The sequence below is a fragment of the Streptomyces sp. NPDC050743 genome (assembly GCF_044456925.1).
Lineage (GTDB): Bacteria > Actinomycetota > Actinomycetes > Streptomycetales > Streptomycetaceae > Streptomyces.
Window position 1 is genome coordinate 336,506 of the sequence record NZ_JBITGJ010000001.1, and the last position, 54,744, is coordinate 391,249.

Genomic DNA, 54,744 nt, shown 5'->3' on the forward strand with positions numbered 1-54,744 from the left:
GGCTGTCGCGCAACTCGCTGCGGGAGGCCGTGCGGGCGCTGTCGCTGATCCGGATCCTGGACGTGCGGCAGGGCGACGGCACGTACGTCACCAGCCTCGATCCTCAACTGCTGCTGGAGGCACTGAGCTTCGTCGTGGACTTCCACCGCGACGACACCGTCCTGGAGTTCCTCGCGGTGCGCCGGATCCTGGAGCCGGCCGCGACCGCGATGGCCGCCTTCCGGATCAGCGAACAGCAACTGGGCGCGCTGACGGCGCAGTTGGACGCCCTCGGTGCCGAACCCTCGGTGGAGGAGCTGGTCGCCGCCGACCTGGAGTTCCATCGCGGCATCGTGCGCGGCGCCGGCAACTCGGTGCTGTGCTCGCTGCTGGACGGCCTGTCGGGGCCGACCACCCGGGCCCGGATCTGGCGGGGCCTCACCCAGGAGGACGCCGTCGGCCGCACCCTGCGCGAGCACCGGGCGATCCTGGCCGCGCTGCGCGACCGGGACGCGGAGGCGGCCCGCTCCTGGGCGACCGTGCACATCGCGAGCGTGGAGCAGTGGCTGCGCAGCACGCTGTGAAAATGCTGCGCGGCACCCTGCGAAAGCGCTTCGCCGCGGCCCGCGAAAGCGGTGAAACACCTGTGCGGATCCGTCCGGGCTCCCGGTTGACGGAGGGTGTTCCGCGGTGGCGAACGGGGCAGTGATCCGGTCACTGGCCCACGCAAGGGGGCTGCGGGCGCCCCCGCCGGACGCCGTAAGGTTGGTGAGTCAAGCGAGGGCACGTCGGAAGGAGGCACTGGGTGATCGAGCTGGAGGGGGTTCCCGAGCTGATCGACCCAGTCATGGTGGCCGCGTTCGAGGGCTGGAACGATGCCGGCGACGCCGCCTCCACGGCGGTCGCGCATCTGGAACGCGAGTGGAAGGGCGAGGTCTTCGCGGCGCTGGACGCCGAGGACTACTACGACTTCCAGGTGAACCGCCCCACGGTGTTCATGGACGCCGGTGTGCGCAAGATCACGTGGCCGACGACGAGGTTGTCGGTGGTGCGGGTCGGCGGCGAGAAGCCGCGCGACCTGGTGCTGGTCCGCGGCATCGAACCGTCCATGCGCTGGCGCTCGTTCTGCAACGAGCTGCTCGGCTTCGCGCACGAGCTGGGCGTGGAGCTGGTGGTCATCCTGGGCGCCCTGCTCGGTGACACCCCGCACACGCGTCCCGTGCCGGTCAGCGGGGTGACGTCCGACCCGGACCTGGCCCAGCGGATGGACCTGGAGGAGACCAAGTACGAGGGCCCGACGGGCATCGTCGGCGTCCTGCAGGAGGCGTGCACGCACGCCGGCGTCCCGGCGGTGTCGCTGTGGGCGGCCGTACCGCACTACGTCTCCCAGCCGCCCAACCCGAAGGCGACGCTGGCGCTGCTCAACCGGCTGGAGGACCTGCTGGACCTGCGCATCCCGCAGGGAGAGCTGCCGGAGGACGCGCGCGCCTGGCAGGTGGGCGTGGACCAGCTGGCCGCGGAGGACAGTGAGGTCGCCGAGTACGTCCAGACGCTGGAGGAGGCCCGGGACACCGCGGAGCTGCCGGAGGCGTCGGGTGAGGCGATCGCCCGCGAGTTCGAGCGGTATCTGCGGCGCCGGGACGTGGGCCCTCCGGGCGGGAAGCAGCGGCCTCCGGCGGCCGGCGGCGGGGGCAAGGAAGACGACGAGGACGGCTCGGAGGACTGAGGTATGGCGAAAGGGCGGTTCCCGTGATGGGAAGCGCCCCTTCTTTTTGTTGCCGACGCGCTATGGGGTGCCACTACAGGCTGTCGGGCGTCTGACAGTCCGCAGTGGCTTGTCGCGCAGTTCCCCGCGCCCCCTTACGGGGCGCTCCCGCTCGCGGTGCTCAGAGAGCCACCCCGAGCAGCGCGTCCACAGCACGCGTGACGACGCCGGGGGCGCCCGTGTCCGTGCCGCCCTGCTCCTCCTGCCGGGTCGCCCAGCGGTCCACCGCCGCCAGGGCGGCGGGGGCGTCGAGGTCGTCGGACAGGGCCTGGCGGATCTCCTCGACCAGGGTGTCGGCGGGCGGGCCGTCGGGGCGGGAGACGGCCGCGCGCCAGCGGGCGAGGCGGGCGACCGCGTCCTGCAGGACCTGGTCGGTCCACTCCCAGTCGGCGCGGTAGTGGTGGGCGAGCAGGGCGAGACGGATGGCGGCAGGGTCGACACCGTCCCTGCGGAGCTGGGAGACGAAGACCAGGTTGCCCTTGGACTTGGACATCTTCTCGCCGTGCAGGGCGACCATGCCGGCGTGGACGTAGGCCTTGGCCATGGGGAACTCGCCGGTGAGCACCTGGGCGTGCGAGGCGCCCATCTCGTGGTGCGGGAAGGCGAGGTCGGAGCCGCCGCCCTGGACGTCGAAGGTCATGCCGAGGTGGTCGAGGGCGATGGCCACGCACTCGATGTGCCAGCCGGGCCGGCCCCGGCCGAGGGAGCCTCCGTCCCAGCTGGGCTCGCCCTCGCGGGCCGCCATCCACAGCATCGGGTCGACGGGGTTCTTCTTGCCCGGGCGGTCCGGGTCGCCGCCGCGCTCGGCGGACAGCAGCCGCATGGCGGCCGCGTCGAGGTTCGAGACCTTGCCGAAGTTCGGGTCGGACTCGACGGAGAAGTAGACGTCGCCGTCCAGCTCGTAGGCCGCGCCGAGTTCGCGCAGCCGCTCCACGAGGGGGACGATGCCCGGTATCGCCTCGACGGCGCCTATGTAGTGCCGGGGCGGGAGCATCCGCAGGGCGGTCATGTCCTCGCGGAAGAGGGCCGTCTCCTTCTCGGCGAGGGCGACCCAGTCGACGCCGTCCCGCTCCGCGCGCTCCAGCAGCGGATCGTCGACGTCGGTGACGTTCTGGACGTAGTGGACCTGCCGCTTGGTGTCGAGCCACACGCGCTGCACGAGGTCGAACGCGTTGTAGGTCGCCGCGTGCCCCATGTGGGTCGCGTCGTACGGGGTGATGCCGCAGACGTAGATACGGGCGACGGGACCGGGGTCGAGGGTGACGAGGCCGCCGGTCGCGGTGTCGTGGATCCTCAGGTCGCGGCCCTGACCAGGCAGGGCGGGGACCTCGGAAGCGGGCCAGGCATGCATGTACATGAGCCTAACCGGCCGCCCGCCGCGGATACGAACGGGATCGCGCCCGACGGCCGGTTACGCGGTCTTGTACCTCGGCGCCGGATGTGCTGGCGGTGCTCACACCGGCGGCCAGGGGATGGCGGGCCATTCGCCGTTCGGCTCCGGGTGCACTCCCGTGCTGAGCAGCGCCTCGACACGCGCGCGCGTGGCGTCGATCTCCGCCGCGGTGATCAGTGCGGTCAGCCGGTCGCCCAACGGCCCGTCCAAGGCCCCGTGCAGCCCCCCGAGGACGTCGACGGCCTCGGGGGTCAGCGGCTCCCCGGCCCAGCCCCACAGCAGCGTGCGCAGCTTGTTCTCGACGTTGAAGGTGACGCCGTGGTCGATGCCGTAGAGCCGGCCGTCGGTGGTGGGCAGCAGATGGCCGCCCTTGCGGTCGGCGTTGTTGATCACCGCGTCGAGGACGGCGAGCCGGCGCAGCCGCTCGTCGTCGGCGTGCACGAGGAGCGCGGTGCGGCCCTCGCCGACCTCGGCCAGGCCGATCGCCTTCCAGCCCGGCTCCGGTTCCTCGGCGTCGACCAGGGCGAGCAGCTCCGCCTCGGCCTGGACGTCGATCCACAGCTGGCACATGCCCTCGCCGTACGGCCCGTCGCGCAGCACGGTCGGCGGGACCAGCCCCCAGCCGGTGGCCTCGGAGACCTCGTAGGCGGCCACCTCGCGGGCGGCCAGGGTGCCGTCGGGGAAGTCCCACAGCGGGCGCTCCCCGGCCACCGGCTTGTAGATGCAGGAGGCTTCCCGGCCGTCGAGGGCGATGGTGCAGAACAGCGCGGCGTTGGACGCCTCGCGGATCCGGCCGCGCACGGTCAGCTCACCCCGCGCGAGCAGCTCGGCGGCGGCCGAGTCGGCTGGGGCGTCGGTGGGCGTCACGCTCCGCGGCGGTATCCGTTCTGGCGCGGACATACGTGTCCTTCCGGATCGAGCGGGAGGCTGCACAGCGGGCACGGCGGCCGCCCGGCGTTGACGACGTCGAGGGCGCGCTTGGCGAAGGCCCGGGCCTGCGCGCCGGTCAGCCGGACCCGCAGCATCGGGGGCCCGTTCTCCTCGTCCTGGAGCAGGCGCTCCTCGGCCTCGGCGAGGTCCTCCTCGGTGTCGGCGTCCAGCTCCACCAGGGCCTGCGCCTCGACGATCATGCGCTCTTCCTCACCGTCCCAGGCCAGCGCCATGGTGCCGACGCGGAACTCCTCCTCGATGGGGGTCTCCAGCGGGGCGGTGTCGGAAATCTCGGTGGGCGCCATGGCGGGGACGGCGGCGCTGCCGCCACTGCGCCGTACGACCTCGTCGAGCAGTTCGTCCATGCGCTCGGCGAGGGCGGCCACCTGGGTCTTCTCCAGAGCCACGCTGGTCACCCGGGAGCCTGCGGTGGCCTGGAGGAAGAACGTACGGCGTCCGGGCAGTCCGACCGTGCCGGCCACGAAGCGGTCCGGCGGGTCGTAGAGGAACACCTGACGGGACACGTCCTGTCTCCATTGAGAGTGAGTGCGGAGAGTGGGTTCGAGAGTTTCAGCGGTGCGGCCGGTGCGGATACGCGACTGTGCGGATCGCTTCACCCTACTGCGGCCGACGATCACGGTGCGCCCGCACCACCTCCGACCGGTGCGTCGCCCTCAGCAGGTTCCTCACGCGGGGCGAGCGAAGCGAAATCCCCGGTGTCGCCGAGGCGAACGAGGAACGGCCGCAGCCGGGTGTAGCGGATCGCGGTGACGGAGCACGGTTCCACGGAGATCCGCTGGAACAGGTCGAGGTGGAGTCCGAGGGCGTCGGCGACCAGGGATTTGATGATGTCACCGTGGGAGCACATGAGGTAGACGGCGTCGGCGCCGTGCTCGCGCTCCACGCGCGCGTTCCACTCGCGTACGGCCTCGGCGGCGCGGGTCTGCATGGCGCGCATGGACTCGCCGCCGGGGAAGGCGGCGGCCGACGGGTGGGCCTGTACGACCTCCATCAGCGGCTCGTCCTTGAGCTCGGCGAGCTTGCGGCCGGACCAGTCGCCGTAGTGGCACTCCCCGATCCGCTCGTCGGTGTGGACGCGCAGGCCGGGGCGGGCGTCCAGCAGCGGCCGTACGGTCTCCTGGCAGCGCTGCAGGGGGCTGGTGACGACTTCGGAGACCGGCAGCGCGGCGAGCCGGCCGGGCAGCGCGGCGGCCTGGGCGGCGCCGCGCTCGTCCAGGGAGACGCCTGGCGTCCACCCGGCGAGCACTCCGGAGGTATTGGCGGTCGAGCGTCCGTGCCTGACGAGGATCAGCGTGGGCATGCGGCCCAGGGTAGGCGTATCAGCACATGCACCGGTGAACGGGCGAAGGGAGAATGCGCTCCGTGATCGTCGACTGCGCCATCTACCGGCACGGACACCGCACCGAGGGGCCGGAGGACCTGTCCGACGCGCTCTGCGAGGCGCGGGCCGAGGGCGGGTTCGTGTGGATCGGCCTGTACGAGCCGTCCGAGCGGGAGTTCGACCTGGTCACCCAGGAGTTCGGGCTGCATCCGCTGGCGGTCGAGGACGCGCTCAACGCGCACCAGCGGCCCAAGCTGGAGGTGTACGACGACTCGCTGTTCATGGTGCTGAAACCGGTCGTATACGAGACGCGGAGCGACACCGTCTCGACAGGCGAGATCATGATCTTCGTCGGCAACAGCTTCGTGGTCACCGTCCGCCACGGCGAGGGCTCGCCGCTGGCCGCCGTACGGCGCCGGCTGGAGGAGGAGCCGGAGATGCTCGACAAGGGCCCGACCGCCGTGCTGTACGCGATCTCCGACGCCGTCGTCGACCACTATCTGGAGGTGGCGACGGAGCTGGGGACCGATCTGGAGGAGCTCGAGGCGGAGGTGTTCCTGCCGGACGGCGGCGGCGCGCGGGGCACCGCGTCCCGGATCTACGGCTTCAAACGGCAGATCCTGGAGTTCCGGCGGGCCACCGGCCCGCTGGCGCTGCCGCTGACCCGGCTGGCCGGCACCGGACCGCTCGGCGGCTCGGTGCCGTTCGTGCACGACAAGGCGCGCCCGTTCTTCCGGGACGTGAGCGACCACCTGGCGCGGGTCAACGAGTCCGTGGAGGCCCTGGACCGGCTGGTGTCGGACGTCCTGTCGGCGCATCTGGCGCAGATGAGCGTGCGGCAGAACGACGACATGCGGAAGATCTCCGCGTGGGCGGCGATGGCCGCGGTCCCCACGATGATCGCGGGGATCTACGGCATGAACTTCGACCACATGCCGGAGCTGCACTGGTTGTGGGCGTATCCGGCGGTGATCCTGGCGATGGCGGCTCTGGAGGTGCTGCTGTACCGCTTGTTCAAGCATCGCGGCTGGCTGTGAGGCGTTCGCCACTCGGGTCCGCGGCTCAGGCGAACTCGTGGGCGGGGATGGCGGGGCCGCCGAGGGGGTCGCGGCGCTCGGGCATGCGGAGGGTGACCATGCGGCGCCAGCCGGCGAGGCGCTCGTAGACGTACACGGCGTGGATGCCGACGGCGAGCAGGGCGTACCTGGCCGTGGACCAGCCCAGGACGCGGCCCATGCGGGCCATCACGGCGAGGCTGACGTCCCGGTGGATGCGGATCTCGGCGAGGGCGCACTCGCGCAGGGTGCGCTGGATCAGCCGGCCGTGCCCGGCGGCGGCGAGCCGCAGCAGTTCCTCATGGGTGTAGGCGAGGTGGTTGACCTCGTCGTCGCAGATCATGCGGACGGCCCTGCCCACCTCGGGATGGTCGGCGAACAGCCTGAGCAGCTGCACCATCTGCTCGGCGGCGCGCTGTTCGGTGACGCGGCTGTGGGAGAGGTAGACGACGATGTCCCGCTCGGTGAGCGGCTCGTCCCGCCTGAGCCTGTCGTGGGCGAGGCCGATGCCGTGCCGCTCCAGCAGCATCGTGTAGTCGGTCTCGGGCGGTACGGCGACGGGGGCGAGCCCGCGCTTCTTCATCAGGGCGGTGAAGATGCGTCCGTGCTTGTCCTCGTCGGCGCCGTGCCGGGCGATCTTCGGGGCGAGGGCGCGTTCGCCGTGCGGGACCAGCGCGGCGATGCGCCCGTTCTCCCAGCCGCCCTGAAACTCCCCGCCGGCGGCGATGGAGCAGAAGAGCCGGAACGACTCGTCGTTGTCGAGGATCTCCTGGAACAGACTCTTGGCCGACAGCATGGGCGCCACCTCTCCGCAGGACTCCGCGGCACTCCGCGAACAATTCCGCAGGTTTCCGCAAAGAACGAGTCAAATGCGGGCAGAGGTTGGCCGCAACACGGGTGTCCGGCGACTCCGCCGAAAGAAGGAACGCCGGAGTCGTAACCGCGCGGCGCCTGGCGCGTTGTACCCCATGACGGCCGTGGCGGGGAAGACCCCCGAGCCCCCACCACGGCCGCTGAAACTTCCTAGGCCAGCCCGGCGCGCTCCAGGGCCTCGCGGCCGGCCCGCAGGGACGCGAGCCGCTCCTCCAGGGTGAATCCGGCCGGCGACAGGCTGAGCGTGGTGACGCCGGCGGCGGCGTAGGCCTTCATCCGGTCGGCGATGCGGTCGACGGAACCCAGCAGAGTCGTCTTGTCGATGAGGTCCTGCGGGACCGCGGCCGCAGCGCCCTGCTTGTCGCCGGACAGGTACTTCTGCTGGATCTCGGCGGCTTCCCTCTCGTATCCCATGCGCTGGGCAAGCTGGTTGTAGAAGTTCTGCTTGGCGCTGCCCATGCCGCCGACGTACAGCGCGGTGTACGGCCGGAAGGTGTCGGCGAGCCGGGCGACGTCCTTGTCGTCGCCGACGGCGATCGGCAGGGTCGGGCAGACGTCGAACCCGTCGAGGCTCTTGCCGGCCTTCTCACGCCCCGCGCGCAGGTACTTCAGGGTGGTGTCCTCCAGGTGGTCGGCGGCGGGGAAGATCAGCAGGGCGCCGTCGGCGATCTCGCCGGTCTGCTCCAGGTTCTTCGGGCCGATCGCGGCGATGTACAGCGGGATGTGCTCGCGCTGTGGGTGCACGGTCAGCTTGATCGGCTTGCCCGGGCCGCCGGGCAGCGGCAAAGTCCAGTGCTCGCCCTCGTACGTCAGCCGCTCCCGGGTCATGGCCTTGCGCACGATCTCCACGTACTCGCGGGTGCGGGCGAGCGGCTTGTCGAACTTGACGCCGTACCAGCCCTCGGAGACCTGCGGGCCGGACACGCCGAGGCCGAGGCGGAAGCGGCCGCCGGACAGCGAGTCGAGCGTCGCGGCCGTCATCGCGGTCATCGCGGGCTGGCGGGCCGGGATCTGGAAGATGGCCGAGCCGACGTCGATGCGCTCGGTCTGCGCGGCGACCCAGGACAGCACGGTCGCCGCGTCGGAGCCGTAGGCCTCGGCGGCCCAGCACACGGAGAAGCCCAAGCGGTCGGCCTCCTGGGCCACGGCCAGATTGTCCCCGTCCATTCCGGCACCCCAGTAGCCGAGGTTGATCCCGAGCTGCATGGCCGATTCCCCTTACCCATGAGTAACGTTCTGCTGGGGCGACCTTAGCGCGCGGACGGCGATCGGGGGCAGGCGCCGCGCACCGGAAACAGACGGGTTCACCCCCCGATCGGGTTATCCACAGGCAACCCACCGCACGGGTTCTGGCCAGTAATCTCGCCCGCATGGAGCAGAGGCATCTCGGCCGTACCGGCCTGCGCGTGTCCCGGATCGGACTCGGCACCCTCACCTGGGGCCGGGACACCGACGAGCACGACGCCGCGGACATGCTGAAGGCGTTCTGGGAAGCCGGCGGAACCCTCGTCGACACCGCGGACGTGTACGGCAACGGCGAGGCGGAGTACCTGCTCGGGCAGCTGATGGACGGCCTGGTGCCGCGCCGGGACCTGGTGCTCTCCACCAAGGCGGGCAGCGTCCCCGACCCCGACCGCCGCTTCGACGGCTCCCGCGGCCATCTGCTCGCCGCCCTCGACGCCTCCCTGGCCCGCCTGGGCACGGACCATGTCGACGTGTGGCACGTCCACGCCTACGACCCCGGCACCCCGCTGGAGGAGACCCTCCAGGCCCTGGACATAGCGGTCAGCAGCGGCCGCGCCCGGTACGCGGGCGTCTCCAACTTCTGCGGCTGGCAGCTCGCCAAGGCCGCCACCTGGCAGCTCGCGGCGCCGGGCATCCGCACCCGGCTGGCCAGCACGCAGATGGAGTACTCACTGCTGCAGCGGGGTGTGGAACGGGAAGTGCTGCCCGCCGCGCTGGACCTCGGCGTCGGCCTGCTGCCCTCTTCCCCGCTCGGCCGGGGCGTGCTGACCGGCAAGTACCGGCACGCCACTCCCCCGGACTCGCGGGGCGCCTCCGAGCATCTGGCGCCGTTCGTCGAGCCGTACCTGGACGACACGGCGACCCGCATCGTGGACGCGGTGACGACGGCCGCCGACGGGCTCGCCGTGACCCCGCTGCAGGTGGCGCTCGCCTGGGTCCGGGACCGGCCCGGCGTGGCCGCGCCGATCGTCGGCGCGCGCAACGCCCAGCAGCTCACGGCGGCGTTGTCAGTGGAGGCCCTTAGTCTTCCTGACGAGATCTGCCGGGCGCTGGACGATGTGTCGGCGCCCGTGCACCGCTATCCCGATCACGACTGGAGCACGCTGTGAGCACGGAGCCGGAGACCACGGAGGAAGCCGGGCCGGGGACGCCGGACACGCCCGAGAGCCCGGGCAGCGAGGCCGCGCCCGGGGGGAGCGGTGCGAACGACCTTGAGACGGGCGAGGCGGAGGGCGCGAGCGGCGCGGGGGCGAGCGGCGCCGAAAGTGCGAGCGAGGCCGGGGGCGAAGAGGCGGATTCCGCCCGGCGGTCCGGGCCCGAGCCCGAGGGCGAACCGGACGGCTCCGCGCAGCCGTCCGAGCCCGGGGGCGAAGGCGCTGATTCCGCCCAGTTGTCCGAGGCCGAGGCCGAGTTGGCCGCCCAGCGGATCGAGCGGGAGCGCATCGAGCGGCGCAAGGCGGAGAAGAAGGGCACGATCGAGAGCGGCGCCAAGCTCAGCGGCAAGGCGGCCGACCTGCTCGCGGCGGTGCGGGCGGTGGAGAGCGGCGAGAAGCCCGTGGACACGGCGTTCACCGAGCCCGCGCCGGCCCCGCGCCGCCCGGCCCCGGAGCCCGTGCGCCGGCCGCAGCCCGCGCCCGCCCCGGCCGCCGTCACACCCGGTGCCCCGGCACCGGAGACGGTGGAGGGCGTCCGCCGGGTGCTGGCCGAGGGCGGCGCGCCCGAGGCCCTGGCCGCCCAGGTGGCCGCGGCACTCGGCGAGGGCGCCGACGCGGCGCTCCGCGAGGACCCCTGGCAGCTGCTGCGCGTCGGCGGCGTACGGCCCGACCAGGCCGACGGCTTCGCACGGGCCCTGCTCGGCGCCGCCTGCGGCCCGGGCGACGAGCGGCGGGCTCGCGCGATCACCGTCTGGTTGCTGGAGCAGGCCGCCCTGGCCGGGCACACCGCGCTGGAACTGCCCACGCTCACCGCGGCGCTGGGCGGGCAGGGCGTCCCGGACCCGGACGCGGCGGTGCAGAGCACGCTAGCGGAGGGCGAGGCCCTGGCCTTCCAGGACGCCCTGGAGGAACCGGGAGCCGCCGCGCCCCAGCCCGCGGAGGAGGGCGAGGAAGAAGAGGAGCGGCCGGTCCGGGTCCTCGTCGGCCTGGAGCGGTACGCGCTGGCCGAGGAGAGCCTCGCCGACGGCCTGGCCCGGCTGGTCAACTCGCTGTCCAAGGAGACCGAGCAGGCCTGGCAGGCGGCGGTCGGCGCCGTCTTGGGCGGTGCGGCCGAGCTGGTGCGCGCGGTCGCAGGGCACGGCCTGGTGCTGCACACCGGCGGGGAGGCGGCCCGCGCCGAACCGGCCGCGCTGCTCGGTGCCGCCCGCGCCGCCGGCCTGCGCGCCTTCGCCGTCTGCCACACGCCGGACGGACGCCACCGCCTCGCCGCGCTGCCAAGCGCGGCGGAGGACGGCGTGGGCACGGTCGCCGGTCTGCTGTCCGGCGCCGAGGGACCGGGCCGGGACGCGGACGGCTCGCTGGAGCTGGATCTGCTGATCGTGCTGGACGCGCCGCAGCTCGACGTGGAGAGCGCCGCGATGCTGGTGGAGTCGCTGCCCGACGGGGCCCGGCTGGTGCTCAGCGGCGACCCGGCGGTGCTGTGGTCGGCCGGACCGGGGCGGGTCTTCGCCGACCTGCTCGCGGCCCGGGTCTGCCCGCAGCTCGCCTCCCGCCTTCCCGACCCGGGTCCGATCGGCGAGCTGGTCTCCGGCATCGGCATCGGCGAGCTGAACCAGGTCGCCGCTCCGGGCAAGGAGGTCGTCATCGTCCCGGTGCGGGACGCGGGCGAGGCCGTGCACCGGACCGTCCAGCTGGTCGCCGACTCGGTGCCGCGGGCGCTCGGCGTCCCGGCCGACCAGACTGTGGTGATCACCCCCGGGCACGGAGGCGCCGCGGGCACCCGCGCCCTCAACTCCGCGCTGAAGGAGCGCCTCAACCCAGGCCCGGGCCGCTTCGGCGGCTTCGACCCCGGCGACCGGATCGCCTACTCCCCCGCTCCGGGCCGTGCGGTGCCGGGCGTGGTGGTGAAGGCCGACGCGGACGGGCTGCACCTGTCGTGCGCGGGCGCCCCGGTGGTCGTGCCGCGCGAGCGGGTGGAGGGTGCCGTACGGCACGGCTGGGCGCTGACCGCGCACCAGGCGGTGGGTGCCCGCTGGCCGGCGGCGGTCGTCGTGCTGCCCGGCGACGCGGCGCAGGCGCTCAGCAGACCCTGGGTGTACACGGCCTTCGGCCGGGCGGAGCGGCATCTGTCCGTGGTCCACGGCGTGGAGCAGGCCCTGCCGAAGGCGGTGGCGGAGATCCAGGCCAAGCCCCGCACGACCCGCTTGCAGACGCTGCTGCGCACACAGGCGCCGGCGAGCTGATCATCCTTCCGCCGGGGCGCCGGCCGATCGGCAATCCGCGCCGGCGGCGCCCCGGCGGCGGGATCCGGCGGTGCCGTACGGGCCTCGGGCCCCACGGCACCGCCGGGCGGAGATCATCTCCGGGCGTCCTCCGTCTCGTCGTCCTCGACGAACTCGAGGTCGTCCTCCTCGTCGGACTCGTCGGACTCGTCGGACTCGTCCTCGTCGTCGAACACCGCGCTCACGTCGAACCGGCACACCACCCCTTGCGGATCGATGTGCTCGAACGGCGCCTCCAGCCACTCCCCCGCCTCGGGGGTCTCGTCCGACGCGGTGACCCAGAGCGTGGAGTCGCCCTCCTCCAGGCCGAACTCCTTGTGCCGGGAGGCGATCTCGTCCGGTTCGAACTCGCCGAACAGGATGCCCAGCGCACCCGGAACCGTGCCGGCGGCATCCTCGGCCAGGCCGCCCGCGGCCTCGTACTCCGCCGCTTCGACCCGGTCGGCCTGCGCCAGCAGCCGCTGGGGTTCCACCACGGCGTAGTCGCGGCGGATCAGCACGCTGATCGCGCTCGGTTCCTCGGGGCCCGCGTACGGCGGCAGCTCCTCCGCACCGGGGATCTCGAAGGGCGTGACCTCGTCGTAGCGGTCGTAGAGCAGCTCGTCGTACGCCTCTGCGGCCGCGGCCAGCTGGTTGAACGCCTCCAGGACGGCCGGGTCGTCCTCACCCGACCTGCGTTCGACCGCGGCCAGATGACGGTCGAGCGCGGTCTTGATCGCCTCGGCGGCGGCGCGTACCTCGGCAGCGGTGGGCTGCGCAGCATCAGACATAGTGCAGACGCTATCCGTACCGGGCCCCAGCCCGCACAATAGATGCGATGCCGGAATACGAATTTGTCGACGTGTACGTGCCTCGCGGGGTGTCCCGCAAGGACGCCACACGCCTGCTGACGGACCATGCCGAGTACGGAAACTGGGAGTTGGACCGACTGAGCCTGCTGCGCGACGGCAGCCGCAAGGTGCGGTTGCGCCGGCGGATCATCCGCCAGGTGCGTGCCACGTGGTGAGGGCGGCCACCTGACGGAGCGGGCCCCGCCCGACCAGGCGGGGCCGCTCCGCACTCGACGCTGCCCGCTAGGCCGCGGCCCGCGCCTTGCGGTAGAGCAGCGCGCCCGCGAGCAGTGCGCCCGCGCCGACCGGCAGCGCGAGGCCGACCGGCAGGTCGCTGCCGGTGTGCGCGAGCTGCGCGTTGGTCAGGGGCTGGGCGGACCGGCCGCCCGTCTGCTTGACCTGACTGGACCCGTGCGACCCCTGAGGCGTGTCGCCGCCCTGGCCGGGCGGGGTCGTCGGGCTTCCCGGGTGGCCGGGCTGGTGCGGGGTCCCCGGGTGTCCGGGGTGACCAGGATGTCCCGGGTGACCGGGGTGACCGGGGTGGCCCGGCGGGTTGCCGTGCCCGCCCGGCGGCCGACCGTGGTGGTCGCCGCCCCCGTTGCCGCAGTCGTTGCCCGTGGTGGCGTTGCCGGCCCCGATGACGTTCACGCTGTTGCCGCAGACGTTCACCGGGGCGTCGATCGGCACCTGGACGGTGTTGCCGGAGCCGACCCCCGGCGAGCCGCCGGTGTGGCCGCTCGCGTGCGAGCCGCCGGAACCGCCGTGGCCCGCCGAGGCGCCGCCGTGGTTGGCGCATGTGTTGCCCACGGCCGGGTTGAGCAGCCCGACGACGTTCACGGTGTTGCCGCACACGTTCACCGGCACGTGCACCGGTGCCTGCACCGTGTTGCCGGACAGTACGCCGGGTGAGCCGGCGGCGCTGCCGGACGCGCCCGCGTCGGCGTGGGCGTAGCCGCTCGCGGCGGCGATCACACCGGTGGCGGCCGCCATCGTCATCAGGCCCTTGCGGGTGCCCTGTCGCATGGTGAGTTCCCCCCTGCCTTCGTTCTTTCGATCCTTCGGATCCTCGGGACCGGATCCGAATCCGGGTGAAAAGACCGGTCGGCCCCGGAGCGCATGGCGCGCGCTCCGAGGCCGACGGCTCGTAGAAGACGCCCCCTCGGGACCAACGCCCCCTGAGGGAGCCGGCGTCACTTGTTGACGCAGGTGTTGCCGAAGGCGGGGTTCAGGAGCCCGATCACGTTGACCGTGTTGCCGCAGACGTTCACCGGCACGTGCACGGGCACCTGGATGACGTTGCCGGAGACGACACCCGGAGAGTGCACGGCGGCACCCTGGGCACCGGAGTCGGCGACGGCGAGGCCCGCTCCCGCGAGGACCAGCCCACCGGTGGCAGCCGCAGCAGCGACGACCTTCTTGATCATTCTTCCTCCTTGTTGGCAATGCGACCCCAAGGTGCGGGATCGCATCACCTGTAACGAGGAGGGAGTAATGGAGCTACCAGCTTATGGTCGCATTCACCCTTCTCAGTCGGTGTCGTACGGCTGCCCGAATATCCGCAGGCCACGGCCTCACGACGCGTCGATGAACCGGTCGAGCACCCGCACGCCGAACTGCAGCCCGTCCACCGGCACCCGCTCGTCCACGCCGTGGAACATGCCGGCGAAGTCCAGCTCCGGCGGCAGCTTCAGCGGGGCGAAGCCGAAGCCGCGGATGCCGAGGTCGTCGAAGGACTTGGCGTCGGTGCCGCCGGAGAGCATGTAGGGAATCGCCCTGGCGGTGGGGTCCTCGGCGACCAGCGCGGACTGCATGGCCTCCACCAGCGCCCCGTCGAAGCTGGTCTCGACCGCCTTGTCGGTGTGCACGTCCTCGCGCCGGACGTGCGGACCGAGCAGCCGGTCGAGGTCGCCGAGGAACTCCTCCTCGTGGCCCGGCAGGAAACGGCCGTCGATGTGCGCGGTGGCCTCGCCCGGGATGACGTTGACCTTGTAGCCGGCGTTGAGCTGGGTGGGGTTCGCGGTGTTGCTGAGAGTGGCGCCGATGAACTTGGCGATGCCGCCGAGCCGGAGGAGGGTGGACTCCATGTCCTCGGGGTCCAGCTCGGTGCCGAGGGCGTCGCCCAGCTCGTCGAGGAACGCCCGGGTGGTCTTGGTGACCCGCACCGGGAACTTGTGCCGGCCGACCCGGGCCACGGCCTCGGACAGCTCGGTGATGGCGTTGTCGCGGTGGATCATCGAGCCGTGCCCGGCGGTGCCGGCCACGGTCAGCTTCATCCAGTGCATGCCCTTCTCGGCCGTCTGGATCAGATAGAGCCGGCGCTGCTCGTTCACGGTGAACGAGAAGCCGCCGACCTCGCTGATCGCCTCGGTGACGCCGTCGAACAGCTCGCGGTGGTGGTCGACCAGATGACGGGCGCCGTACTTGCCGCCCGCCTCCTCGTCGGCGAGGAAGGCGAGGACGATGTCCCGCGGGGGCCGCCGCCCGCTCCTGAGCCGGTCGCGCACGACCGCGAGGGTCATGGCGTCCATGTCCTTCATGTCGACGGCCCCGCGCCCCCACACGCACCCGTCGGCGACCTCGCCGGAGAACGGGTCGTGGGTCCAGTCCGCGGCGTTGGCCGGCACGACGTCCAGGTGGCCGTGGATCAGCAGCGCGGGCCGGGACGGGTCCTCCCCCTCGATGCGGGCCACGGTGGAGGCGCGGCCCGGGTGCGACTCGAAGATCTTCGGCTCGAGACCGACCTCGGCGAGCTTCTCGGCGACCCACTCGGCGGCCTTGCGCTCGCCGGGGCCGGAGTGGTCGCCGTAGTTGCTGGTGTCGAATCGGATCAGCTCGCGGCAGAGGTCCACGACCTCGTCCTCGCCGGTGACGTTCCTGGCCGTGTCCGTCTCGCTCACGTGCTTCCTCCCGCGCTGTCGCTGCTGGTGGTCCCCCACATCCTCCCTCTCCCCCGGCCGCGGCCCAAGACCGGTCCCGGCCCGTCACACACCGTTCACGGGCGACCGGCGCCGCGGGCAGGGGGTGATCAGCCACCCCCGAAAGCCTGGTAATGTTTCCTTCGTCGCCGCGAGGGAAACCCCGCCGAAAGGGTTCCCCAGCACGACAGACACCTTGTCCGGGTGGCGGAATGGCAGACGCGCTAGCTTGAGGTGCTAGTGCCCTTTATCGGGCGTGGGGGTTCAAGTCCCCCCTCGGACACCAGTGAGGGCCCCTGCTCAGCAGGGGCCCTTCGCTTTGCCCGCGAACCGGCGGAATCCTCAACTGCCCCGGTACGCCCCCTTGTTGACCGTGTGTGAGGCATGTCTCGCCCGGCGTGAAGATCGGCAGGTCAGCGGCCCGGAGGCGGGTCGCCGCGGTCACCCGAACGGCCCTTCCGGGCGGCTGGGCGAAGGGGTGAAGCCTAGCGTCGTACTAATATTTCCGGCTTGTCACTCAGCCGGACCCGACGTGAGGACCCGATGGCAGCCATAGACGAGAGCAGCGCTCTCGGCCTGCTCGACGAAGAGATCCGCACGCAGTTCGGCGACCGGGCACGCTTCTCCGCCGGGCCCGCCGCCTCGCCGCGGACGCTGGTCGACGTCTTCGACGCGACCGTGCGGTCCCATCCGGACGAGCCGGCGCTGGACGACGGCACGAGGTGCCTCACCTACCGTGCGCTGGCCGCCGAGGTGGAGCGGCTGCGGCAGCGGCTCGCGAGCGCGGGGGTCGGGCTCGGGGACCGGGTCGGGGTGCGGGTCCCCTCGGGGACCAACGAGCTGTACGTCGCGATCCTCGCCGTGCTCGCCGTCGGCGCCGCCTATGTCCCCGTCGACGCCGAGGACCCGGACGAGCGGGCGGAGCTGGTGTTCGGGGAGGCGGAGGTGCGGGCCGTCATCGGCGCCGGGCACAGCATCGGCGTCCAGGGCGGCACCGGCACGGGCGCCGCCGGCTCCCCGGCCGCGCGGCCCGGCATCGAGCACGACGCCTGGATCATCTTCACCTCCGGGTCCACCGGGAAGCCCAAGGGCGTCGCCGTCACGCACCGCAGCGCGGCCGCGTTCGTGGACGCCGAGGCGGCCCTGTTCCTCACGGAGGAGCCGATCGGACCCGGCGACCGGGTCATGGCCGGACTCTCCGTCGCCTTCGACGCCTCCTGCGAGGAGATGTGGCTGGCCTGGCGGTACGGCGCCTGTCTGGTGCCGGTGCCCCGGTCGCAGGTCAGGAGCGGTGCCGATCTCGGGCCCTGGCTGGTCGAGCAGGAGATCACCGTCGTGTCGACCGTGCCCACACTGGCCGCGCTGTGGGAGCCGGAGGCGCTGAGCGACGTACGGCTGCTGATCTTCGGCGGTGAGGCCTGCCCGCCCGAGCTGGCGCAGCGGCTGGTCACCGAGGGGCGCGAGGTGTGGAACACCTACGGGCCGACCGAGGCGACCGTGGTGGCCTGTGCGGCGCTGATGACCGGCGAGGAGCCCGTCCGGATCGGGCTTCCGCTGCGCGGGTGGGAGCTCGCCGTCGTCGACGACGGCGAGGAGCCCGTGCCCATGGGCGGCACCGGACAGCTCGTGATCGGCGGGGTCGGGCTCGCGCGGTATCTCGATCCCGGGAAGGACGCCGAGAAGTACGCGCCGCTGGATTCGCTGGGCTGGGAGCGGGCCTATCGCAGTGGTGACCTGGTCAGGGCCGAGCCCGAGGGGCTGATCTTCCTCGGGCGGGCCGACGAGCAGATCAAGCTCGGCGGGCGGCGGATCGAGCTCGGGGAGGTGGACGCCGCGCTGCAGGCGCTGCCCGGGGTCGCCGGGGCCGCGGCCGCCGTGCGCACCGCCCGCGGCGGCAATCAGCTCCTCGTCGGTTACGTGGTCCCGCAGGACGGCTGGGACCAGTCGGCCGCCGTGGAGAAGCTGCGCGCCGAGCTGCCCGCCGCGCTGGTGCCGCTGCTCGCGCCCGTCGCCGAGCTGCCGACCCGGACGTCCGGCAAGGTGGACCGGAACGCGCTGCCCTGGCCCCTGGAGGGCGTGGAGTCCCCCAAGGCCGAGCTGTACGGCGCCGAGGCCTGGCTCGCCGAGCAGTGGGCGGAAGTGCTGGGCATCCCGGTGACCAGCGCGTCCGACGACTTCTTCGCGATCGGCGGCGGCTCGCTGGCCGCCGCCCAGCTCACCACCCGGCTGCGCACCCGCTACCCGAGCGCCGCCGTCCTCGACATCTACCAGCAGCCCACCCTGCGCAAGCTGGCCCGGCGGCTGGAGGCCTCGGCGCAGGACGACGGCAAGGCCCGCACGATCGCGCCGGTTCCGGTGCGCGCCCAGGCCGTCCAGCTCCTGCTGCTGCTCCCGCTGGTCACCCTGCTCGGGCTGCGCTGGACGGTGGTCCTGGCCGCCGTCGGGAACCTGCTGCCCGGCTACTCCTGGCTGCCGACCGGCCCCTGGTGGCTGCTCGCGGCCGGGGCGCTGCTGTTCTTCACCCCGCCCGGCCGGATCGCGCTCGCGGCGGGCGGGGCGCGACTGCTGCTGCGGGGTGTGCGGCCCGGCCGCCACCCGCGCGGCGGGAGCGTGCATCTGCGGCTGTGGACGGCCGAGCGGCTGGCCGAGTTCAGCGGGGCCACCTCGCTGACCGGATCCTGGCTGGAACGGTACGCCCGCGCCCTGGGCGCGAAGGTCGGGCCCGAGGTGGACCTGCACTCGCTGCCGCCGGTCACCGGCATGCTCAAGCTGGGCCGGGGCGCGGCCGTGGAGTCCGAGGTGGACCTGTCCGGGCACTGGCTGGACGGCGACCGTCTGGAGATCGGCCCGGTCAAGGTCGGCGCGCACGCCACCGTCGGCACCCGCAGCATGCTCTTCCCGGGCGCCCGCATCGGCAAGCGGGCCGAGGTGGCCCCCGGCTCGGCGGTCGGCGGGCAGATCCCGACCGGCCAGCGCTGGGCCGGCGCGCCCGCGGTCAAGCTGGGCAAGGCCAAGCGCAACTGGCCCAAGGAGCGGCCGCAGCGGGGCACGCACTGGCGGGTCATGTACGGCATCACCGGCCTCGCGCTGAGTTCGCTGCCGCTGCTCGCGGGGGTGGCCGCGCTGCTGGTCGCCCGTCTCTTCGTGACACCAGAAAGCTCGCTCACCCGGGCGTTGCGCGGAGCCGCGCTCGGGCTGGTGCCGGCCACGCTCGCCTACGGGCTGGCGTACGCGCTGCTGATCCTGGTCGCCGTACGCGTGCTCGGTCTGGGGCTGCGCGAGGGCACGCATCCGACGCACAGCCGGGTCGGCTGGCAGGCGTGGACCGTGACGCAGCTGATGGACCGGTCCCGCGAGACGCTGTTCCCGCTGTACGCGGGGCTGGTCACGCCGGTGTGGCTGCGGCTGCTGGGGATGCGGATCGGGCGCCGCGCCGAGGTGTCGACCGTGCTCGCGCTGCCGAGCCTGACCACGGTGGGCGACGGGGCGTTCCTGGCGGACGACACGCTGACGGCGCCGTACGAGCTCGGGGGCGGCTGGGTGCGGATCGGGCGTGCGGAGATCGGGCGGCGGGCCTTCCTCGGGAACTCCGGGATGACCGGTCCGGGCCGGAGCGTGCCGGACGGCGGTCTGGTCGGCGTGCTGTCGGCGACGCCGAAGAAGGCGAAGAAGGGCACCTCGTATCTGGGGCTGCCGCCGGTGAAGCTGCCGCGCAGCGCGGCCGGCGGGGACCAGAGCCGTACCTACGAGCCGCCCGCCCGGCTGCTGTGGGCGCGCGGTCTTGTGGAGCTGTGCCGGATCGTGCCGGTGCTGTGTTCGGCGGCGCTGGCCGCGGCGACGGTGGCGGCGCTGTGTGCGCTGGGTCCGTGGGCCTGGGCGCTGTCGGGGCCGGTGCTGCTCGGGGCGGGTGCGGTCGCGGCGGTCGTCTCCGTGATCGCGAAGTGGCTGCTCGTGGGGCGGCACCGTACCGGGGAGCATCCGCTGTGGAGTTCCTTCGTGTGGCGGGGCGAGCTGGCGGACACGTTCGTCGAGGTGCTGGCGGTGCCGTGGCTGGCCGGGGCCGTGCCGGGGACACCGGTGATGACGGCGTGGCTGCGCGGGCTCGGCGCGCGCATCGGCCGGGGCGTGTGGGTGGAGAGCTACTGGCTGCCGGAGGCGGACCTGGTGACCCTGGGGGACGCGGCGACCGTCAATCGTGGCTGTGTGCTGCAGACACACCTCTTCCACGACCGGATCTTGCGGACGGATACTGTGGTCCTCCGTGAGGGCGCCACGCTGGGCCCTGGCGGGATCGTGCTGCCCGGCAGCACGGTCGGGGCCCGTACGACCCTGGGGCCCGCGTCGCTCGTCATGGCCGCGGAGTCCGTCCCGGACGACACCCGCTGGCTCGGCAACCCGATCGAGGCATGGCGTCCCTGAGCGCGGGCCGCGCGGGGCCGGTGGGCGCACCGGCAGCCAGTGGTGGCACAGCGCAGGGAGCGGACACAGCAGTGGCAGTTCAGCAGTCGGCCGACCGGGACCCGTACTTCCCGGACAACGGTGACCCCCGCTACCGGGTGCACCGTTACGAACTCGCGCTGGACTACCGCCCCGGCCCGAACCGGCTGTCCGGCACGGCCCGGATCAACGCCATAGCGGGCCGCGCGCCGCTCACGGAGTTCCAGCTCAACCTGGCCGACTTCAGGATCGGCCGGGTGCGGGTGGACGGCCGGCAGCCGCACTTCACGCACCGCGGCGGACGGCTGCGGATCCGCCCGGCCAAGCCCGTCCGGGCCGGCGCCGCGTTCACGGTGGAGGTGCAGTGGTCCGGCAACCCCAGGCCGGTGGCCAGCCCGTGGGGCGGGCTCGGCTGGGAGGAGCTGGCCGACGGGGCGCTGGTGGCGAGCCAGCCGGTGGGGGCGCCGTCCTGGTACCCGTGCAACGACCGGCCCGCCGACAAGGCGTCCTATCTGCTCTCGGTCACCACCCCGTCCGCGTACACGGTGGTCACGGGCGGGCGCCTGCTGACCCGGACGACGAAGGCGTCGACGACGACCTGGGTGTACGAGCAGTCCGCGCCCACGTCCAGCTATCTGGTCGGCCTGGTGATCGGCAGGTTCCAGACAGTGCTGCTGGGCGACCCCGGCCCGGGGGGCGTGCCGCAGCACGGGCACATCCCGGCGCGGCTGCTGCCCGAGTTCTCCCGTGACTTCGCGCGGCAGCCGGCGATGATGGAGCTGTTCCAGGAGCTGTTCGGGCCGTACCCGTTCGACGGTTACGCGGTCGCGGTGACCGAGGAGGAGCTCGATGTGCCGGTCGAGGCGCAGGGGTTGTCGCTGTTCGGCGCCAACCACGTGGACGGCGCCCGGGGTTCGGAACGGCTGGTGGCGCACGAGTTGGCGCACCAGTGGTTCGGCAACTGCGTGACCATCGCCGACTGGCGGCACATCTGGCTGAACGAGGGCTTCGCCAAGTACGCGGAATGGCTGTGGTCCGAGCGCTCCGGCGGCCGCAGCGCCCAGCAACTGGCCGCGGCGGCGCACCGGTTGCTGGCCACGCTGCCGCAGGACCTCAGGCTGGCCGATCCGGGCCGCAGGGCGATGTTCGACGACCGGCTCTACGAGCGGGGCGGCCTGGCCCTGCACGCGGTGCGCTGCGCGCTGGGCGACGACGCGTTCTTCCGGATGCTGCGCGGCTGGGTGCGGCTGCACCGGAACGGGACGGTGACGACGGAGGCGTTCACCGGGCACGTGGCCCGGTTCGCGCAGGAGCCGACGGACGGGCTGTTCCAGGAGTGGGTGTACGGGGCGAAGCTGCCACCGCTGCCAGCGCTCCGGAACGTTCCGTAGAGGTTTTCCCGGATCCGTGGCGGTCTTTCTAGACTTGAGGGGTGGCCCGGCCCAATGACGAGGTCGAGGCGCTCCTGCGGGAGTACGCGGACCTCATCGCGATCACCGGAGGCGACGCCTTCAAGGCGCGTGCCTACGAGAAGGCGGCGCGTGCCATCGGCGGGTATCCGGCCGACATCTCCAAGCTGGGCGAGGACGGCCTGAAGGAGATCCCGAACGTGGGGAAGTCGATCGCCGAGAAGGTGGCCGAGTACCTGCGCACGGGGAAGATGGCGGTGGTCGAGGAGCGCCGGGCGAAGATCCCCGCCGGGGTGCGGGAGCTGATCACCATTCCCACCCTGGGCCCGAAGAAGGCGCTGCGGCTCTACGAGGACCTGCACATCTCCTCGGTGAACGAGCTGGCCGCGGCGATCGAGGCGGACGCGCTGGCCGATCTGAAGGGCTTCGGCGAGAAGACGCAGGAGAACATCCGGCACGGCATCGAGCTGCTCCAGCGGGCGGGCGCCCGGGTGCCGCTGTCGCTGGCCCTGGACACCGCCGAGGAGATCGTCGCGGAGCTGTCCGCGGTGACCGGCTGCAAGCGCTGCGCGTACGCGGGCTCGCTGCGCCGGATGCGGGAGACCGTCGGGGATCTGGACGTCATCGTCGCGGCGCGGAAGTCGGAGCCGTTCATGGCGGCGCTGTGCGAGCTGCCGGCCACCGCTGAGGTCGTCGCACGGGGCTCGAAGAAGACGTCGATCCGCACCGCCAAGGGGCTCCAGGTCGATCTGCGGGTGCTGCCGCCGGAGTCGTGGGGCGCCGGGATGCAGTACTTCACCGGTTCCAAGGCGCACAACATCCGTACCCGCACCATCGCCGTGCACCAAGGGCTGAAGCTGTCCGAGTACGGCCTGTTCGACGCCGAGAGCGGGGACTCCCTGGCTTCGCGCACCGAGGAGGAGGTGTACGCCCGGCTCGGGCTGCCGTGGATCACACCGGCGCTGCGGGAGGACCGCGGGGAGATCGAGGCGGCCCTGAACGGCGAGCTGCCCGAGGTGGTGACCGAGAAGGACATCCAGGGCGACCTGCATTCCCACACCGACCTCACCGACGGGCTGGCGCCGCTGGAGGAGATGGTGGCGGCGGCCGCCGAGCGCGGCTATAAGTACTACGCGGTCACCGATCACGCGCCCAACCTGTACATGCAGCGCATGACCGACGAGAAGATCCTCGCCCAGCGGGAGCGGGTGCGGGAGCTGGACGGCGCCCATCACAGGATGCGGCTGCTGCACGGCACGGAGCTCAACATCGACCCGGACGGCGGGGTGGACTGGCCCGGGGAGTTCCTGGCCGGCTTCGACCTGTGCGTGGCCTCGCTGCACTCGCACTTCGACCTGGGCCGCAGGGCGATGACCCGGCGGCTGGTGCGGGCCTGCGAGAACCCGTACGTCAACATCATCGGGCACCCGACGACCCGGCTGATCGGCAAGCGGCCGGGCGTCGACGCCGACTGGGACGAGGTGTTCGCGGCGTGCGCGCGTACCGGCACCGCGCTGGAGGTCAACGCGCAGCCGGACCGTCTCGACCTGCGCGACGAGGACATCCTGCGCGCCAGGGAGCAGGGCGTGAAGTTCGCCGTGGACACCGACGCGCACTCCGTCCCGCACCTCGCGCAGCTGCGCTACGGCGTCGGCACGGCGCAGCGGGGCTGGCTCACCCGGGACGACGTGATCAACACCTGGCCGCTGACCCGGCTGCGGCGGTTCCTGCGCAAAGGGAGGTGAGGGGCGTCACTCCCGGTCCAGCCACAGGGGTGACAGGTCTTCCTCCTCCTCCGTGTCGGCCGCTCCCACAGCCCTGATGTCCCCGTCGGCGGCGCGGAGCAACCTGCGGCCCATGGCGATCAGGGCGCGTCCGGCGGCGAGTTCGTCGCCTATCTCCGGCACATCGGGGTCGTACGGGTTGCGGCGGGCCTCCGCGTGACTCTCCAGGACGTTGTCGCCGGTGTCCAGGACGATCCGGGCGGTGGTGTCCGGGTCGTGCTCGGACAGGTACAGGTTCAGCCGCCACTCCTTGACGGCCGGAGGACGGCTGGTCATGGGTCGAGTCATAGTCCGCCTCCCAGGGCTGCGTCGCCCTTCCACTGTGCACCCCGCCCACGTCGGACGCCTCCCCTGGTACGGGCAGAATGTGGCCCATGACCTCCCGTAACTGCCCTTGCGGACTCCCCCTGCCCTACGACGCCTGCTGTGGCCGTTTCCACACGGGAGCGGCCGCCGCGCCGAGCGCCGAGTCGCTCATGCGGTCCCGGTACAGCGCGTTCGTGAAGGGGGACGCGGGGTATCTGCTGCGCACCTGGCATCCGCGGACCCGGCCCGAGCGGCTTGACCTCGACCCGCGGATGAGGTGGACGGGGCTGGAGATCCTGGACACCACCGACGGGTCGGCCTTCCACAGCACCGGCACGGTGACCTTCCGCGCCTCCTACCGGGGTGGCTCGCTGCACGAGCGGAGCCGGTTCGAGCGGGTCGACGGCGCCTGGGTGTACGTGGACGGGGACTTCATGGACTGAGAGGTGCGGGACCGGCCCGAACCGCGGACCGAGACGGCGATACCGGCCCCGAACTAGGGCGCCAGGATGTCCAGTTCCTGCAGCGCGCCCACGGTGATCTCCCTGGTCAGCTGCTCGGCGCGGGTCGCGTCGCCGCCCCGGATCGCCTCCGCCAGCTGCACATGCAGGGTGACCGCCGCGGGGTCGGGGTCCTCGAACATGACCTCGTGATGGGTGCGTCCCGCCAGGACCTCGGCGACGACGTCGCCGAGCCGGGCGAACATCTCGTTGCCGGAGGCGTTCAGGATGACCCGGTGGAAGGCGATGTCGTGGACCAGGTACTTCTCCAGCTTGTGGCCGCGTGAGTTGGCCACCATGCCCAGCGCGCACTCGGTGAGTTCGGCGCACTGCTCCGCCGTGGCGTGCTTGGCGGCGAGGCCGGCCGCGACCGGTTCGACCGCGGAGCGCAGCACGGTCAGCGAGCGCAGCTGGTGCGGGCGGTCGGCGCCGGCCAGGCGCCAGCGGATGACCTGCGGGTCGTAGACGTTCCACTCGGACTTGGGACGGACCGTCACGCCCACCCTGCGGCGGGACTCGACCAGGTGCATGGATTCGAGCACCCGGACCGCCTCCCGCATCACGGAGCGGGACACCTCGAAGTGCTGTGCCAGCTCGTCGGTGCGCAGCACGCTGCCCGGCGGGTACTCGCCCGCCGTGATCGCGGGGCCGAGGGTGTCCAGTACATGGCCGTGCAGCCCCCGGCCCGGTGTGGTCATGCACTCAGCGTACGGCGTGGATCACCGGCTGAAAAAGTCAGACTTATATGTCACACACTCTTGAATTCGTCGTACCTAATGGGTTTCAGTGTGGCGACGCCGCTGTGGCGTCGGATGTCGAGGAAGACAGCGAGACAGTGATGCGAACCCCCCAGGTCGTCGTCGTGATGGGCGTCGCGGGGACGGGCAAGACCACGATCGGTCCCTTGCTCGCCGCGCGGCTGGGCGTCCCGTACGCCGAGGGCGACGACTTCCACCCGCAGGCCAACATCGACAAGATGTCGGCCGGGATCCCACTCGACGACAGCGACCGGTGGCCCTGGCTGGACGCCATCGGTCACTGGGCGCACGGGCGGGCCGGACTGGGCGGGGTGGTCAGCAGCTCGGCGCTGAAGCGGTCGTACCGCGACCGGCTTCGGGCCGCCGCTCCCGGAGTGGTGTTCGTGCACCTCTCCGGCGACCGGAAGCTGATCGAGGACCGGATGAGGCAGCGGCAGGGGCACTTCATGCCGACCGCGCTGCTGGACTCCCAGTTCGCCACGCTGCAGCCCCTGGAGCCGGACGAGGCGGGAGTCGCCGTGGACGTCAGCGGCAGCCCCCAGGAGATCACCGAGCGTGCCGTGAAGGCACTCGAGGCGCTTCCCGACACCACCGCGTAGCACTCACCCCCGTCCCCCCCGTAACGCAAGGGAACACCCGTGACCAGACTCAGCGTCGAGATGCTGGCAGCGGACACGCCTCCGCCGATCACCTCCGCCGGACACGCCCAGCTGGGCATCGCCGTCCTGGTGGGCATCGCCGTGATCGTCCTGCTGATCACCAAGTTCAAGCTCCATGCCTTCCTGGCGCTGACCATCGGGTCGCTGGCGCTGGGCGCGGTCGCCGGAGCACCGCTCGACAAGGCCATCACCAGCTTCACCACCGGGCTCGGCACCACCGTGGCCGGCGTGGGCGTCCTGATCGCGCTCGGGGCGATCCTGGGCAAGCTCCTCGCCGACTCCGGTGGCGCCGACCAGATCGTCGACACGATCCTCGCCAAGGCCGGCGGGCGCGCCATGCCGTGGGCGATGGTGCTCATCGCCTCGGTGATCGGCCTGCCGCTGTTCTTCGAGGTCGGCATCGTGCTGCTGATCCCGGTCGTGCTCATGGTCGCCAAGCGCGGCAACTACTCCCTGATGCGCATCGGCATCCCGGCGCTCGCCGGTCTGTCCGTGATGCACGGCCTGATCCCGCCACACCCCGGCCCGCTGGTGGCGATCGACGCCGTCAAGGCCAACCTGGGCGTGACCCTGGCGCTCGGTATCCTGGTCGCCATACCGACGGTGATCATCGCCGGTCCGCTGTTCTCCAAGGTCGCCGCTCGCTGGGTGGACGTCCAGGCGCCCGACCGGATGCTGCCGCAGCGCGCCTCGGACGAGCTGGAGCGCCGTCCCGGCTTCGGCGCGACGCTCGCCACCGTGCTGCTGCCGGTGGTGCTGATGCTGGCCAAGGCGCTGGTGGACATCGTCGTCGACGACCCGACGAACCTGAACCAGCGGATCTTCGACATCATCGGCTCCCCGCTGATCGCCCTGCTCGCCGCCGTGCTCGTCGGCTTCTTCACGCTGGGCCGGCCCGCCGGGTTCAGCAAGGAGCGCCTGCAGCAGACCGTCGAGAAGGGCCTGATGCCCATCGCGGGCATCCTGCTGATCGTGGGCGCGGGCGGCGGCTTCAAGCAGACGCTGATCGACTCCGGCGTGGGCCAGATGATCCTGGACATCTCCAAGGACTGGTCGATCCCGGCGCTGCTGCTGGCCTGGCTGATCGCGGTCGCGATCCGGCTGGCCACGGGTTCGGCGACGGTGGCGACGGTCTCGGCGGCGGGCCTGGTGGCCCCCCTCGCAGCCGACATGTCGACCACCCACACCGCCCTGCTCGTCCTCGCCATCGGCGCCGGCTCACTCTTCTTCAGCCATGTCAACGACGCCGGATTCTGGCTGGTGAAGGAGTACTTCGGGCTGAGCGTCGGGCAGACCGTGAAGACCTGGTCGGTGATGGAGACGATCATCTCCGTGGTCGCCGGCGGTCTGGTCCTGCTGCTGTCGCTGGTCATATAGGCGGGGTACGACGATGACGGCTCACCCTCTCTTCGACATCGGCGGCCGCACCGCCCTGGTCACCGGCTCCAGCCGGGGCATAGGTCTCGCGCTGGCCCGGGGCCTGGCCGAGGCCGGCTGCACGGTCGTCCTCAACGGGCGCGACCCCGGCCGGCTGGCCGAGGCCGCGGCGGACCTCCCCGGTGACATCCGTACTGCGGTGTTCGACGTGACCGACGGTCCTGCCGTGGCCGCCGGGATCGCCGACGTCGAGGAGCGGGTGGGCCCGCTCGACATCCTCGTCAACAACGCGGGCATGCAACTGCGCGCCCCGCTGCTGGAGTTCACCGACGCCGACTGGCACCGGATCCTGGACACCAACCTCACCAGCGCGTTCCTCGTCGGCCGCGAGGCCGCCCGGCGGATGACGGAACGCGGCCACGGCAAGATCATCAACATCTGCTCGCTGCAGAGCGAGGTCGTCCGCCCCGGCATCGCGCCCTACGCCGCCACCAAGGGCGCCCTGAAGATGCTCACCAAGGGCATGTGCGCCGACTGGGGTCCGTACGGCGTCCAGGTCAACGGCCTCGGCCCCGGCTACATCGAGACCGAGCTGACCCGGCCGCTGGTGGCGGACGAGGAGTTCAGCGCCTGGGTCCGCCGGCGCACCCCGGCGGGCCGCTGGGGCCGCACCGAGGACCTGGTGGGCGGCCTGCTCTTCCTCGCCTCACCGGCCTCCGACTTCATGGGCGGGCAGATCCTGTACGTCGACGGCGGCATGACGAGCGTGCTCTGAAAGGGGCTGCGGCGATGCGGGGTTGTGTGATCCACGGCGCGGGCGACCTGCGGGTGGAGGAGCTGCCGGTGCCCGAACCGGGGCCCGGCGAGGCCCTGGTGGCCGTCCGTTACGGCGGGGTGTGCGGCTCGGATCTGCACTACTGGCGGCACGGCGGGGTCGGGGACTTCCGACTCCGGGAGCCGATGGTGCTCGGGCACGAGGTGGTGGGCACGGTGGTGTCCTACGGCACCGGGGCCACGGGTCCCGCGCCGGGTACGGCCGTCGCCGTGCACCCCGCCACTCCGTGCGGGCACTGCCCGGAGTGCTCCGGCGGGCGGGCGAACGTGTGCCGGGACACCCGGTACCTGGGCAGCGCGGCCCGCTTTCCGCATGTCCAGGGCGCCTTCGCCGAGCGGATCGCCGTACCGGCCGGTCAGCTGCGGGCGCTGCCGGACGGACTCGGGCCGCGGCGGGCCGCCCTCGCCGAGCCGCTGTCGGTCGCGCTGCACGCGGTGCGGCGGGCCGGGGACGTGTCCGGCCGGCATGTCCTGGTGACCGGGGCGGGGCCCATCGGGTGCCTGGTGGTCGCGGCGGCGAAGGCGGCCGGCGCGGCACGGGTGACGGTGACGGATCTCGTGCCGGAGGCGCTGGGTCACGCGGCCGGGGCCGGGGCGGACACGCTGGTACGGGCCGACGATCCGGGCGATGCCGGGTGGCCGGGGGAAGTCGACGTGGCCGTCGAGGCGTCGGGGGTCGCGGCCGGGCTCGACACCTGCCTGCGGCGGGTACGGCGCGGTGGCGTGGTCGTACAGCTCGGGATGCTGCCGCCGGGGCAGTCGCCGTTCGCCGGGAACCTGCTGGTGAGCCGGGAGATCGAGCTGCGGGGAGCGTTCCGCTTCGCCGCCGAGTTCGACGACGCGCTGGAACTGCTGGCCGCGCGGGGGGAGTTCGACACTCTGCTCAGTGCCGTGGTTCCGGTGGCGCAGGCCGAGGACGCGTTCGTGCTGGCCGCGGATCGGAGCCGGTCCTGCAAGGTGCTGCTGGAATTCTGAGGGGCGACAGCGGCTGACACGAGGCGCGCCGCAAGGGTCACGGGCGCCACAGCGGGTGCTCCCGCTTCGCCCACTCCCTGCTCACCGTCCCCGTGCGCAGGCCCCGTCTCGCCTCCGGGTCGCCCAGGGCCATGCCGATGTGGCCGGCCAGGACCACGCCGATGGTCAGGGCGAGCCAGTCGTGGACGAACGTCGCCGAGGTGCGCCACTCCAGCGGGGCGAGGTGGGTGAACCACATCAGCAGGCCGGTGCCGAGCATCACCAGGGTGGCGCCGGCGATCCAGGCGGCGTAGACCTTCTGGCCGGCGTTGAACTTCCCCGCCGGGCGCGAGGAGTGGCGCTTGTCACGGCGCAGGGCGGCGCGCAGCCAGAGCCGGTCGTGCGGGCCGAAGCGGTTGAGGAAACGCAGGTCGGTGCGGAAGGCGCGGGAGGCGAGGCCCAGCAGGACCGGGACGGGCAGGGCGAGTCCGGCGCACTCGTGGACCCGGACGACCAGTTCCCGGCGGCCGACCAGGACCGCGAGCTGGGGGATGTAGAGGACGGCCGCCGTGAGCACGCAGACGCCCATCAGCGCGGCGGTGGCGCGATGCACCCAGCGCTGGACCGGGCCGAAGCGGCGGATACGGGTGCCGGGCGGGGCCGGGGTGTCAGCTCGTAGGCTCATCAGTCCGTCCGTTCGACCGGCCGACCCAGGCGTCGACGTCGTAGCCGAGGCGCTCCCAGTAACCGGGCTCGACCTGGTCGGTGACCGTGATCCCGGAGAGCCACTTGGCCGACTTGTAGAAGTACATGGGGGCGACGTAGAGCCGGACCGGGCCGCCGTGGTCGTGGCCGATGTCCTTGTCCTGCATGCGCAGGGCGACCAGGACGTCCGGGCGGCGGGCCTGGGCGAGGGTGAGGCTCTCGGTGTAGGTGCCGTCGAAGCAGGTGAAGTGGATCGCCTTCGCCCCGGGACGGACCCCGGCCGCGTCCAGGAGGTCGGAGAGGCGTACGCCCTCGAAGGGGGTGCCGGGGACCCGCCAGCCGGTGACGCACTGGACGTCCTTGACCAGCCGGGTCTGCGGGAGGGCGCGCAGATCGGCCAGGGTGTAGGTGTGCGGGCGGTCGACCAGGCCGCCGATCTTCAGGTGGTAGTCGGCGGCGTTCAGGCGCGGCACCGACGCGGCGACGGAGTAGTAGCGGAATCCGCCGCCGTTGGGCAGCAGGCCGGTCAGCCCCGTGGGGTCCTTGCCGGCGACGGCGCCGAGGACGCCTTCCAGGCCGCGCTGCAGCGCGGGCGCGGCGACGACGCCGAGCGCGCCCAGGCCGAGGGTGCCGAGGAAGACCCTGCGGCCTATGGGTGTGCCGTCCCGCTCCTCGGACTGTTCAGAGTTCACGCATTCATTCGAGCACTCGGGGCCCCGGGGGGCCAGGGAATCCGGTCAGTGGTCAGGGTTCTGTAATCACTTCTTGCCTACGTCGCGCGCAGGCGTGCCGTTCAGTGCCCCAGCGCGCGGGCGCGGGCCGTGCGGAAGGCCGCGCGGGGGTCGCGGTGGGCGTAGGACCAGGGTGCCGGGGTGGCGTGCCGGCCGATGCGCCGGAAGAGGACCGCCGCCTCGGCCGGGCGGCCGGCGCAGGACAGGGCGAAGGCGAGGTGGTTGAGGTCGATGTGACGGCGGGGGTGTTCGTCGTGCTCCCACTCCAGCCACCAGTCGAAGCACGCCCGCAGGATGCGGCGGGCCCGGGGGCCGGACCAGTGGCCGGAGGCGGCGGGGTCGGCCGGGGCGAGACCGGTGGCGGCGAGGACGCGGTAGCGCTCGGCGTAGGCGACGACCGGCAGGACGGCGAGCGGGGAGTCGGCGGGGGCCTCCGCGGCGGCCAGCTCGGCGAGGTCGTACACCTCGTGGTCATCGGCGGCCCGGCCGCCGGAGGGCCGTTCGGCGAGGCGGGCGAGGAGCAGATGGTGGGCGTGGTGGTGCTCGGGGTGTCGGCGGCGCAGCTCGGCGAAGGTGCCGAGCACCTCGCGCTCGGGGCCGAGGGTGCGGGCCAGTTGGAGTAAGCCCAGCCAGGGGGTGGGGTCGGCGGGGGCGAGCACGGCGGCGGTGGCGCAGGTCTCGCGGGCCCGGTCGGGGTCCTCCTTGCCGCGCAGGGCGCGCTGGACCCGGGCGAGGGCGTACAGCGCGGCGGCGTCGGCGGAGCCGGGTTCGGCGTGCAGCCAGTCGCGGGCCCAGGCCACGGCGTACGGCTCCCGGGCGAGCATGGTGAGGCGGTGGCCGCGGCGGTCCCAGTCGTCGCCGGTGTGCCGGAGCAGGGAGCGGGCGGCCTGCCGCCGGCCCTGGGCGAACGCGGTGCGCGCGGTGCGCAGTTCGGCGTCGTCGAAGGTGGCGTCGAACATGTCGTCGAACGTGCCGTCGAAGCAGCCGTCGATGGCGCCGGAGCAGTCCGGGGCGGTGTCGCCGGACGGGTCCGTCGGGGCCCGGCGGGCGCCGAGCAGGGGTGGGAGAGGGGGCACCGCGGGACTTCCTGTTTCTCGGGCTGCCATCGGCCGATCACGCACAGCAAATCCCCAGCCGGGGTGTGCGTCAAGCGGAACAGGGCTGGTACCGGGTTCAACTACAGTGCCGCAGAGGAAAGTTGAGGAAGTCCGCGCAGGTGGGCCGGGGCCCCGGCGGGGGTACCCGACGGCTCCCTGTGGCGTACGCCATGGCGCCGGGCCGGCCGGACCCGCAGCATGGCGGGTCAACCGCCCTGTTCCGCGCTCCCCGGGTCGATGCCGTCCCGGGGACGCTACAGTCGGCCACTACGCACCCGTGGTCCGGCCGGATGATCGAGGTACGCAGCGTGTCCGTTCTGGTTCTCCTTCTCGCCGTGAGTGCCGCCTGTTGTCTGGGCTTCGGGTTCGTGCTCCAGCAGAACGCGGCGCAGAAGGCACCGCTGAGCGACTTCCTGTCCTTCCGGCTGCTGCTCGACCTGATGCGGGTGCCGCGCTGGCTGGGCGGGCTCGGTCTGATGGTGGCCGGCATGGTGCTCGGCGCGGTCGCGCTCGGCAAGGGCGAGATCTCCCTGGTCGAACCGCTGCTCGCGACCAATCTGCTGTTCGCGCTCGCCCTCTCCCGGCACCAGACCAAGCAGCCCCTGGGCCGCCAGGGCTGGGCGGGACTGCTGCTGCTCGCGGGCGGGGTGAGCGCGTTCATCATGGCGGGCGAGCCGCGGGCCGGCAGCGCCGTCTCCGATCCGGTGCGGCACTGGCTGATCATCGGCGCGATGGTCGGGGCGGCCGTGGTGCTCACGACGTACGGCAAGCGCTCCCGGCTGAGCTGGGGCCCGGTGCTGCTGGCCACCGCCGCCGGATTGCTGTACGGCGTACAGGACGCGCTGACCCGGGTGAGCGGGACCCGCTTCTCCGAGGGCGGCTTCGCCGAGCTGTTCACCGGCTGGCAGCCGTACGGCGTGCTGGTGTGCGGGGTCACCGGTCTCGTCCTGGTGCAGAGCGCCTTCGAGACGGCCCCGCTGCGCATGTCCCTGCCGGCGCTGACCGCGGCCGAGCCGCTCGCCGGGATCCTGTGCGGGGTCGGCTTCCTCGGTGACCGGCTGCGCACCGACACCGGGGCGCTGGCATGGGAGGCGGCGGGGCTCGCGGCGGTGGTCGCGGGCATCGTGCTGCTCGGGCTGCACCCGGCGATGCCGTGCGGCTCGGCGGAGTCCGAACCCCCGGCCCGGGACCTCCAGCGGCGCTGACACCGCCTGCTTGGATGAGGGCATGAACCCTGCTGACGAGATCCTCGACATCGTCGACGAGCACGACCGGGTCGTCGCCCGGTGTCCCCGCGGTGAGGCCTACGCCCGCGGACTGCGCCACCGGTGCGTGTTCATCCAGGCCCGCGACGCGGCCGGCCGGCTCTTCGTGCACCGGCGCACGGCCACCAAGCTGGTCTTCCCGGCCTTGTACGACATGTTCGTCGGCGGCGTCGTCGGTGCGGGCGAGTCCTACGACGAGGCCGCGCTGCGGGAGGCCGAGGAGGAGCTCGGGGTGACGGGGCTCCCCCGGCCGGCGTTTCTCTTCAAGTTCCTCTACGACGACGGGGCCGGGCACAGCTGGTGGTCGGCGGTGTACGAGGTGCGCTGCGAGCTGCCCGTACGGCCGCAGGTGGAGGAGGTCCAGCGGCACGCCTTCCTGCCCGAGGAGGAGGTCGAGGGGCGGCTCGGAGAGTGGGAGTGGGTGCCGGACGGGCTGGCGGCGTACGAGAGGCTGAGGGCGTTCCGGGCGGGCAGGTGACCGCCGGGTAGGGTCGGCCGCGTGAGCGAATTCGTACGGAACATCCGGCTGTGGTTCGCGCCGGAGCAGGTGCGGGACGAGGGTGGCACGCCCGACTACCGGTTCTCGCTGGCCAACGAGCGCACCTTTCTCGCCTGGCTGCGCACGGCGCTCGCACTGATCGGCGGCGGATTCGCGGTGGACCAGTTCCTGCCGGACCTGCGCTGGGCGTGGCGGGTCGGTCTCGCGCTCGCGCTGCTCGGCGCCGGGGTGCTGTGCTCGCTGCGCGCGGTGAACCACTGGGTGCGCTGTGAGCGGGCGATCCGGCGCGGTGAGGACCTGCCCGCGTCCCGGTTCCCGGCGCTGCTGAGCCTGGTCGTCGCGGTGGTGGCGGTGGCGATGGTCGTGGTGGTGCTGGCCGGATGGGCGGGGTGAGCACGGCCGGGCGCGACCCCGGGCTGCAGCCGGAGCGCACCCGGCTGGCCTGGCGCCGTACGACCCTCTCCGCCACCGTGGCCGCCGTACTCGCCGTCAAGACCGCCCTGCACGGGGGCGCCTCGGCCACCGGGGTGACCGTCTGCGCCCTGTGCTGTGTGCTCTTCCTGGGCTTCCTGGCCGTGGCCCACCGCCGGATCCGGGCCCTGGCGAGCGGTCCCCGCCCGCAGGCGCTCGTTCCCCGGCACGCGACGGCGGCGGCGCTGTGCGCGGTGGCGCTGGCGTTGTGCGCGGCGGTGCTCGTGGTCTAGGGCTTGCCCTGGTCTAGAAGGTGCCCTCCTGACTCGTGCTGTAGAGGGCGCTCTCCTCTCCCCGGTTCCAGACGGTGCCCTCCGCCTCCTCCCGGTCCACCGTGACGACGATCTTGCCGCGGGTGCGGCCCTCCTGGTTCATGCGGTGCGCGTCCGCCGTCCGCTCCAGCGGGAAGGTCTCCTGGACGTGCACCGAGATCACGCCCCGCTCGGCGAGGTCGGAGAGCCTGCCCAGGTCCTGGGCGTCGGGGCGGACGAAGCAGTAGCGGCCACCGAGGCCCACCACCCCCGGGTCGGCGATCGACGCCAGCCGGCCCTCCGGGGCGAGCAGGTTGGCGGAGGTCTTCAGGGTGTCCCCGCCGACGGTGTCGAAGACGGCCTCCACGCCGTCCGGGGCGAGCGCCCGCACCCGTTCGGCCAGGCCCTCGCCATAGGCCACCGGCTCGCCGCCGAGGCCACGCACATGGTCGTGGTTGCGCTCGCTGGCCGTACCGATGACCCGGGCGCCGAGGTGGGCGGCGATCTGGACGGCGAGGGAGCCGACCCCGCCGGCCGCCGCGTGCACCAGCACGGTCTCGCCGCGCGCCATCTCCAGCGCCCTCACGAGCACCTGATAGGCGGTGAGCCCGGCGAGCGGCAGGCCGGCGGCCTCCTCGAAGGACAGGTTGCGCGGCTTGCGGGCCAGGGTGCGCACGGGCGCGGCGACGTACTCGGCGAAGGTGCCGCGGGAGAGGAAGTCCTCGCGGCAGTAGCCGATGACCTCGTCGCCGACGGCGAACTCCGTGACCGCGGCGCCGGGCTGGACGACCACACCACTGACGTCCCAGCCGGGGATCACCGGGAAGACGGCGTCCAGGACCGCGTCGAGGTATCCCTCGCGGCACTTCCAGTCGACCGGGTTGACGGCCGCGGCACGGACCTTGACCAGCACCTGGTCGGGGCCGACCTTCGGGTCGCGCACCTCGCCGTACTCCAGCACCTCGGGTCCGCCGTAGTGGCGGTAGCTGATGGCCTTCATGCCCTCGACCCTCCGGGGTACTCGTATACTACGCAAGCCGTATGCGTCGATATGCACCGCTTCGCCCCATAGCCTGTCCGTCGCCGACACCCCGTATCCCCGAAGGTGAGCACCATGACCACCCTTCACCAGGAGCACACCGAACACGGCACGCACAGCCACGGTCCGGGCTGCGGGCACAACGCCGTGCCGCACGGCGACCACCTGGACTATGCGCACGACGGCCATCTGCACCGCGAGCACGAGGGTCACTGGGACGAGTGCGAGCCGTCGGGGCACACCGTCCACGAGGGCCATGAGCACGTGCACTACGACGAGTGCGGGCACGCGCAGGTGCCGCACGGCGATCACATCGACTATCTGCACGGCGGCCACCGGCACGCCGAGCACGACGGCCACTGGGACGACCACTGACCAGCAGACCCCGACAGGGCCGACGGCTCCCCGGGCAGCGCTTCGGGGGTCCGTCGGCCTATCGTGGCTCCGGTCACGTTTGACCTCCTGATCGCTCCGCGTACTGGACTACATACCGACCGGTCGGCATCATGAGTCGGGTCCTGTTCACCCGTTCGTAGGAGTGATGTATGAGCGCCGACCACCCGCCCGGACTCGACCTGGACCGGCTGCGCGCCCACCTCGACCGCGAGCGCCCCGGACTGGTGACCGGCCCCCTCACCGGCCGGCTGATCGAGGGCGGACGGTCGAACCTCACCTACGCGCTCTCCGACGGCACCTCGAAGTGGGTCGTACGCCGGCCCCCGCTCGGTCATGTCCTGGCCACCGCGCACGACATGAGGCGCGAGCACCGCGTGATCAGCGCCCTGCACCCGACCCGGGTGCCGGTGCCCCGCCCGGTGCTGCTGTGCGAGGACGAGGAGGTGCTCGGGGCGCCGTTCTACGTCATGGAGTTCGTCGAGGGCACCCCGTACCGCACCGCCCAGCAGCTCGCCCCGCTGGGCCCCGAGCGCACCCGGAACGCCGTGCTGTCCCTGGTGGACACGCTGGTCGAACTGCACGCGGTCGACCCCGCCGCCGTGGGGCTCGCGGACTTCGGCCGCCCCGAGGGCTTCCTGGACCGGCAGCTGCGCCGCTGGGGCAAGCAGCTGGACGCCTCCCGCAACCGCGAACTGGCGGGCATCGACGAACTGCACGCCGCCCTCGGCCGCTCCCTGCCCGCCTCCCCCGCCCCGGCCGTGGTCCACGGCGACTACCGGCTCGACAACGTCCTGATCGGCGACGACGACAGGATCAAGGCCATCCTCGACTGGGAGATGTCGACCCTCGGCGACCCGCTCACCGACCTCGGCCTGCTGGTGATGTACAGCCGGCCGCTGGGCATGGCCGAGTCCCCGGTCTCCACCACGGCCGAGGCTCCGGGGCACCCGTCCCCCGCAGAGCTGATCGAGCGGTACGCCGAGCGCTCGGGACGCGACGTCTCCGGCGTCTCCTGGTACACGGCGTTCGCCTGGTTCAAGCTCGCCGTGATCCTGGAGGGCATCCACTACCGGTACACGCTCGGCCAGACGGTCGGGCGCGGCTTCGACCGGATCGGCGACCTCGTGCCCGTCTTCATCGACCACGGACTGACCACTCTTCAGGAAGGCTGATCCGGACATGGACTTCGCGTTCGACGCGCGCACCGAGGAACTGCGCGCCAGGCTCCTCGCCTTCATGGACGAGTACGTCTACCCCGCCGAAGCGGTCGCCGAGGAGCAGCGGGCCGCGCTCGCCTCCCCGTGGGACACCCCGGCCGTGGTCGAGGAACTCAAGGCCGAGGCCCGCAGGCAGGGCCTGTGGAACCTCTTCCTGCCCGACGCCGAGTACGGCGCGGGACTCACCAACCTCCAGTACGCGCCGCTCGCCGAGATCACCGGCCGCTCCCCGCATCTGGCGCCCACCGCGACCAACTGCGCCGCGCCCGACACCGGGAACATGGAGGTGCTGGCGCAGTTCGGCAACGAGCAGCAGAAGAAGCAGTGGCTGGAGCCGCTGCTGGCCGGTGAGATCCGCTCGGCGTTCGCGATGACCGAGCCGGAGGTGGCCTCCTCGGACGCCACGAACATCACCACGCACATCGAGCGCGACGGCGACGACTATGTCATCACCGGGCGCAAGTGGTACATTTCCGGCGCGATGAACCCGGACTGCAAGATCTTCATCGTGATGGGCAAGACGGACCCGGACGGCGCCGACGTCCGCCGCCAGCAGTCCATGGTCCTGGTCCCGCGCGACACCCCGGGCGTCACCGTCGAGCGCGCCATGCAGGTCTTCGGATACGAGGACCACTCGCACGGCGGCCACGCCGAGGTGATCTTCGACCACGCGCGCGTGCCGGTCACCAACCTCATCGGCGAGGAGGGCGGCGGCTTCGCCATCGCCCAGGCCCGGCTCGGCCCCGGCCGGATCCACCACTGCATGCGGCTGATCGGCATGGCCGAGCGGGCCATCGAGCTGATGTGCCGGCGGGCGGTGTCCCGTACGGCGTTCGGCAAGGCGCTGGCCCAGCAGGGAGTCGTCCAGAACTGGATCGCGGACGCCCGGGTCACCGTCGAGCAGCTGCGGCTGCTGGTGCTGAAGACGGCCTGGCTGATGGACACCGTCGGCAACAAGGGCGCCCACACCGAGATCCAGGCCATCAAGATCGCCACGCCGCGCGCGGTGGTCGGCATCCTGGACCGCGCGATCCAGCTGCACGGCGCGGGCGGGGTGAGCCAGGACTTCCCGCTGGCCGAGCTGTACGCGAGCGCCCGCACCCTGATGCTGGCCGACGGTCCGGACGAGGTGCACCAGCGGTCGCTGGCGCGGCGGGAGTTGAAGAAGTACCTCTAGTAGCCGCCTGAGTAAGGGTGGTCCTCGCGGGCGAGGGTGCGGAGGAACGCCAGGAACCGGTGCAGGAGATGCGGTCTGCGAGTCATGCGTCCAGCGTGGCCCGCAGGCCGTCCACCGGTCCAACAGATGGTTCAGCTGGCGGCCATCTCTACGATAGATGGATGGAGATCCGTCAGCTCCGCCACTTCGTGGCCGTCGTGCACGAAGGCGGCTTCACGGCTGCCGCACGCGCCGAACTCATCGTCCAGTCGGCGCTCAGCACATCCGTCCGCAACCTCGAAAAGGAGCTGGGCGCCGAGCTGTTCGACCGCACGGGCCGCCGCGTCGTCCTCACGGAGGCCGGCCGCGCCCTGCTCCCCCAGGCCCGCGCGCTGCTCGCGGGCGCCGAGGCGGCCCGGGAGGCGGTCGCGGCCGTGGCGGGACTGGCCGCCGGCCGCGTGTCCATCGGTACGATCCAGACCCTGACCTGCGTGGACCTGCCCGCCGAACTCGCCGGCTTCCACCGGGATTTCCCCGGCATCCAGGTGTCCGTACGGGACGCGACGGTGGCCGAGCTGACCGAGGGCCTGCGCGCGGGCGAGCTGGACCTGGCGTATCTCGCGCCGGACGCCCGGGAGCTGCCCGAGGGCCTGCACGCGCACGCCACCTGGCAGGAGGAGCTGGTGCTGATCACCGCGCCGGGGCATCCGCTGGCCGAGGCGGGCCGCACGCTCATCAGGGACCTCGCCGACGAGCCCTTCGTCGACTTCCGTGCGGGAACCGGCCTGGAGACGGCCGTACGGCGCCTCGCCGCACACTGCGGCCTGGACCGCCGTATCACCTGTGACGTCACCCAGATCGGGCTGCTGGTGGACCTCGTCCGGGCCGGGATCGGGGTGGCGTTCGTGCCCCGGGCCATCGGCGAGCGGGCCGGGCTGCCGTGCGTGCGCATACGGCAGCCGGAGCCCGGCCGTACGGTCGTTCTCGCGGGACGCGGCCCACGGCCCCGGAACCCGGCTGCCGCGGCCCTCGTCCGTCACCTCACGGACGCAGCGCCCGCAGGAGCAGGTCGGCGAGGTGGTCGGCGACCTGCTGCCCGGTGAGGGGGCCGTCCGGGCGGTACCAGGTGGACAGGTGGTGGACGGAGCCGAAGTGGTAGTCCACCACCAGGTCGGCCGGGGTCGCCGTGGAGAAGACGCCCGCCTTCTGGCCCTCCTCGATCAGCGCGCGGAACCGTTCGTGGTAGCGCCGGCGCTCGGCGCGCACCTGCTTGTTCTTCTCCGGGCTGAGGTGGTGCATGGACCGGAAGAAGATCATCGCGTCGTCGAGGTTGTCGATCGTGGTGACGACCACGTCCGCCGCGGCGGCTCTGAGCCGCTCCTCCACCGGCGCGTCCATGCCGGCGAAGTGGTCGAGCCGCTCCTGCTGGATGCGCAGCACGCGCGCGTACACCTCGTGCAGGAGGTCGTCCTTGGAGCCGAAGTAGTGGTACAGCGCCCCCTTGGTGACGCCGGCCGCCTCCACGATCTCCTGCACGGAGGTGCGGTCGTAACCCTGCTCGGCGAAGAGCCGCGTGGCGGCGGCCAGCAGCCGCTGCGGAACGGGCGTACCGTCTCCGTCCGTCGTCCTGGGCACTGCCGCCACCTGCCTTTCCGTGATGCTTACCGAATGTCCTGCGTGCGGGAACGCAGTTCCCGACGGAGGATCTTCCCACTGGCCGTCTTGGGCAAGTCGGGCAGGATCTCCACCTGACGCGGGTATTTGTAGGCGGCCAGTCTCTCCTTGCAGTACACCGCGAGTTCCTCCGGGGCCGCCTCCGCGCCCGGACGCAGGCTGATGTAGGCCTTCACGGTCTCGCCGCGGTAGCCGTCGGGGACACCGACGACGGCCGCCTCGCGCACCGCGGGGTGGGTGTACAGCACGTCCTCGACCTCGCGGGGCCACACCTTGAAGCCGGACGCGTTGATCATGTCCTTCTTGCGGTCGACGACGTACAGCCAGCCCTGGGCGTCCATGAAGCCGATGTCGCCGGTGCGCAGCTCGCCGTCCGGGAAGGACTCGGCCGTGGCGTCCGGGCGCCGCCAGTAGCCGGGGACCACCTGGGGCCCGCGTACGACGATCTCGCCCTGCTCCCCGAAGGGCACCTCCGCGCCCTGCTCGTCCACGATCCTGACGACCGTGTCGGCGCCGGGCAGGCCCACCGACAGCGTCCCGGAGACGGGGTCCACGGGGGCCTCCAGGCCGGGCGGGACCGAGGCGCAGGGGGCGGTGCACTCGGTCAGTCCGTAGCCGACGCGTATGTACGGCCCGAAGCGCTCGCGGAACTTCTCCACCAGGGCCGGGGGCACGGGGGCGCCGCCGGAGGAGATGTTCACGAAGGAGGCGAAGTGCTCGCGGGTGGCGTCCGGGTGGGCGGCCAGCGCCATGAACGCGGTGGACGGCCCGACCGTGTAGTGCGGGTGGTGCTCGGCGAAGGCCTCCAGGACGAGGCCGGGCTCGAAGCGGTAGGCGAGCACCAGGGTGCCGGCACTGTTCAGGCAGGCACCGAACTGGCAGACCATGCCGGTGATGTGGAACAGCGGCGCGAGCGCGTGGTAGACGGGCGCCTCGGGCAGCGCGAGCCCGGTCCGCTGCCGCTCGGCGTTGTGCATGATGTTGCCGTGCGTGTTGGTGGCGCCCTTGGGGGTGCCGCTGGTGCCGGAGGTGTAGCTGATCAGCGCGATGTCGTCCGGGCGCGGGTCACGGCCCTCGGGCGCCTTGCCGCCCTGCCGGGCGATGGCCACGAGGTCGTCGGTGTCCGGCGCCTGGGGCAGCCGCTCGAAACCGAGCACGCGCGCGTCGTTGCGGGTTTGGAAGTCCAACTCGCTCGCGGTGAGCACGATCCGCACCGGCGAGCCTGCGGCGGTCTGCCCGAGGTACGACTCCCAGGCCCGGTCGGAGCAGACCAGCGCGGCCACCTCGCCGTCCCGCAGGATGTGGCCCATCTCGGCCGACTTGTACATCGGGTTGACCGGGACGACGGTCGCGCCGGCCTTCCAGGCGCCGAGGACGGCGAGCACGAAGTGCGGGGAGTTCTGCAGCAGCACCGCCACCCGGTCACCGCGCTCCAGCCCGCGCGCGGCGAGGTGGGCGGCGACGGAGTCGCTCAGCTCGTCCACCTCGCGATAGCTCAGCCGGGCGTCGAAGTAGGCGAGGAAGGTGCGCTCGGGCGCCTCCGCCACGGCCGCCCGCAGGGCGTGCACCAGCGAGTCGGCGGGGTCGATCGGGCCGCGCTGGGCTTCGTCGAGCAGGGCCAGCCAGGGCCGTGCGGCGTACCGGGAGGCCGTCACCGGGCCTCCTCCCACTTGCGCTGGATGTGGTTCATGCCGCTCAGCCAGCGATCCGGATCGGTGGCACGCGCCTGGTAGTACTCGGCCACCTCGGGGTGCGGCAGGATCAGGAAGCGGTCCTCGGCGATGCCCCGGAACAGGGCGTCGGCGACGGCCTCCGGTTCGATCGCGGTCGGCTGCAGCACCAGGTCCCCGGCGCTGCCGGTGGCGGCCAGCATGTCCGTCCGCACACCCTGCGGGCAGATCGCGTGCACCTTCAGACCCCGGTGGCGGTACGTCAGCGACAGCCACTCGGCGAAGGCGTAGGCGCCGTGCTTGGTGACGCTGTACGAGGGCGCGCCGATCATGGTGAGGAGCCCGGCGGCGGACACGGTGGACACGAACCGCCCGGCGCCCCGCTCCAGCCAGGACGGCAGCAGCTCGTGGGCGGCGCGGACGTGCGCCATCACATTGACGTCCCAGGCGACCGCCCACGACTTCTCGTCGAGCGGCCCGCCCGCGCCGCCGTCCTCGAAGGCGACACCGGCGTTCGCGCAGTAGACGTCGACGGTGCCGCCGAGCGCGTCACGGGCGTCACCGACGATCGCGGAGGCGTCTCCCGGCACGGCGATCCCGCCGATCTCCCCGGCCACCGCCTTGGCCTTCTCGCCGTCCAGGTCGTTCACGACGACCCGGGCCCCCTCGGCGGCGAACCGCCGGGCCAACGCGGCTCCGATCCCCCCGCCGGCCCCGGTGACGACCACTCCCGCATCCTGCACGGCTTCCACCATCGGTCTCCTTCGACACGACTCAGCGCGGCGCGCATCGGCTCTGGTCGGATCAGACTAACCGGTCGGTATGTGTGAAGGAAGGGCCACCGCACCAACCTCTAGCCATGCATCTGTCTCGACGGAACTTGCTCGCCTCGGCCTCGTTGGCGGCCCTGCCGGCCGCCCCCGGACACCCCGAAGAACTGCGCACCGGCTTCGAGAGACTCGCAGCCGACGGCTACGCCCTGCTCAAGGGCCGGCGCGTCGGCATCGTCACCAACCCCACCGGCGTCACCCGCGACGTCCGGCACATCGTCGACGTCATGCACGCCGACCCCCGTGTGAATCTGACGGCGGTCTTCGGCCCGGAGCACGGCTTCCGCGGCACCGCCCAGGCCGGCGGCTCCGAGGGCCGCTACGACGACCCGGCGACGGGACTGCCGGTCTACGACACGTACCTGAAGAGCGGACAGCCGCTCGCCGACGTCTTCACCGCCTCAGGCGTCGACACCGTCGTCTTCGACATCCAGGACGTCGGCGCCCGCTTCTACACCTACATCTGGACCCTCTACGACTGCATGGAGGCCGCGCAGCTCGCGGGCAAACGGTTCGTCGTCCTCGACCGGCCCAATCCGGTGACCGGCCGTGAGGCCCAAGGCCCCGTCCTGCACAAGGAGTTCGCCACGTTCGTCGGCCGGCAGCCGATCGCCCAGGCGCACGGGATGACCGTGGCGGAGCTGGCGCGGCTGTTCAACGGGGAGTTCCTGAGCAGGCCGGTCGCGCTGGACACGGTACTGATGACGGGCTGGAAGCGAACCCGGTTCTACGACGCCTCCGGGCTGCCGTGGGTGCCGCCGAGCCCGAACATGCCGACCCCGGACACCGCTCTCGTCTACTCCGGCACCTGCATGTTCGAGGGCACCAACGTCTCCGAGGGCCGGGGCACGACCAGGCCGTTCGAACTGCTCGGCGCCGAGGGCGTCGACGGCCGCTGGGCCGCCGCGGCGAACGAACTCGCGCTGCCCGGTGTCCGGTTCAGGGAGGCGTACTTCGCGCCCACCTTCTCCAAGTTCCAGGGCAAGACGGTCGGCGGGGTGCAGATCCATGTGCACGACCGGGCCGCCTACGACCCCATCCGCACCGGCATCGCGCTGCTGGTGACCGTCCGGAAGGTCTGGGACGGCTTCGCCTGGCGGTCGGACAACTGGATCGACAAGCTCACCGGCTCCACCCGGGTGCGCACGATGATCGACGCGGGGGCCGGCACGGACGGGGTGGTCGGCGCCTGGCAGGAGGAGCTGGCCGCCTTCCGGCGGGTGCGAAAGGAATATCTCCTCTACAGGTGAGGCGCCGTGTATGGCCAACCCCGCCCCCGAGCAGGACGATGCGTCCGCAGCACATCGTTGCGCATCGTTTCAGGCGGGACGAGGGAGCCTGGCATGGCGGATCCCGGGATGAGTGTGTCTCCCTACTGGGAGCTGACCTTCGACGCGGACGGGGACGTGGACGGCCCCGAACGCGACCATCTGATGACGCAGGTCACGGAGCACGGCGTCCGTGACCTGCTCGTCTTCGCGCACGGCTGGAACAACGACCGATCCGGAGCGACCGCGCTGTACCGGCGTTTCTTCGCACCGGTCCCGGGGCTCGCGCCACGGGCCCGGCTCGGGTACGTCGGCGTGATCTGGCCGTCGATGCGGTTCAGCGACGAGCCGATCCCGGACTTCCCGGCGTCGGTGGCGGCCGTGGCGGATCGGACCGCACCGGGTCCGGCGCTGGACAAGGACACCCGGCGCGCCCTGCTGGAGACCTTCCCGGGGCGGGCTCCGGTGATCGACCAGCTGGCCCGGATGCTGGACGAACGGCCCGGCGGGGACGCGGGACCGACCGAGTTCGGGCGGCTGGTACGACTGCTGGTGGACGAGGGGCAGCGGCAGGGCGCGGCCGACACCGACGAGGAGGGCGAGCCCACGGTGTTCACCGAGGACCCGGCCGCCGCCTGCGAGGAGTTCGCCGAGGCGCTGGCCGCCGTCGGATCGCCCGGCGCACCGGCCGGGTTCGGCATCCCCAACCCCTGGGACGGCGCCAAGGAACTGCTGCGGCAGGCGACGTACTACACGATGAAGCGGCGGGCCGGGACGGTGGGCGAGCACGGGCTCGGGCCGGTGATCGGGCAGTTGGCGCACGCGGCGCCCGGGGTGCGGGTGCATCTGGTCGGGCACAGCTTCGGCGGGCGACTGGTGTCGTTCGCGCTCGCCGGGCTGCCGGACTCGGTGGGCACGGTGAAGTCCGTGACCCTCCTGCAAGGCGCCTTCTCGCACTACGCGTTCGCGGACCGGCTGCCGCAGGACCCGGGCAAGGCGGGGGCGCTCAAGGGCCGGCAGCGGCGCGTCGACGGCCCGCTGGTGTGCTGCTACTCGCACTTCGACGCCGCGCTCGGCACGTTCTATCCGCTGGCCTCCCGGCTGGCCGGGGACGACCGCTCGTGTGCGGGCAGCGAGATCGCGGCCGTGCTGGGGCCGCAGTGGGGGGCCATGGGGCACGACGGGGTGCAGGCGGTACCGGGCACCGCCCGGCTGGACCTCGCGTCGGCCCTCGCCGGAGCGCTGCCCGCGTCGGGGTGCGTGAACGTCGACGCGGCCGCGGTCGTCTGCCGCGGCGGCCCGCCGTCCGGGGCGCACAGCGACATCGTGCATCCGGAACTGGCACGGCTGGTGCTGGCGGCGGGCCGCATCACGTGACCCGCTGCCGACGGCCGTGGGCTCGCGGCGCCGGCCGACAGCCGTTTGCCGACGCCGCGAGCCCACACCTGGTCACCGGTGCGACGTGTACTCCACCACCTGCTGGAACGTCGGCCGGTTCTGCCAGCTGATCTTGCCGTGCTTGATGCCGCCCAGGGTGCGCTGGACGATCGAGTCGGCGCACCACTGGTCGCCGGCCGAGCACTGGTCGTCGCCCGGGTAGACCTGCGCGGCGGTCATCCCGGCCGCCTGGTCGAGGGTGCCGATCAGGGCGTTCCGGCAGGCGCCGAGGCTGCCACCGCCGCAGTACTTCTCGGCGAGCCCGCCCTGCACGTTCTCCCCGAGCACCGCCCGGATGTCCTTGTCGACATAGCTCCACCAGCCGTACTGGAAGGAGCTTCCGGCGTGCGAGCCGGTCGGGCCGTGTCCGGCGGACGGGGCCTCGTCCACGGGGATGGCGTTGGTGATCGCGCCGTACAGATCGCTGCCGAGGCCCGGTTCGAACTCCGCCTTGACCAGCAGCGGCCACCAGGCGTCCAGGATGCGGATCGCGTCGGCGTCGGCGTAGGTCTTCGAACCGGCCGACGTCTCCGTTCGCCTGGCGCCCGCGCTCACCCACGCCTGCAGCCTGCTCACCGCCGCGGCGGCCGTGGGGTCGGTCACCGGCGAGGAGTTGATCACCTTGAGCAGCTTCGGCAGCACGTCCTCGGCACGCAGGTCGGCGAGGGCCGCGTCCGCCATGGCCTGCACCAGCTTCGTGCGGGTCACCCCGCCCGCCGCGACCAGCTTCTTCACCCGGTCCTGAAGCAGGTTGCCCCGGTGCACGGACCCGTCGCCCCAGGAGGAGGTCGTGTAGTCCTTGGCCTGCTTGTTGTTCCAGGAGATGTAGTAGTCCTGGTCGACGGAGTTGGGGTGGGCGGAGGCCGGGGTGTAGTCGGCCGTGTTGGTGGCCGGGTCCCAGTTCCGCCACTCGTACGCCGGCTGCGCCCAGACCGGGAACTCGGCGTCGACGCCGGACGCCCGGACCGGGTTGTCACCGCTGTTGTAGTACGCGGTGTGCTGGGAGTCGGCGTAGAACCAGTTGAAGGTGTAGTTGATGTGCTGGGCCGCGCTCTGGAAGTCCTTGGGGCCCTTGACGTAGCCGGGGTCGTTCAGCATCTGGAAGCCGATGATCGAGTCGGCCTCGTGCAGATACGAGGACCGCAGTGTGGTGTAGGCGACCTTCTTGCCGCCGACGGTCGCGCGGTACTCCACCGGGCCGTACTTCGTCCGCCACACCCGCATGGTGTACGACCCGGCCGGCGTGCCGTCGGCCGTGGTCGGCGACCAGGAGTTCTTCTGCTCGACCTTGTCCATGGCCGTACAGGTGCCGTGGTACAGGTAGTGGTAGTCGTCCTGGCACAGTTCGACGGCGTAGGTGTCGATGATGTCCTGGCCGGAGGTGGTCGCGCTCCAGGAGTAGTCCTGGCCGCGGCCGAGTTCGACGTACATGCTCAGGCCCGCGAAGGAGGCGCCGCGGGCGCTGATGCCCGGGCCCTGGATCTCCTGGAGCATGAGCAGCTGCGGGGCGAAGTAGCCGGTCTGCGGTCCGAAGACGGCGATCGGGTGACCGCTCGCGGTGTACTTGCCGCTGACCACGAGCGCGTTGGACATCCCGCGCCTGGCGGAGCCGAGCGTGGTCTTGGCGGCGCCGGCGGAGGTGCTCCGGGCGGCCGCGGTGGCCGCGCTGCCCGTACGGTCGTAGACCAGCGGTTCCTGGGTGACCGAGCCGGCGTCGGGGAGGGCCTCGCCCTGGGCGTCGGCGGGCTTGGTGCCGTACGGGAAGCTCGTGCCGTCGTGGACGGTGAGGACGGCCTCGGGGTCGTTGCGCTCGCGGAAGGACTCCCAGACCCTGGTGCCCTCCTCGACGCCGTACTTCTGCTGGGCGGCGAGCAGGGAGAGGGCGTTGTCGACCTCGCCACCGCCGCCGGAGCCGAACAGCGAGCCGATCACGGAGGCCAGCGCCACGAGGTCGGTGACCTTGAAGTGCTCGATGGTGCCGGCGTTGGTGATCGGGTCCTTGTGGCCGGTCAGGTCGTACTCGCCGGGGAAGTAACGGCCGCTGTCGGAGGCGTCGATGTAGGCGTTGACGCCGTCGAGGTAGGCCTTGACGTCGGCGAGGGCCTGCTGACCGCGGGCGCCGCTCTTCGCGACGGCGTCGTCGATCTGCGCCTGCAGGTCGGCCTCGGTGTAGGGCGCGTTGCGGTAGAACTCCTGCTCCAGGCCCTGGTTGGCGGCGGCGCCGCCGGCGAAGGAGGTCAACTGGCCGCGGCCGACGTGGCGGAAGACGTCCATCAGCCACAGCCGGTCCTCGGCGGCCGCGTAACCGGCGCCGTACTCGGTGCCGTAGCGGGTGGAGCCTGTGATGTGCGGCACACCGGTCTTCTTGTCCCGGACGATCGTCACGTCGCCGCGACCGCCGGGCTTCTCGGTGGAGGCGACCTGGTCGGACGGGACGCCGAAGGAGGCGTCGTTGAAGAAGTCGTCGATGGTGGAGTCGGTCAGGCCCGAGTAGCCGGAGGCCAGGCCCGCGTACGGGCCGAGCTGGTCCTCGGCGTGCGAGGGCTGGGTGCCGAAAGCCTGGTTGAGCAGGATCTGGGCGAGCGTGGCGTTGCCGTTCTCGCCGGGCGGCAGGATGTCCGAGCACTGGCCGCCGCAGTAGTCGTTCGAGGCGGTGGCGGCGGCCGCGGTCTGGGTGAGGGGGGAGAGAAGTCCGGCGACGAGAACGCATATCGACGCCGTCTTCAGGAACCCGGCGAAGCGGCGGGACGTTCTCAGTCTGTCAAGGGTGGTACGTGGGGTTCGCCGTGGCATGGCAGCTCCTAGCGACAGAGGTGGCCGAACGTTACCGCCGGTATCCCCAGCTTTAAAGATGAACATGCGTCACTTTCCGGAGTACGCAAGCAGGACCACGAGAAGAGATGGAGCCGAATCGCCTGTCGATACGTCTATTCGGCGACGTCCGTGCGACGACGCCGAAGTGACCGAAGTACAGGTGCAGGTGTGACGGAGGTGCAGGGCGATGGCCGGTTTCCGGAGTCTGGCGAGACAGGTACGCGATCCGGGCTGCGATCTGGCGCTGCGGCGGTACTCAATGCGCAAGTGCCTTGAGAAGTTCGCCCCTTACGGGCATCGGGCGACCTGGGACCATCTGTGCTCCCGGGCGGGCTTCGGCCCCGAGGACCGCTCCCCCGACCCGGCGCGGCTCGTGGCCGCACTGGAGGAGCTGGAGGAGGCGCGGTCCGTCTGGCTCGCCTACGAGACCGACTTCACCGAGCGGCGCAGGAAGGAGAAGCACGACGGGCTGCGCCGGCCGGGCAGCGTGGACGACTGGCACCGGCTGACCTGGGGAGGCTTCGGGGTCGCCTGGTGCGACGACCCGCGGCTCCACCCCGACGAGCCGCTGGCCGAGGTGCTGCGCCGGCTGATCGCCGCCCTGGAGCGGGAACCGGGCTCGGGCTGCCCGGTGTGCGGCGGGCACCGCCTGGTCTGGCGGTACGGCCTGGACCACGAGCCGTCGTCCGGCCCGGTCTGCACGGACTGCGGCATCCTCGTGCCGCGTCCTGTGCTCACGCCGCGGGCGCTGGAGTTCGCCCGCCGGGGGGCACTGCTGATGTCGGCCTGAGCGGCGGCATCGCGACGGGGGGCTTTCTTGGGGGCGTGCAGGGGATGCCGCGCCCCCTGCCGTGCGGCGAGCGCGGAGAGCGCGGCCGTTGTCGGTGGTGGCTGTCACCATCGGGGCATGGTGCAGGTGTGTCTCAACGGAAGCCGTTCGGCCGCTGCCGGCGCGGGGCTGCCGATGTCGCCCGAGGAGATGGCCCGTTCCGCGGCGAAGGCCGTGGCGGCCGGGGCCACCTCGGTCCATGTCCACCCGAAGACGCCGTGCGGGCACGACAGCCTCTCCCCACGCGTCCTCGCCCCGACCCTGGAGGCGATACGGGCGCGGGTGCGGGTGCCGGTCGGCGTGACCACCGGCGCCTGGGCGGAGCCCGATCCGGCGGCGAGACTCGCCCGGGTGCGCGGCTGGTCCGTGCCGCCCGACTTCGCGTCGGTCAACTGGCATGAGCCGGGCGCCGAAGCGGTCGCCGAGCAGCTCCTCGCCATGGGCGTGGGCGTCGAGGCGGGCATCTGGTCCGGCACCGACGGCGCGGCCCGGTTCGCGGCCTCTTCTCTCGGGCCGAGGGTGCTGCGCGTGCTGGCGGAGGTGACCGACCCGGACCCGGCGACGGCCGAGGCCTCGGCGCGGGCCCTGCTGGCCGAGCTGGGCACCGCCCACGGCCGCCCGGTGCTCCTGCACGGCGAGGAGGGCGGCACCTGGCCGGTGCTGCGGCTGGCCGGACGGCTGGGCCTCGCCACCCGGATCGGCCTGGAGGACACCCTGTTCCTGCCGGACGGTCGACGCGCCGCGGGGAACGCTCAGTTGGTCGCGGAGGCACTGGTCCAGTACGGGTCGTTCCAGCGCTCCCCGTAGGGCAGCCCGACGAGCCGGGCACGGATCGCCGGATCCGGCTCTCCCAGGGCGCGCAGCCGCTGCGGGGCGTGCCGGGCGAGCCAGGACTGGAGTTCGGCGACGGCGGCGGCCTGGTCCTCGGGCTCCCACCAGGTGAACGGCCAGTCATCGGTGACGAGTTCGTACAGCCAGGAGCGGGCACAGGCGGCGAGGTGGGCGTCGGCGGCCGGACCGGGCTGCCACCGGTCGAGCAGCGGCGTCATCGTGCGCAGGATCGAGGCGCAGGTCTCGAAGACGTGCTCGGCGCTGTACGGCGGCTCGGGCGACGCGAGCACCTCCTGCCACCAGGCGAGCGTGAACGCCTCGACGGCCGTGGCCTGCTCGGCCGGCCAGGACCGCCAGTCCACCCGGCTCAGCCCGTGCGGCGCCCAGCCGACATCGTCCAGTGTGCCGTCCACCATCGCGTGCGCGCACTGGGGCAGCAGGCGCCGCATCACGGCGGCGTGGTCCTCGAAGTGGTCCGGCACCTTGCGGACGAAGCGGCTCAGCAGGTCGGCCGGGAGACGGGTGTAGGGCGTGCGCAGGTACGCCGTCTCCTCCGGCGCGAAACAGCGCTCGCAGCCGGTCTCGGCGGGGCTGGAGAAGCCGTTGAAGACGGTGTCGATGTCCGCGAGGGCGGCGGCGAGGGCGGGCGTGGGCATGGGAGTGGGCTCCCGTCGGTACTCCGCGCGCGGCGTCGCCGCCGGCCGGAGATCGCGACGCTACCAGCCGCTAATCCGCTGGCTCCAGCCATTTCCGCTCCGGAGAGTGGGACGCGATGAAACACGTCTGAGGGCCTCAACGCGCCCGTTCACCCCAGGAGTTGCGATGTCGACGCTGCGCGTCACCGCCGAAGTGCTGACCGTCCACGAGCATCCGAACGCCGACGCGCTGGAGCTGGCCCAGGTGGGTCTGTACCGGGCCGTCGTCGCCAAGGGTGCGTACCGCACCGGTGAGGCCGCCGTCTACATCCCCGAGCAGTCCGTGCTCCCGCCCGAGCTGATCGAGGAGCTGGGTCTGACCGGACGGCTGGCGGGCGGCGAGGCCAACCGGGTCAAGGCGGTGCGGCTGCGCGGCGAGCTGTCGCAGGGCATCGTGTGCCGGCCGAAGGCGCTGGCGGACGTCGATCTGGCGCGGGCGGCCGCCGAGGGGACGGACTTCGCCGGGCGGCTGGGCATCACCAAGTGGGTGCCGCCGATCCCGCCGACCATGAGCGGCGAGGTGGAGTCCGCTCCTCACCTGCTGCCCTGGGTCGGCATCGAGAACATCCAGCGTTACCCGGACATCTTCACCCCGGGTGAGCCGGTCGTCCTGACCGAGAAGCTCCACGGCTCGGCCTGCCTGCTGACGTACGTCGCCGACGAGGGGCGGGTGTTCGTGTCCTCCAAGGGCTTCGGCGCCAAGTCGCTGGCTCTGAGGGAGGATCCGCGCAACCTGTACTGGCGGGCGGTCCGGGGACACGGCGTCGCGGAGGCGGCGGCCCGGCTGGCCGAACGGCTCGGTGCACGCCGGGTCGGCGTCTTCGGTGAGGTGTACGGCGCCGGGGTGCAGGACCTGTCGTACGGCGCCGACGGGCGGCGGGACACGCTGGGGTACGCGGCGTTCGACGTCTCGGCGGACGTGGCCGGCACCGTGCGCTGGCTGGACGCGGCGGAACTGCTGGAAGGAGAGCTGCCGGTGGTGCCTCGGCTGTACGCGGGGCCGTACGACATCGACCGGGTGCTGGAGTTCGCGAGCGGCCGGGAGACGGTGTCCGGGCGGGGGCTGCATCTGCGGGAGGGCGTGGTGATACGGCCCGCCGTGGAGCGGTACAGCACGGTGACGGGGGGCCGGGCGATCGCCAAGGCGGTGAGCCCGGCGTATCTGACGCGCAAGGGCGGCACCGAGTACGAGTGACCGGTCGCCCGGCGCCGTGGCCGGGCGCCGGGTCTCAGCGCCCCTCCGCGAACAGCCGCGACCCCGTCAGCCGCTCGCCGAACACGTCGTCCGGGTTGGACAGGACGCAGGTCTCCAGGGACAGACACCCGCAGCCGATGCAGTCGGTGAGGTGGTCGCGCAGACGGTTCACCTGCCTGATGCGTTCGTCGAGCTCCGACCGCCACTTCTCCGACAGCCGCGCCCAGTCCTCCCGGGTCGGCGTCCGCTCCTCGGGCAGCTCGGCCAGGGCGTCCCGGATCGTGGACAGCGGGATGCCGACCCGCTGCGCGGCCCGTACGAAGGCGACCCGGCGCAGGGTGTCGCGGCTGTACCGGCGCTGGTTGCCGGGCGTGCGGCGGCTGCTGATCAGGCCCTTGGACTCGTAGAAGTGCAGGGCGGAGACGGCGGCGCCGCTGCGCGCGGACAACTGGCCGACGGTCAGCTCGTGGATCTTCTCGGGGATCTGGGGCACCCCGCAGAGCCTAGTCGCCCGGCGAAGGCCGCGATCCGTTGACAGGCGCCCCTCACCCGACCATGCTAAGCAGTTGCTTAGAGACGTGAGCGGTACGCGAGCGAGAGGCCGGAACCATGGCAGAACCGAGGACCTTCACCTCCCCCGACGAGCTGAGGGCGGCCGTCGGCGAGCAGCTGGGGTACACCGACTGGCTGGAGGTCGACCAGAAGCGCATCGACCTGTTCGCCGAGGCCACCGGCGACCACCAGTGGATCCACGTGGACCCGGAGAAGGCCGCCGCGGGCCCCTTCGGGACGACTATCGCCCACGGCTATCTCACGCTCTCCCTGCTCCCGCTCTTCGGCCCGCAGCTGATCCGGGTCGAGGGCGTGAAGATGGGCGTGAACTACGGCACCAACAAGGTCCGCTTCCCCTCCCCCGTCCCCGTCGGCTCCAGGCTGCGCGCCACCGCGACGATCAGCGGCGTCGAGGACGTCACCGGCGGGGTGCAGGTGACGGTCGCCTTCACCGTGGAGCGCGAGGGCGGCGACAAGCCGGTGTGCGTCGCGGAGTCGGTGTCCCGGTACTACCTGTGACCCGGCGGGCGCCCTACCCGGCGCCCACCATCCGCAGCACGAGGTCGGCGTAGAGCGCGCCGACCTCCTCGGGGGTGAACGGGCCGTCCACGTTGAACCAGCGGGCCACGTCGATGCACAGCGACAGCACGGCGAGGGTGGTGCCCTGCACGTCCAGCACGTCGAACTCGCCCGAGGCCACGCCGTCCTCGATGATCCCGCGCACCTCGGCGTCGACCTGGCGGCGCAGGGCGACGATCTCGGCGCGGGCCTCGGGGCCGAGGGCGTCGAGTTCGTACTGCACGACCCGGGCGGTGGTGCGCCGCCCCGCGTGCCAGCGGACGAAGGAGCCGACCGCGTCGGCCAGCCGCTCGGCGGCGGTGCCCTCCCGCTGCGCGGCCGTGCGCAGGATGTCGAGGGCCTTGTCGTGGCCGATGCGGCTGATCCGGTGGAGCAGCTCTTCCTTGGTCTTGTAGTGGATGTAGAGCGCGGCCGGGCTCATGCCGGCGCGGCCCGCGATGTCGCGGGTGGTCGTGGCGTGGTACCCGCGCTCGGCGAAGGCCTCCACGGCGGCGACGAGCAGCCGCCGGGCCGCGTCCGGGGTGACCTCTTCCCACGGCTCCACTTCGCCGCCGGTCGTCTCCTCCGCCGTACTCATCGCTCGCTCGCCCCTCTCGGTGACAGGAGCACCACCATACCGCCGTCGGTGAGCGAGCGCTTAGTGCGCCTGTTCAGATCTTCTCGAAGGGGTCGTGCTCGGCGAGGAGCTTCTCCAGGCGCGCCTGGTCCACGCGGCTGACGATCCGCCCCGCCTCCTGGCGGTCCCGGATCACCTTGGCGAGGGTGAAGGCGGACGTGACGAGATACAGGACCGCGATCGCGAGGAAGGCCCGGACCCAGGCGTTGGTGTCCAGCTGGTAGATGCCGACGGCCGTGGCCGCCATGGCGATGGAGAAGGAGGCGACGGCCTGCCCGTAGAAGGCGGCCGTGCTCTGCTGCTTGACCGGTGTCTCACTCATGGAGAAGAGCATCGGCGGACGTGGTCCGCGCCACATCCGCCGAAGTACTCAGGCGCGTACTCAGACGCTCAGAACGCCGAAACCCCGGTCAGGGAACGGCCGATGAGCAGCTTCTGGATCTGGCTGGTGCCCTCGTAGAGGGTCATCACGCGGGCGTCGCGCAGGAGTTTGCCGGCCGGGTACTCGTCGATGTAGCCGTACCCGCCGAAGACCTGCAGGGCGTTGTTGGCGGCGCGTACGGCGGCCTCGGAGGCGAACAGCTTGGCCTTGGAGGACTCGACGGCGAACGGCTGCCCGCGGTCGATCAGATCGGCGACGCGCCAGGTGAGCAGCCGGGCGGCGTCCACGTCGACGGCGATGTCGCTGATCAGCTCCTGCACCAGCTGGTGGTGGGCGATCGGCCTGCCGAACTGCTCGCGCTCACCGGCGTACCGCACCGCCGCGTCCAGCGCGGCCTGGGCGATGCCGACGCAGCCCGCGGCCACCGACATCCGCCCCTTGGCCAGCGCGGACATGGCCACGGAGAAGCCCTTTCCCTCCTCGCCGAGCATCGCCGACGCGGGCACCCGCACGTCCTGAAGGACCAGCTCGGCGGTGGCCTGTCCGCGCAGGCCGAGCTTGCCGTGGATGGTGCGGCGGGTCAGGCCGGGGGTGTCGGTGGGCACCAGGAAGGCGGAGACGCCCTTGTGGCCGGGGGCGTCGGTGGAGCGGGCGAACAGCAGGACGACGTCGGCCCAGGTGCCGTTGGTGATGAACATCTTGGCGCCGTTGATGACGTAGTCGTCGCCGTCGCGCACGGCGCGGGTGGTGAGGTTGCCCGCGTCGGAGCCGGTGCCGGGCTCGGTGAGTCCGAAGCAGCCGACGTACTCGCCCGCGGTCAGCCCCGGCAGCCAGCGCCGCTTCTGCTCCTCGTCGCCCCAGGCGGCGATCGTCTTGGCGACGAGCCCCAGGGACACGGACACGATCCCGCGCACGGAGGAGTCGCCGCGCCCCAGCTCCTCGGTGACCAGGCAGTACGCGAGATGGTCGCCACCGGAGCCGCCGTACTCCTCGTCGATGGTCAGCCCCAGGAAGCCGACCCCGCCGAGCTTCTTCACGATCCCCCGGTCGACCTCCTCGGCCCGGTCCCATGCCACGACATGCGGGGCTATCTCGCGCTCCACGAAGTCCCGGGCGAGCTGCCGTACGGCGGCCTGCTCCTCGCCCAGCTCCAGGTTCACCACGCGATCACCCCACAGAGAAAGGATCCATCGAACGGATCTTGAAAGCCGTACATTTAAATTAGCACTGCTAGTTTACGGCCGCAGCCCTACTATGTGCGCCATGGCCCGACCGCGCAAGCCCCTGCTCAGCACCGACCGGATCGTCGAGACGGCCCGGGACCTCGTGGACCGGGAGGGCCTGGCGACCGTCTCCACCCGCCGGCTCGCCGCCGAACTGGGCGTGAGCGGGCCCTCGCTCTACAACCACTTCCGCACCAAGGACGAGATCCTGGAGGCGGTCGCCGACTCGGTGAGCGGTCTTGTCGATCTGTCGATGTTCGAGGACGGCCGGAACTGGCGGACCGCGCTGCACGACTGGGCCGTCTCCTACCGGGCCGCCCTGCGCGACCACCCGAACATCGTCCCGGTGCTGGCGCGGGGCCCCGGGCGCCGCCCGGCCGCGCTGCGCCTGGCCGACGCCGTGTACGGCGCGATGGTCGAAGCCGGCTGGCCGCCGGCCCAGGCGACCTCCATCGGCGCGCTGATGCGGTACTTCATCATGGGTTCCGCGCTCGGTTCGTTCGCCGGGGGCTTCGTGGACGACGCGAGCGCGTACGACCCC

54 protein-coding genes and 1 tRNA gene (2 of these 55 only partly in view) are annotated in these 54,744 nt (G+C 72.3%); 30 read left to right on the forward strand and 25 right to left on the reverse strand.

Translation table 11 applies throughout. The features are described from left to right. Together ACIBJF_RS01585 and ACIBJF_RS01590 are read left to right on the forward strand one after the other, a co-directional pair. Positions 1-563 carry the 3' portion of a FadR/GntR family transcriptional regulator gene (locus tag ACIBJF_RS01585; RefSeq protein WP_399171621.1) on the forward strand. Its footprint begins 109 nt before the window's first position, so only the last 563 of its 672 coding nucleotides appear in the window; its start codon lies off the left edge, out of view; its stop codon occupies positions 561-563. 221 nt (positions 564-784) lie between these two features. Then, positions 785-1,705 (forward strand): PAC2 family protein, encoded by a 921-nt coding sequence (locus ACIBJF_RS01590; RefSeq protein ID WP_361240380.1) that lies wholly within the window; start codon positions 785-787, stop codon positions 1,703-1,705. A gap of 160 nt (positions 1,706-1,865) precedes the next feature. On the opposite strand, the gene mshC is transcribed toward ACIBJF_RS01590, so the two are convergent. The 4 genes from mshC to ACIBJF_RS01610 all read right to left on the reverse strand — a co-directional run bounded on the left by mshC (position 1,866) and on the right by ACIBJF_RS01610 (position 5,388). Further along, positions 1,866-3,095: a cysteine--1-D-myo-inosityl 2-amino-2-deoxy-alpha-D-glucopyranoside ligase gene (gene mshC / locus ACIBJF_RS01595; protein WP_399171622.1), complete on the reverse strand. Its 1,230-nt coding sequence runs from the start codon at positions 3,093-3,095 to the stop codon at positions 1,866-1,868. A 102-nt stretch (positions 3,096-3,197) separates the two neighbouring features. After that, complete coding sequence (locus ACIBJF_RS01600) at positions 3,198-4,037, reverse strand: SCO1664 family protein (protein WP_399171623.1); 840 nt, start codon at positions 4,035-4,037, stop codon at positions 3,198-3,200. Further along, the gene (locus ACIBJF_RS01605) at positions 4,001-4,591 is read right to left on the reverse strand and encodes a DUF3090 domain-containing protein (RefSeq protein WP_399171624.1); all 591 of its coding nucleotides are present in this window, start codon (positions 4,589-4,591) and stop codon (positions 4,001-4,003) included. Before ACIBJF_RS01605 ends, ACIBJF_RS01600 begins: the two co-directional genes overlap by 37 nt. Positions 4,592-4,701: 110 nt before the next feature. Then, the gene (locus ACIBJF_RS01610) at positions 4,702-5,388 is read right to left on the reverse strand and encodes a histidine phosphatase family protein (RefSeq protein WP_399171625.1); all 687 of its coding nucleotides are present in this window, start codon (positions 5,386-5,388) and stop codon (positions 4,702-4,704) included. 62 nt (positions 5,389-5,450) lie between these two features. Between ACIBJF_RS01610 and corA the strand changes: the two genes are divergently transcribed. Beyond that, positions 5,451-6,446 carry a magnesium/cobalt transporter CorA gene (gene corA, locus ACIBJF_RS01615; RefSeq protein WP_399171627.1) on the forward strand — a complete coding sequence of 332 codons (996 nt, stop codon included), beginning with the start codon at positions 5,451-5,453 and terminating at the stop codon, positions 6,444-6,446. Positions 6,447-6,471: 25 nt separating this feature from the next. Here corA and ACIBJF_RS01620 read toward each other — a convergent pair whose 3' ends face one another. Together ACIBJF_RS01620 and ACIBJF_RS01625 are read right to left on the reverse strand one after the other, a co-directional pair. Then, positions 6,472-7,260 (reverse strand): ferritin-like domain-containing protein, encoded by a 789-nt coding sequence (locus ACIBJF_RS01620; RefSeq protein ID WP_399171628.1) that lies wholly within the window; start codon positions 7,258-7,260, stop codon positions 6,472-6,474. Positions 7,261-7,487: 227 nt separating this feature from the next. Continuing rightward, a complete protein-coding gene (locus tag ACIBJF_RS01625) occupies positions 7,488-8,543 on the reverse strand; it encodes an LLM class F420-dependent oxidoreductase (protein WP_399171629.1) in 1,056 nt (351 codons plus the stop codon). 164 nt (positions 8,544-8,707) lie between these two features. On the opposite strand from ACIBJF_RS01625, the gene ACIBJF_RS01630 reads away from it, so the two are divergent. Both ACIBJF_RS01630 and ACIBJF_RS01635 read left to right on the forward strand, forming a co-directional pair. Then, positions 8,708-9,691: an aldo/keto reductase gene (locus ACIBJF_RS01630; RefSeq protein ID WP_399171630.1), complete on the forward strand. Its 984-nt coding sequence runs from the start codon at positions 8,708-8,710 to the stop codon at positions 9,689-9,691. Beyond that, a complete protein-coding gene (locus ACIBJF_RS01635; protein WP_399171631.1) occupies positions 9,688-11,979 on the forward strand; it encodes a helix-hairpin-helix domain-containing protein in 2,292 nt (763 codons plus the stop codon). Before ACIBJF_RS01630 ends, ACIBJF_RS01635 begins: the two co-directional genes overlap by 4 nt. A gap of 113 nt (positions 11,980-12,092) precedes the next feature. Here ACIBJF_RS01635 and ACIBJF_RS01640 read toward each other — a convergent pair whose 3' ends face one another. After that, positions 12,093-12,788 carry a hypothetical protein gene (locus ACIBJF_RS01640; protein ID WP_399171632.1) on the reverse strand — a complete coding sequence of 232 codons (696 nt, stop codon included), beginning with the start codon at positions 12,786-12,788 and terminating at the stop codon, positions 12,093-12,095. Positions 12,789-12,835: 47 nt separating this feature from the next. On the opposite strand from ACIBJF_RS01640, the gene ACIBJF_RS01645 reads away from it, so the two are divergent. Then, on the forward strand, positions 12,836-13,024 hold the full coding sequence (locus tag ACIBJF_RS01645; RefSeq protein WP_399171633.1) for a DUF5703 family protein: 189 nt from the start codon (positions 12,836-12,838) through the stop codon (positions 13,022-13,024). 67 nt (positions 13,025-13,091) lie between these two features. Here ACIBJF_RS01645 and ACIBJF_RS01650 read toward each other — a convergent pair whose 3' ends face one another. From ACIBJF_RS01650 to ACIBJF_RS01660, 3 genes are all read right to left on the reverse strand, one after another. Then, entirely contained in the window at positions 13,092-13,871 is a 780-nt protein-coding gene (locus ACIBJF_RS01650) for a chaplin (RefSeq protein ID WP_399171634.1), read from the reverse strand. A 167-nt stretch (positions 13,872-14,038) separates the two neighbouring features. After that, positions 14,039-14,272: a chaplin ChpH gene (chpH, locus tag ACIBJF_RS01655; protein WP_031162172.1), complete on the reverse strand. Its 234-nt coding sequence runs from the start codon at positions 14,270-14,272 to the stop codon at positions 14,039-14,041. 147 nt (positions 14,273-14,419) lie between these two features. Then, the gene (locus tag ACIBJF_RS01660; protein ID WP_399171636.1) at positions 14,420-15,745 is read right to left on the reverse strand and encodes a M20/M25/M40 family metallo-hydrolase; all 1,326 of its coding nucleotides are present in this window, start codon (positions 15,743-15,745) and stop codon (positions 14,420-14,422) included. A gap of 216 nt (positions 15,746-15,961) precedes the next feature. On the opposite strand from ACIBJF_RS01660, the gene ACIBJF_RS01665 reads away from it, so the two are divergent. From ACIBJF_RS01665 to polX, 4 genes are all read left to right on the forward strand, one after another. Continuing rightward, a tRNA-Leu gene (locus ACIBJF_RS01665) sits at positions 15,962-16,049 on the forward strand. 257 nt (positions 16,050-16,306) lie between these two features. Then, the gene (locus ACIBJF_RS01670) at positions 16,307-20,182 is read left to right on the forward strand and encodes a Pls/PosA family non-ribosomal peptide synthetase (RefSeq protein WP_399171637.1); all 3,876 of its coding nucleotides are present in this window, start codon (positions 16,307-16,309) and stop codon (positions 20,180-20,182) included. 71 nt (positions 20,183-20,253) lie between these two features. Further along, positions 20,254-21,591: a M1 family metallopeptidase gene (locus ACIBJF_RS01675; RefSeq protein WP_399171638.1), complete on the forward strand. Its 1,338-nt coding sequence runs from the start codon at positions 20,254-20,256 to the stop codon at positions 21,589-21,591. A 41-nt stretch (positions 21,592-21,632) separates the two neighbouring features. Beyond that, entirely contained in the window at positions 21,633-23,354 is a 1,722-nt protein-coding gene (gene polX, locus ACIBJF_RS01680) for a DNA polymerase/3'-5' exonuclease PolX (protein WP_399171639.1), read from the forward strand. 6 nt (positions 23,355-23,360) lie between these two features. On the opposite strand, the gene ACIBJF_RS01685 is transcribed toward polX, so the two are convergent. Next, positions 23,361-23,681, reverse strand: coding sequence for a dsRBD fold-containing protein (locus ACIBJF_RS01685; RefSeq protein WP_351804138.1), 321 nt, complete (start codon positions 23,679-23,681; stop codon positions 23,361-23,363). Positions 23,682-23,767: 86 nt separating this feature from the next. Between ACIBJF_RS01685 and ACIBJF_RS01690 the strand changes: the two genes are divergently transcribed. After that, positions 23,768-24,142, forward strand: coding sequence for a YchJ family protein (locus ACIBJF_RS01690; protein WP_399171640.1), 375 nt, complete (start codon positions 23,768-23,770; stop codon positions 24,140-24,142). Positions 24,143-24,195: 53 nt separating this feature from the next. Here ACIBJF_RS01690 and ACIBJF_RS01695 read toward each other — a convergent pair whose 3' ends face one another. After that, positions 24,196-24,897: a FadR/GntR family transcriptional regulator gene (locus ACIBJF_RS01695; protein ID WP_399171641.1), complete on the reverse strand. Its 702-nt coding sequence runs from the start codon at positions 24,895-24,897 to the stop codon at positions 24,196-24,198. A gap of 140 nt (positions 24,898-25,037) precedes the next feature. On the opposite strand from ACIBJF_RS01695, the gene ACIBJF_RS01700 reads away from it, so the two are divergent. The 4 genes from ACIBJF_RS01700 to ACIBJF_RS01715 are packed head-to-tail and all read left to right on the forward strand — an operon-like array spanning position 25,038 to position 28,802. Next, positions 25,038-25,556, forward strand: a complete 519-nt coding sequence (locus tag ACIBJF_RS01700) for a gluconokinase (RefSeq protein WP_399171643.1) — start codon at positions 25,038-25,040, stop codon at positions 25,554-25,556. Between the two features lie 39 nt (positions 25,557-25,595). Then, positions 25,596-26,993, forward strand: coding sequence for a GntP family permease (locus ACIBJF_RS01705; protein WP_399171644.1), 1,398 nt, complete (start codon positions 25,596-25,598; stop codon positions 26,991-26,993). A 13-nt stretch (positions 26,994-27,006) separates the two neighbouring features. Then, entirely contained in the window at positions 27,007-27,768 is a 762-nt protein-coding gene (locus tag ACIBJF_RS01710; RefSeq protein ID WP_351804128.1) for an SDR family oxidoreductase, read from the forward strand. Between the two features lie 14 nt (positions 27,769-27,782). After that, positions 27,783-28,802 carry an L-idonate 5-dehydrogenase gene (locus ACIBJF_RS01715; protein ID WP_399171645.1) on the forward strand — a complete coding sequence of 340 codons (1,020 nt, stop codon included), beginning with the start codon at positions 27,783-27,785 and terminating at the stop codon, positions 28,800-28,802. A 37-nt stretch (positions 28,803-28,839) separates the two neighbouring features. On the opposite strand, the gene ACIBJF_RS01720 is transcribed toward ACIBJF_RS01715, so the two are convergent. The 3 genes from ACIBJF_RS01720 to ACIBJF_RS01730 all read right to left on the reverse strand — a co-directional run bounded on the left by ACIBJF_RS01720 (position 28,840) and on the right by ACIBJF_RS01730 (position 31,293). Continuing rightward, positions 28,840-29,466: a cytochrome b/b6 domain-containing protein gene (locus tag ACIBJF_RS01720; protein ID WP_399171646.1), complete on the reverse strand. Its 627-nt coding sequence runs from the start codon at positions 29,464-29,466 to the stop codon at positions 28,840-28,842. Continuing rightward, complete coding sequence (locus tag ACIBJF_RS01725; protein WP_399171647.1) at positions 29,450-30,178, reverse strand: molybdopterin-dependent oxidoreductase; 729 nt, start codon at positions 30,176-30,178, stop codon at positions 29,450-29,452. The genes ACIBJF_RS01720 and ACIBJF_RS01725 overlap by 17 nt, the downstream gene beginning before the upstream one ends. Before the next feature lie 101 nt (positions 30,179-30,279). Continuing rightward, positions 30,280-31,293, reverse strand: a complete 1,014-nt coding sequence (locus ACIBJF_RS01730) for a hypothetical protein (RefSeq protein ID WP_399171649.1) — start codon at positions 31,291-31,293, stop codon at positions 30,280-30,282. A 329-nt stretch (positions 31,294-31,622) separates the two neighbouring features. Between ACIBJF_RS01730 and ACIBJF_RS01735 the strand changes: the two genes are divergently transcribed. The 4 genes from ACIBJF_RS01735 to ACIBJF_RS01750 are packed head-to-tail and all read left to right on the forward strand — an operon-like array spanning position 31,623 to position 33,782. After that, entirely contained in the window at positions 31,623-32,519 is an 897-nt protein-coding gene (locus tag ACIBJF_RS01735; RefSeq protein ID WP_399171650.1) for a DMT family transporter, read from the forward strand. 22 nt (positions 32,520-32,541) lie between these two features. After that, positions 32,542-33,057 carry an NUDIX domain-containing protein gene (locus tag ACIBJF_RS01740; RefSeq protein WP_399171651.1) on the forward strand — a complete coding sequence of 172 codons (516 nt, stop codon included), beginning with the start codon at positions 32,542-32,544 and terminating at the stop codon, positions 33,055-33,057. A gap of 21 nt (positions 33,058-33,078) precedes the next feature. Continuing rightward, positions 33,079-33,471: a DUF202 domain-containing protein gene (locus ACIBJF_RS01745; protein ID WP_351804116.1), complete on the forward strand. Its 393-nt coding sequence runs from the start codon at positions 33,079-33,081 to the stop codon at positions 33,469-33,471. Beyond that, positions 33,459-33,782, forward strand: coding sequence for a DUF202 domain-containing protein (locus tag ACIBJF_RS01750; protein ID WP_399171652.1), 324 nt, complete (start codon positions 33,459-33,461; stop codon positions 33,780-33,782). Before ACIBJF_RS01745 ends, ACIBJF_RS01750 begins: the two co-directional genes overlap by 13 nt. Before the next feature lie 13 nt (positions 33,783-33,795). Here the strand turns inward: ACIBJF_RS01750 and ACIBJF_RS01755 are convergent, their stop codons facing one another. Continuing rightward, complete coding sequence (locus ACIBJF_RS01755; RefSeq protein WP_399171654.1) at positions 33,796-34,800, reverse strand: NADP-dependent oxidoreductase; 1,005 nt, start codon at positions 34,798-34,800, stop codon at positions 33,796-33,798. 114 nt (positions 34,801-34,914) lie between these two features. On the opposite strand from ACIBJF_RS01755, the gene ACIBJF_RS01760 reads away from it, so the two are divergent. The 4 genes from ACIBJF_RS01760 (at position 34,915) to ACIBJF_RS01775 (ending at position 38,711) form a co-directional block, all read left to right on the forward strand. After that, positions 34,915-35,214, forward strand: coding sequence for a hypothetical protein (locus ACIBJF_RS01760; protein ID WP_399171655.1), 300 nt, complete (start codon positions 34,915-34,917; stop codon positions 35,212-35,214). Positions 35,215-35,384: 170 nt separating this feature from the next. Then, on the forward strand, positions 35,385-36,407 hold the full coding sequence (locus ACIBJF_RS01765) for a phosphotransferase family protein (RefSeq protein ID WP_399171657.1): 1,023 nt from the start codon (positions 35,385-35,387) through the stop codon (positions 36,405-36,407). A gap of 7 nt (positions 36,408-36,414) precedes the next feature. Next, a complete protein-coding gene (locus ACIBJF_RS01770) occupies positions 36,415-37,629 on the forward strand; it encodes an acyl-CoA dehydrogenase (RefSeq protein ID WP_399171659.1) in 1,215 nt (404 codons plus the stop codon). Positions 37,630-37,790: 161 nt separating this feature from the next. Further along, complete coding sequence (locus tag ACIBJF_RS01775) at positions 37,791-38,711, forward strand: LysR family transcriptional regulator (RefSeq protein ID WP_399171660.1); 921 nt, start codon at positions 37,791-37,793, stop codon at positions 38,709-38,711. Here the strand turns inward: ACIBJF_RS01775 and ACIBJF_RS01780 are convergent. The 3 genes from ACIBJF_RS01780 to ACIBJF_RS01790 are packed head-to-tail and all read right to left on the reverse strand — an operon-like array spanning position 38,650 to position 41,707. Next, positions 38,650-39,243: a TetR/AcrR family transcriptional regulator gene (locus ACIBJF_RS01780; RefSeq protein WP_351804102.1), complete on the reverse strand. Its 594-nt coding sequence runs from the start codon at positions 39,241-39,243 to the stop codon at positions 38,650-38,652. The genes ACIBJF_RS01775 and ACIBJF_RS01780 overlap by 62 nt on opposite strands. Before the next feature lie 26 nt (positions 39,244-39,269). Continuing rightward, positions 39,270-40,937, reverse strand: a complete 1,668-nt coding sequence (locus ACIBJF_RS01785) for a class I adenylate-forming enzyme family protein (protein ID WP_399171661.1) — start codon at positions 40,935-40,937, stop codon at positions 39,270-39,272. After that, positions 40,934-41,707: an SDR family oxidoreductase gene (locus tag ACIBJF_RS01790; protein ID WP_399171662.1), complete on the reverse strand. Its 774-nt coding sequence runs from the start codon at positions 41,705-41,707 to the stop codon at positions 40,934-40,936. Before ACIBJF_RS01790 ends, ACIBJF_RS01785 begins: the two co-directional genes overlap by 4 nt. 104 nt (positions 41,708-41,811) lie before the next feature. Between ACIBJF_RS01790 and ACIBJF_RS01795 the strand changes: the two genes are divergently transcribed. Continuing rightward, positions 41,812-43,032, forward strand: coding sequence for an exo-beta-N-acetylmuramidase NamZ domain-containing protein (locus tag ACIBJF_RS01795; RefSeq protein ID WP_399171663.1), 1,221 nt, complete (start codon positions 41,812-41,814; stop codon positions 43,030-43,032). A 93-nt stretch (positions 43,033-43,125) separates the two neighbouring features. Beyond that, the gene (locus ACIBJF_RS01800) at positions 43,126-44,427 is read left to right on the forward strand and encodes a serine-threonine protein kinase (protein WP_399171664.1); all 1,302 of its coding nucleotides are present in this window, start codon (positions 43,126-43,128) and stop codon (positions 44,425-44,427) included. Between the two features lie 72 nt (positions 44,428-44,499). On the opposite strand, the gene ACIBJF_RS01805 is transcribed toward ACIBJF_RS01800, so the two are convergent. After that, positions 44,500-47,280, reverse strand: a complete 2,781-nt coding sequence (locus ACIBJF_RS01805) for a penicillin acylase family protein (protein WP_399171665.1) — start codon at positions 47,278-47,280, stop codon at positions 44,500-44,502. 208 nt (positions 47,281-47,488) lie between these two features. Here ACIBJF_RS01805 and ACIBJF_RS01810 point away from each other — a divergent pair, with 208 nt between their 5' ends. Both ACIBJF_RS01810 and ACIBJF_RS01815 read left to right on the forward strand, forming a co-directional pair. Beyond that, entirely contained in the window at positions 47,489-48,091 is a 603-nt protein-coding gene (locus ACIBJF_RS01810; RefSeq protein WP_399171666.1) for a hypothetical protein, read from the forward strand. 117 nt (positions 48,092-48,208) lie between these two features. Continuing rightward, a complete protein-coding gene (locus ACIBJF_RS01815; protein WP_399171667.1) occupies positions 48,209-48,937 on the forward strand; it encodes a 3-keto-5-aminohexanoate cleavage protein in 729 nt (242 codons plus the stop codon). Here the strand turns inward: ACIBJF_RS01815 and ACIBJF_RS01820 are convergent. Then, positions 48,883-49,617 carry a hypothetical protein gene (locus ACIBJF_RS01820; protein WP_399171668.1) on the reverse strand — a complete coding sequence of 245 codons (735 nt, stop codon included), beginning with the start codon at positions 49,615-49,617 and terminating at the stop codon, positions 48,883-48,885. The genes ACIBJF_RS01815 and ACIBJF_RS01820 overlap by 55 nt on opposite strands. A gap of 166 nt (positions 49,618-49,783) precedes the next feature. Here ACIBJF_RS01820 and ACIBJF_RS01825 point away from each other — a divergent pair, with 166 nt between their 5' ends. Next, on the forward strand, positions 49,784-50,851 hold the full coding sequence (locus ACIBJF_RS01825) for an RNA ligase (ATP) (protein ID WP_399171669.1): 1,068 nt from the start codon (positions 49,784-49,786) through the stop codon (positions 50,849-50,851). A 34-nt stretch (positions 50,852-50,885) separates the two neighbouring features. Here ACIBJF_RS01825 and soxR read toward each other — a convergent pair whose 3' ends face one another. Continuing rightward, on the reverse strand, positions 50,886-51,344 hold the full coding sequence (gene soxR / locus ACIBJF_RS01830; RefSeq protein ID WP_399171670.1) for a redox-sensitive transcriptional activator SoxR: 459 nt from the start codon (positions 51,342-51,344) through the stop codon (positions 50,886-50,888). Between the two features lie 116 nt (positions 51,345-51,460). Here soxR and ACIBJF_RS01835 point away from each other — a divergent pair, with 116 nt between their 5' ends. Next, on the forward strand, positions 51,461-51,922 hold the full coding sequence (locus tag ACIBJF_RS01835) for a MaoC family dehydratase (RefSeq protein ID WP_351804079.1): 462 nt from the start codon (positions 51,461-51,463) through the stop codon (positions 51,920-51,922). A 13-nt stretch (positions 51,923-51,935) separates the two neighbouring features. Here the strand turns inward: ACIBJF_RS01835 and ACIBJF_RS01840 are convergent, their stop codons facing one another. From ACIBJF_RS01840 to ACIBJF_RS01850, 3 genes are all read right to left on the reverse strand, one after another. Continuing rightward, positions 51,936-52,559, reverse strand: a complete 624-nt coding sequence (locus ACIBJF_RS01840) for a TetR/AcrR family transcriptional regulator (RefSeq protein ID WP_399171671.1) — start codon at positions 52,557-52,559, stop codon at positions 51,936-51,938. Between the two features lie 73 nt (positions 52,560-52,632). After that, positions 52,633-52,920: a YiaA/YiaB family inner membrane protein gene (locus ACIBJF_RS01845; protein WP_351804076.1), complete on the reverse strand. Its 288-nt coding sequence runs from the start codon at positions 52,918-52,920 to the stop codon at positions 52,633-52,635. Positions 52,921-52,988: 68 nt separating this feature from the next. After that, on the reverse strand, positions 52,989-54,140 hold the full coding sequence (locus ACIBJF_RS01850; RefSeq protein ID WP_399171787.1) for an acyl-CoA dehydrogenase family protein: 1,152 nt from the start codon (positions 54,138-54,140) through the stop codon (positions 52,989-52,991). Between the two features lie 103 nt (positions 54,141-54,243). On the opposite strand from ACIBJF_RS01850, the gene ACIBJF_RS01855 reads away from it, so the two are divergent. Next, positions 54,244-54,744: the 5' portion of a TetR/AcrR family transcriptional regulator gene (locus ACIBJF_RS01855; RefSeq protein ID WP_399171672.1), read on the forward strand. It continues 159 nt past the right edge of the window; the window shows 501 of its 660 coding nt (coding positions 1-501); its start codon is at positions 54,244-54,246; the stop codon falls past the right edge of the window.

Coding starts and splice junctions, on each gene's coding strand:
- ACIBJF_RS01760 (WP_399171655.1), top strand. CDS start 34,915: ATGACCACCCTTCACCAGGAGCACACCGAACACGGCACGCACAGCCAC.
- ACIBJF_RS01750 (WP_399171652.1), top strand. CDS start 33,459: ATGGGCGGGGTGAGCACGGCCGGGCGCGACCCCGGGCTGCAGCCGGAG.
- chpH (WP_031162172.1), bottom strand. CDS start 14,272: ATGATCAAGAAGGTCGTCGCTGCTGCGGCTGCCACCGGTGGGCTGGTC.
- ACIBJF_RS01645 (WP_399171633.1), top strand. CDS start 12,836: ATGCCGGAATACGAATTTGTCGACGTGTACGTGCCTCGCGGGGTGTCC.
- ACIBJF_RS01835 (WP_351804079.1), top strand. CDS start 51,461: ATGGCAGAACCGAGGACCTTCACCTCCCCCGACGAGCTGAGGGCGGCC.
- ACIBJF_RS01795 (WP_399171663.1), top strand. CDS start 41,812: ATGCATCTGTCTCGACGGAACTTGCTCGCCTCGGCCTCGTTGGCGGCC.
- ACIBJF_RS01755 (WP_399171654.1), bottom strand. CDS start 34,800: ATGAAGGCCATCAGCTACCGCCACTACGGCGGACCCGAGGTGCTGGAG.
- ACIBJF_RS01600 (WP_399171623.1), bottom strand. CDS start 4,037: ATGTCCGCGCCAGAACGGATACCGCCGCGGAGCGTGACGCCCACCGAC.
- ACIBJF_RS01740 (WP_399171651.1), top strand. CDS start 32,542: ATGAACCCTGCTGACGAGATCCTCGACATCGTCGACGAGCACGACCGG.
- ACIBJF_RS01610 (WP_399171625.1), bottom strand. CDS start 5,388: ATGCCCACGCTGATCCTCGTCAGGCACGGACGCTCGACCGCCAATACC.
- ACIBJF_RS01825 (WP_399171669.1), top strand. CDS start 49,784: ATGTCGACGCTGCGCGTCACCGCCGAAGTGCTGACCGTCCACGAGCAT.
- ACIBJF_RS01715 (WP_399171645.1), top strand. CDS start 27,783: ATGCGGGGTTGTGTGATCCACGGCGCGGGCGACCTGCGGGTGGAGGAG.
- ACIBJF_RS01670 (WP_399171637.1), top strand. CDS start 16,307: ATGGCAGCCATAGACGAGAGCAGCGCTCTCGGCCTGCTCGACGAAGAG.
- ACIBJF_RS01650 (WP_399171634.1), bottom strand. CDS start 13,871: ATGCGACAGGGCACCCGCAAGGGCCTGATGACGATGGCGGCCGCCACC.
- ACIBJF_RS01805 (WP_399171665.1), bottom strand. CDS start 47,280: ATGCCACGGCGAACCCCACGTACCACCCTTGACAGACTGAGAACGTCC.
- ACIBJF_RS01775 (WP_399171660.1), top strand. CDS start 37,791: ATGGAGATCCGTCAGCTCCGCCACTTCGTGGCCGTCGTGCACGAAGGC.
- ACIBJF_RS01815 (WP_399171667.1), top strand. CDS start 48,209: ATGGTGCAGGTGTGTCTCAACGGAAGCCGTTCGGCCGCTGCCGGCGCG.
- ACIBJF_RS01790 (WP_399171662.1), bottom strand. CDS start 41,707: ATGGTGGAAGCCGTGCAGGATGCGGGAGTGGTCGTCACCGGGGCCGGC.
- ACIBJF_RS01720 (WP_399171646.1), bottom strand. CDS start 29,466: ATGAGCCTACGAGCTGACACCCCGGCCCCGCCCGGCACCCGTATCCGC.
- ACIBJF_RS01630 (WP_399171630.1), top strand. CDS start 8,708: ATGGAGCAGAGGCATCTCGGCCGTACCGGCCTGCGCGTGTCCCGGATC.
- ACIBJF_RS01800 (WP_399171664.1), top strand. CDS start 43,126: ATGGCGGATCCCGGGATGAGTGTGTCTCCCTACTGGGAGCTGACCTTC.
- ACIBJF_RS01620 (WP_399171628.1), bottom strand. CDS start 7,260: ATGCTGTCGGCCAAGAGTCTGTTCCAGGAGATCCTCGACAACGACGAG.
- ACIBJF_RS01770 (WP_399171659.1), top strand. CDS start 36,415: ATGGACTTCGCGTTCGACGCGCGCACCGAGGAACTGCGCGCCAGGCTC.
- ACIBJF_RS01810 (WP_399171666.1), top strand. CDS start 47,489: ATGGCCGGTTTCCGGAGTCTGGCGAGACAGGTACGCGATCCGGGCTGC.
- ACIBJF_RS01640 (WP_399171632.1), bottom strand. CDS start 12,788: ATGTCTGATGCTGCGCAGCCCACCGCTGCCGAGGTACGCGCCGCCGCC.
- ACIBJF_RS01700 (WP_399171643.1), top strand. CDS start 25,038: ATGCGAACCCCCCAGGTCGTCGTCGTGATGGGCGTCGCGGGGACGGGC.
- ACIBJF_RS01765 (WP_399171657.1), top strand. CDS start 35,385: ATGAGCGCCGACCACCCGCCCGGACTCGACCTGGACCGGCTGCGCGCC.
- ACIBJF_RS01625 (WP_399171629.1), bottom strand. CDS start 8,543: ATGCAGCTCGGGATCAACCTCGGCTACTGGGGTGCCGGAATGGACGGG.
- ACIBJF_RS01695 (WP_399171641.1), bottom strand. CDS start 24,897: ATGACCACACCGGGCCGGGGGCTGCACGGCCATGTACTGGACACCCTC.
- ACIBJF_RS01690 (WP_399171640.1), top strand. CDS start 23,768: ATGACCTCCCGTAACTGCCCTTGCGGACTCCCCCTGCCCTACGACGCC.
- ACIBJF_RS01845 (WP_351804076.1), bottom strand. CDS start 52,920: ATGAGTGAGACACCGGTCAAGCAGCAGAGCACGGCCGCCTTCTACGGG.
- ACIBJF_RS01685 (WP_351804138.1), bottom strand. CDS start 23,681: ATGACTCGACCCATGACCAGCCGTCCTCCGGCCGTCAAGGAGTGGCGG.
- ACIBJF_RS01840 (WP_399171671.1), bottom strand. CDS start 52,559: ATGAGTACGGCGGAGGAGACGACCGGCGGCGAAGTGGAGCCGTGGGAA.
- ACIBJF_RS01710 (WP_351804128.1), top strand. CDS start 27,007: ATGACGGCTCACCCTCTCTTCGACATCGGCGGCCGCACCGCCCTGGTC.
- mshC (WP_399171622.1), bottom strand. CDS start 3,095: ATGCATGCCTGGCCCGCTTCCGAGGTCCCCGCCCTGCCTGGTCAGGGC.
- ACIBJF_RS01820 (WP_399171668.1), bottom strand. CDS start 49,617: ATGCCCACGCCCGCCCTCGCCGCCGCCCTCGCGGACATCGACACCGTC.